Consider the following 55018-nt stretch of genomic DNA (forward strand, 5'->3'; position numbering starts at 1 on the left):
CCCGGAGGTCGATCGCGTCGGCGTCGAAGAGCGCCGCGAGCCGGCTCGCAGGCCGGAACCCGGCGGTCATGGCGTCGACCGCGGGCTCGCCTGCGAACACGTTCAGCGGCGGGAGACCGGACGGGTCGCGGTCTCCCTCCCCGCCCTCCCCGCGCGCCTCACCGGCAAGCTCCGCGACGCTCGGCTCGACGAGCGCCGGGGCGGCCTCCCGGTACGCCTCGACGACCGCGCGGAGCAGTCGCGGTCCGGGGTCGACGAGGATCGGGTCGGAGAGCGCGCCCAGCGGGAGCGGATCCGGGGTCGAGGGGAGCGCGGGTCCGGTCGCCATCGACCCGTCCTACGGGCGCGACGGATTAAGGGTGCGGGGCGCGACAAGCGCACGGGACGCGCACGGAACTGCGGGATCGTGACGTGCCGGCTCGCGCGCCTTTTTCACCCAGCGGCCGGAACGCGAACGCGTGCCAACGCTCGACCTGTCGATCGGGCTCGGAACGTCCGGGCTCGACGACCCCGAGACCTGTACCGACACCGTCGCCGCGGCGCTGGACGCCGGCTACCGTCACGTCGACACCGCGCAGATGTACGACAACGAGGCGGCGGTCGGCGAGGGGATCGCCGCGAGCGACGTCGATCGCGACGACGTGGTCGTCGCGACGAAGGTCCACCCCGAGAACCTCGCGCCCGACGACGTCCGCGAGACGGCGCGGGCGAGCCTGGATCGGCTCGGCCTCGACCGCGTCGACCTCCTGTACGTCCACTGGCCGATCCGAGCGTACGACGCGGAGACCACGCTGCCCGCGTTCGACGAACTCCGCGATGAGGGGGTGACCGACCACGTCGGCGTCTCGAACTTCACGCCCGATCTGCTGCGCGAGGCCCGCGAGATCCTCGACGCGCCGATCGCGGCCCACCAAGTCGAGTGTCACCCGCGGTTCCGGCAGCCGGAACTGCGCGCCCTCGCCGACGAGTTCGACCACCGGCTCGTGGGCTACTCCCCGCTCGGCCGCGGGGAGATCCTCGACGATCCGGCGATCCTCGAAATCGCCGAGCGAAACGACCTCTCGCCGGCGGTCGTCGCGCTCGCGTGGGCGCTCGATCGCGGTATCGTGCCGATCCCGAAGGGGCGAGGCGACCACCTGCGGGAGAACCTGCGCGCAGTCGACGTCGACCTGCCCGACGAGGACCTCGATGAGATCGATGCGCTCGATCCGGGGGAACGTCAGATCGACCCCGACGACGCGGCGTGGAACCGCTGACGGGGCGGCCGGCTGACACCGCGATCAGACCGCGTCGAGCCGCGCCCGCAGCTCGGCGTCCGCCCGATCGACCAAGGCATCGAGGGGCTCGTCGAGGTACGGTACCCACTGATCGATGAATCCCGAGCGTCCGAGCATTCTGACGACCTCGTAGACTGGGCGCCGCCGTTCGAACCCCTCGGGAAGCCCCCCGGCGCGCTCGCGGTATCCCTCGCGGAGGGCCGCGGCGAACCGTTCCGAGCCGGTCGAGTCGAACCCGTTGAGCAGCTGGTCCTCCGCGCGCACCAGGTCCCGAGCCGGGTCGCCGGCGTGGGACAGCTCCCAGTCGATCGCCGCGACGCCCGGGCCGTCGGTAGCGTCCGCCCCGTCCCCTTCGGCCGTCACGAAGAGGTTCGGCTTCGTGACGTCGCCGTGGAGCAGCGCCGCCGGCGCGCCGTCGAGCAGGTCCCGGTTCGCGCGCACGCAGTCGACGACGGCGTCGTAGTGGTCGGCGAGCCGCTCCGAGGTGCCGATCTCGCGCGTCCGCTCGACCGTCGCGAGCAGCACGTCCGTCCACGGCGCGAACTCGATCGCGAGTCCGGTCTGCGCGTCGGGTCCCGCGGTCGCCGCTCCTTCCGCCGCGCTCCCGCGCTCCGCCCCCGCGCCAACGATCTCCCCGTGGCTCGCGAACCGGTCGGCGTGGAGCGCGGCGAGCGCACGCCCGACGCGGCGGAGCAGTCGCTCGCGCTCGTCGCCGCTCGCCGCCTCGTAGACGCCCAGCAGCCCTCGGCCGGGCGCCGGCGCCGTCGCGAGGTATGCCGGGTCGCCGTCGGGGTCGGCCGCCAGCACCTCGGGGACCGCGATGGGTCCGTGCTCCCGGACGTATCCGAGTACGGCGCGCTCTCGGGCGAGCCGGTTGCTCTCGTCGGCGAGCGCGATCTTGAGGAACGCCCGTCCGCCGTCGGCGAAGGCGACGCCGACCGTCTCGTTGGCGCCGTTCCACGAGGGGCCGACGCCGGTCAGCCGGTCGACCTCGCGGTCAGGAAACGCCGCGGCGAGCGCGCGGTCGATCGGTTCCGATCCGGTGCCGTTCATGCGTTCCGTTCCGCACGGCCCCGTGTTAATATTGTTGTCAGGACAGGGATGACCGTGCCACGTAAAATCTCGGAACACGTTTCAGAATCCTGTTACCGCGTGATTATCGATGCCCTCATACGTGTTGGTGAAAGATAATAAACTCGTGGAAGACGGGTCACCGGACGGGCGTATCGCGTTCGATGTCGACGCGACGACGCTCACCGTCCGCGACGTGATCGAGGGCGAGGAGATGCGGCTCGGCGTCGACCGCGAGCCGGATCTCAGTCCGGCGCTGCCCGCGTTATTCCCGTCTCCGGTCGACGACGCGGTCAGTTTCGAGGCGCAGTCGCTGACCGTTCCGGAGTACACGTCGATCGTCGTCCGCGACGACGAGGGCAAGTTCATCGGGCGGCCCACCGAACCGGCGGAGTTCCCGCGTGGATCGTACTGTATCGACATCACTGGCGTGACGAAGTCGTCCCTCAGGTTCGAAGACGCAGAACTCTCCGTGAGCGGGGTCGAAGGCTCCGACCCGGTCGAGATCGCGCTCGGCCGTCCGGCGACCGTCAGTCTCGGCGCGCGGTCGCTCCACACTCGTCCGGAGGCGACGATCACCGTCCCCGACGATCCGGAGGCGCTCGCGGCGGCGGTGTCGGTGTTGGGGTCGTCGATCCGGGAGTTCTCCGCGGAGCGATCCTGGCCGACCCTGCGGGGGTATCCGCCCCGAATCCGGCGAGGCGAGTCGCTCGATATTCCGACCCCGTTGACCGTCCCCGACACGGGCGTCGAGGTCGTCGTCCGACCGACGTACGCCGACGTGTACCGTCTCTCGACGCTCGCCTACTACCTCGGCGCACGGATGAAGATCGGCGAGGAACCGGCCGTCCGGCTCGACACCGGGTACACGGAGCGGCTTCCCGCCGACGGTCGCGGACTCGAAGAACGAGTCGGTGAACTACTGCGGACGTGGTTCTTCCTCGACACGCTCGTGCGGACCGACGGCTACACGCTCTCCGACAGGAAGGAGTACGAGCAAGTCGGCCCGCAACTCCCCTTTTACCCGCCTAATCTGGACGAACTCTCGCTAAGGGAGCGGCTGATGGAGTACCTGGAGGTCGATCCGGCGACCGTCGAGCCGCACGCCCCCGAGTGGTCGACCGAAGCGGTACTCCGCCCCGGTCCCGCGGGCGCGGAGCTACTGCCTCACCTCGCACACGTCCTCGCACCCGTCCGTGTCCGCGGTTCGGCCGAGCGGACACGCCCGGGCGACTCGGTGGGGCTCACGACGGCGGATCGGCCGACCGACGGTCCACAGTCCCCCACACACGACGACGACCCGATATCGGACCCGGACCCGGATTCGGACCCGATACCGGCGTGGACCGCCGCGGCGATCCCGGCGGCGCACGAACACGAACTCCAGCGAACCTCTCCGGATCCCGGGGAAGCGAACGTCACGCTCCTCGTCCGGTCCGCCGAGCGGGCGCGGCGTCTCCGCGAGACGCTCACGGACCCGTCGCTGGCCGCCGGCGTCGGATCGCTTTCCGTCCTCGAAACGCCGACCGCGGACACCGTCGCGGAGGTACTCTCGGACCCGTCGATCGACCTGTTGTACTGTGACCTCCCCCTCGACGGGGGCGCCCCGGTCGTGGACTCCGGTCGGGTCGAGTTCCAGCACCGCGCGGCAGCGGACGGTCGGTCGGCACCCGCCGTTAGCGTCTTCGAGGGGAGCCGACGCGTCGCGGTCGGAGCCGACGCGGTCCGACGCGGCGGCACGGGGTCCGCGGTGATCGACGGTCGTATTCCTGACGACCGGATACGAACGCTAGTTGAGCTGCTTGCCTCCGTGGGTCTCCCGCTCGACACGTCCCTCGCTACGCTACGACTCTCCGGTCGGGCTCCCGTCCGGTTCGCGGGCGGCACTTCTACGAACGTGGTGCCACCGAACCCTCCATCGCCACGACTTCTGTCGGCCGAGTCGGTATCGGAGTCGAAGCACCGGTTCAGTTGGCGAACAGTGCTGTGCCCCAACTCGTGGGTCGGTTCGGAGTATCAGATCGTTCATGATTGCTTCGACGGAAAGGACCGTCTTGTCGGTCGCAATCCGGAGGATCGGCCACTTGTCTCCTCTCAAAGGGTGGTAGACTCTTCGGATGAGCCCGACACCACGCTGTTCCTCAATGGCCAGTTCGTGTCCCCGACTGTCGATCTCACGGTCGAAGATGTCGAGAAATCGGCTCGCAGAGCGCTCGCGGCCGACGATTCGACCGCTGACCGTCCGACCGAACGCCGGGGCGAAACCGAGTGTCACGACTGACCTTTCGCACACGGCCGAGAGCGGTCCCCGTCCACGGCGGTCTCGTCGGATGTCCTCGGGACTCCCCTCTCGCCGACATTTTTTATCTTCCGGACGACGAACCGCCGCGTATGCCCCAAGTCCACCTTGACGAGGAGACGGTCGAGCGACTCGACTCCCTCCGGGTCGACGACGAGGAGTACGACGAGATCGTGACCGAACTGATCAACATCTACGAGGCGGAGGAGCTCACGCTGTTCCGCGGTAGCGATCTCGACTGAGGCCGCGGGGCGGACGGGTCCCCCGAACCCGGCCGTCGACTACTCCTGATACGCGAGGCGGACCTGTTCCCACTTCCCGACTTCCTCGAGGTGCGCCTGTAGCTCGTCGGCGTACTCCTGAACGAGCCGCTCGGCGGCCTCCAGCTCCTCGCCCGAGGGACCGCCGGATCCGCCCCCGCCGCCGAGCCCGAGTGCGCCCTTAATCGAGTCGACCACGCCCCCGCCGGACCCGCCGGAGTCACCGCCGGGAGCGCCGCCCATCCCCGCCATCTGCGACCGGAGGTTCTCCAGTTCCGGCATGATCGCGGGGAGGTTCGACGTGTCCGCGACGACGCGGGCGGCGTCGGGGTCGTCGGCGTTCTCGATCTCCAGATCGGTGGCCGTCATGATCAGGCCCCACTCCTGGCTGGAGAAGCGCGACGCGGCGACGCGCTCGTTGAACTGGTTGTCGACGGTCATCCGCTCGCCGACGATGGCGTCGGTCCACTCGCTCATGCGACTCCGTTCGCCGGTCGCGGTGAAAAGTCCGTCCCCCTCGCATCAGGGTGCGGACGCCGACGGGGCGCGCTCACGACCGCCGGAGATCGTCGAACGCGGCGCCCGCGAGTCCGGGTCCCAACGGCACGGCGACCGCGCCCTCTGCGACCGGAGAGGGATCGGGGGCGAGGTCCTCGTCGAGCAGCGTCCCGGTCGCGAGCCCGCAGGGCGACACCTCGGGGACCGCGGCCGCCACGTGGACGGCGGCCGTCCGCGCGACGACCGCGTCGATCGTGGTGGTGACCACCGGGTCGACGCCGGCCGACCGGGCCCGTAGCGCGGCCGCCAGCGCGCGGTCGGGGCCGCCGAGCGCCATCGGCTTGAGGACGACCGCGTCGGCGGCGTCCGCTTCGAGGACGGCGTCGACCCCGTGGACCGCGACCGACTCGTCGGCGGCGATCGGGACCCGCTCGCCGCCACCGTCGCGGCGAAGTTCCGCCAGCCCGCCGAGGTCGTCCGCCGGGAGCGGCTGCTCGACGTACGCGAGGTCGAACGCCGCCAGCGCGCCGAGCGCGTGACGCGCCGTCTCCCGGTCCCACGCCTCGTTCGCGTCGGCCCGGAGCGCGACCCGGTCGCCGACCGCGTCGCGGACCGCGCGGAGGCGCTCGACGTCGGCGTCGACGTCGCGGGCGCCGACCTTCAGCTTCAGGCAGTCGAACCCCTCCTCGACCGCACGCGTCGCCTCGGCGGCGGTCTCCGCCGGCCCGCCGTCCCCGACGGTCGCGTTGACCGGGACGGCGTCAGCGGGCGTCGCGGTCACGCCGGCCTCGACGGCGAGTTGCTCCGCGAGCGGCCGTCCCGCGTCGCGAGCTGCGGCGTCGGCGAGCGCGAGCGAGACGCCGTGTCGCGCGGCTGGCGTCGATTCCGCGTCCGGAACTCCCGGGACCGGTTCGGACATGTTCCCGGCTTCGAGGTCGCCGAGCGCCGCCGCGCAGGCGTCGCGCGACTCCGTCCACCCTGGGAGCGGAGTCGCCTCGCCGAGGCCGACCGCGCCTGACTCGTCGCCGCCGCGTCTAGCCGTGATCACGAACCCTTCCCGGCGACGGATCTCGCCGCGTGCGGTTCCGAGCGGTCGGGTCAGGTCGAGCGCGAATGGGCGGTGGCGCACGACCGTGACCGAGGCCTCGCCGCGAGGGTCGTCGTCGGTCACACCGCCAACCCGACGGCGAACGCGACGGCGTACGCCGCGAGCAGTTTGCCGGTCGACTCTAACGCGGGGTTGAGCGCCTCGCCCGAGGTCTCGGTGAGCACCGTCCGCGCGACGGTCGCCGCGAGCGGGAGAGTGACGAGCGGGAGCAGCGTCGCGAGCCCGTCGCCGCGCGCGGCGAACCAGACGGGGACGAGGTACGCGACGGCGAGCAGCGCGAGGTACTCGGCGCGAGCGAACCGGTAGCCGAACCGGACGGCGAGGGTGCGCTTGCCCGTCGAGGCGTCCTCCTCGCGGTCGCGGAGGTTGTTGACGACGAGGATGTTTGTCGACAGCGCGGCGATCGGGAGGCTCGCGACCACCGCCGCGAGCGCGACGGTGCCCTCCGGGGGCCCCGCCGGGAACCACCCTGCGAGCAGCGCGGCGGCCTGAACGTAGTAGGTCCCCGTCACCGCGATCACGCCGAAGAAGACGAACACGAAGAGGTCGCCGAGCCCGTGGTAGCCGAGGGGGTACGGCCCGCCGGTGTAGGCGATCCCGGCCGCCACGGAGGCGAGCCCGATCACGAGGATGGGGACGCCGCCGACGGCGACGAGGTAGGTCCCCACGAGGATCGCGGCCGCGAAGGTGAGCCACATCGCCCGCTTCACCTCGGCCGGCTCGATGAGGCCGCTGGCGACGACGCGCGTGAACCCCTCGCGGTCGTCGGTGTCCGCCCCTTGGATCGCGTCGTAGTAGTCGTTCGCGAAGTTCGTGCCGACCTGGATCAGCGCCGCGCCGACGAGCGCCGCGAGCGCGGGCAGCGGGGCGAACACCCCGTCGGCGAGCGCGAGCCCGACGCCGACGATCACCGGTGCGGCCGCGGCAGGGAGCGTCTGCGGCCGAGCGGCGATAACCCACGCGCGCCGACGGGTCACCTCGGTACTCATTGCCGCCGATTGGCGCGTGGCGTCCCTTAAGCTTGCTATCGCGGATCCCCGCGGACCGGCCCGAACCGGTCGCAGCGAACGGTACCGAGTGGCGTACACCTATGCCTCGCGGGTGCGAGCCCTTCGCCATGGCCCGCGTTCCCTACGCAGAGGCGTCTGACGTGCCGGACGAGTACGGGGAGCTCTCGGGGTCGTCGCTTCAGGGGAACCGCTTCACGTGTGCCGGTCGCTCGGCAACAACCCCGCGGTGCTCGCCGGCCTCTGGTCGTTCCCCGAGTCGCTGTGGACCGACAGCCGGCTCACCGAACGGGAGCGTGAACTGGTCATCTTGGCGGTATCGAGCGAGATCGGCAACCGGTACGAGTAGCACCAACGCGGTACCATCGCCTGCGGGGTCGGGACCGACGACGAAGCGATCGTCGGCATCGCCGCGGTCGCCGAGGGTACGACACGCTCGGCGGCGTCATCGACGCGTTCGACCCCGAACTGGAGTCGGGGAGCGAGTTCAACGGGTGGGACCCGCGCTAGCTCCGCGGCCGCAGGCCGCCCGGCACCGGGGCCACGGCACCGGACGGCTCGCGACCGATCGCCCGGTCTCGGCGACCGACAGGTTCGACAGGGACCGGCCCGTAACGCCTGTATGACCGACACGGAGGCCGCGTCGGCGAACGGCATCGAGGCGCGGTACGAGGAGACCGACGGCGAGCGACGGCTCACCTTCTCGCGGGACGGTCGGGAGGCGACCGTCGCGCAGAACGCCGACGGATACGCGATGTTGAAGGTCCGGACCGGCCCGGACGGCGACGAACTGGAGCGCTACTACGGGTTTGACATGGCGCTCGACCACGCGGCCGAGCTGCTCGGCGCCGCCGTCCCAGACCTCCCGGTGCCGGACGCCGCCGCCGATATGGGGATGTAGCCGGAACGCCGGCTCTCTCGGCACGCTGCCGCCGTCGTTCTCTGATCTCCCCCGAGCGGACAGCGCGAGCAACCGGCAGCATGATCCGGGACCCGGAACGCGAGACGAGCGGCTCCGTTCCCGATCGCCCATCTGTCGAAAGCGCCCGTCCGCCCGTCAGCATCCGTGTCGCGACCGTCGACGCCCGTGCCACCACGACGCACGACCCGGCAATGAATAACTCCAAAACATCATAGACGCAATTGAATATTCTCCATAGCCATATTGGCTTATGAGTGGCACCGGTATGCGGAGGTACGATGGAGCGAAGACAATTCCTCCGCGGCACCGGCGCGGCGATCGGCGGTTCGCTGCTCGCCGGCTGCGCGGGCGGAGGCGGCGACTCGGGCACAGTGACGGTCGATTACGCGTACTACAATCCGGTCAGTCTCGTGTTGCGCGAGAAGGGGTGGCTCGAAGCGGCGTTCGCCGACACCGGAACCGACGTCGAGTGGGTGTTGAGCCTCGGGAGCAACCAAGCGAACGAGTACGCCCAGAGCGGCGAGGCCGACGTCTCCTCGACCGCCGGAATCGCGGCGCTGATGGCTCGCACGAACGGCGTGTCGATAACGACGCCGTACGTCTATTCGGAGCCGGAGTGGACGGCGCTCGTCACGTTCGAGGAGACCGGGATCGAATCGGTCGAAGACCTCGAAGGGAGCCGCGTCGCCGCCACCCGCGGGACGGACCCGTACTTCTTCCTGCTTCAGGCGCTCGACGACGCCGGGCTGAGCGAGGAGGACGTCGAGGTCGTCAACCTCCAGCACCCCGAGGGACAGTCCGCTCTCGTCCGGGGAGAGGTCGACGCGTGGGCCGGACTCGACCCGCACATGGCCGAGTTGGAGCTCGAACACGACGGCGCGGAGCTGTTCTTCCGCGAGCCGCGGTACAACACGTACGGGTTCCTGAACTTCCTCGACGGGTTCCTCGCCGACCGGCCCGAGGACGCGCGTCGCGTGATCGAGGCCTATGAGCGGGGCCGCGAGTGGGCGATCGGGAACCCGACGGCGACCGCCGGGATCCTCGCCGACGCCTCCGAGATGTCCGAGCCGGTCGCGGAGCGCGTGTTCACCCAGCGGAACGACCTCTCGGAGCCGATCCCGGGCGAGCCCCACCGCGAACTGCTCGCGGACCTCTCGCCGATTCTCGAACGCGAGGGGCTCGTGACCGACGACGCCGACCCCGCCGGCAACGTCGACGACCTGATCGACTCCGAGTTCGCGAGCGAGGTCGTCTGAGATGGCCGCCGACACCCGCCGGGAGTCCGGGGTGTCCCGCGACTCCGACTCCGGCCGTGGGTCGACGGCCGGCGAGTCGGCCGGCGGCGCCGAGTCTCGCAGCCTCGGCCCGGTTCCCCTCCCCGCTGCCAGCCGGTTCCGGCCCCTGCTCGGGCTGCTCGTCCCCGCCGCGCTCGTCGTCGTCTGGCACCTCGTCGTCGCGACCGGGATCATCGCGGCGTACCAGCTGCCGACCCCGCTGCGCGTGGCGGAGACGCTCTACGGGATGGCCGCCACCGGCGAGCTGTGGGGCCACGTCGCGATCACGGTCCAGCGCGTCGTTCTCGGTGCCGGCCTCGGCATCGTCGTCGGAACCGTCTTCGGGACCGCCACCGGGCTCTCGCGGACCGCGAGCGACCTCCTCGACCCGCTCCTCCAGAGCCTGAAGAACATCCCGTCGCTGGCGTGGGTGCCGCTGTTCCTCCTCTGGTTCGGCATCGGCGAAAGCGCGAAGGTGCTGCTCATCGCTGTCGGCGCGTTCTTCCCGGTGTACCTCAACCTCTCGACCGGCATCGCCGCGGTCGACGAGGAGCTGTTGGAGGTCGCCGAGGTGTACGACCTCGGGCGCGTCGAGTCGCTGCGCCGGGTCGTGTTCCCGGCCGCGCTCCCGGACCTGCTCGTTGGGATCCGCGGCGGCGTCGGACTGGCGTGGATGTTCGTCGTCGCCGCCGAGCTGATCGCGGCGAGTCAGGGCATCGGATTCCTGCTGAGCGACGGGCGGACCCTCGCGCGGCCCGACATCATCGTGGGGTCGATCCTGCTGTTCGCGTTCCTCGGCAACTGCTCGGACGTCGCGGTCAGAGAGGTGAGAGACCGTGTCGTCGGACGCTGACCCCGTCCTCGCGGTGGACGACCTCCGGAAGCGGTACGGGGACACGGTCGCGCTCGACGGCGTCGACCTCGCGGTCGCGGACGGCGAGTTCGTCGCGGTCGTCGGCCCCTCCGGGTGCGGGAAGTCGACGCTGCTCCGCGTGCTCTCCGGACTCGAAGCCGAGTTCGCCGGGCGCGTCGCCGTCGACGGCGCGGACGTCAGGGAGGGGGGCAGCGACGCCGTCGGGATGGTGTTCCAGGAACCGCGGCTGCTCGACTGGGCGGACGTCCGGGAGAACGTCGCCGTCGGACTCCCGGCCGACGTCGACCCGGACACCCCGGCGGCTCGCGAGCGCGTCGACGACCTGATCGAGACGGTCGGGCTCGACGGGTTCGCCAGGAGCCGCCCGGAAGAGCTCTCCGGCGGGATGGCTCAGCGCGTGTCGCTCGCGAGGGGGCTCGCCTACGACCCCGCCGTGCTGCTGCTCGACGAGCCGTTCTCCGCGCTCGACCGGCTGACGAAGGCGGACCAGCAGGACCACCTGCTCGACGTCTGGGACGCGCGCGGGACGACCGTCGTCCTCGTCACGCACGACGTGGAGGAGGCCGTCTACCTCGCGGACCGCGTCGTCGTGCTCGGCGGGCAGCCCGGGAGGGTGGCGTCGGTCGTCGATGTCGAAATCGACCGGCCCCGCGAGCGGGCGGACCCCGACCTCGTCGCGCTCCGGCGCGAGGTGACCGACGCGCTCGGTCGGTAGCGGCGCGTCCGCCGGTCGACCCGGATATCGGTGCGGACCGACCGCCGATCACGGTGGAGATAGCGCCGTGAGACTCGCTGACTCGTCTCGCGCGTGAACCGCCGGCCGCCCGCAGTACGAACGAAACGAACGTCGAGACCACTTATTAACTGACTTCCGAATCGGAATACGTGCCGGATCCCCGGTGTGTGTATTACCTCCTTAAGGTGTATTGACACCGCCGCAGTCATGCGATCTACTGCTCTTCGCCTCTTCGGCTCCGAACTGCCGGTCCGCACCGATTTTGCGATTGTCCAAACGGTTAAGTACTCGACTGTCTTGTCGTGAATCGATGACAGACATCACGGAGGCTTCGTCGGACACCCCGGCGGATCGAGTTCTTCCAGGGCACGATAGCTTCTAACGTCGATATCGGTCCTGTCAGGATCTTCGACACGACCCTGCGAGACGGAGAACAGTCACCACGGACATCGTTCAGCTACGACGAGAAACGCCGCATAGCGGCGACGCTAGACGACATGGACACCCACGTCATCGAGGCGGGGTTCCCGGTCAACTCGGACGCGGAGTTCGAGGCCGTCAGCGACATCGCCGCCGCGACGGACACCACCGTCTGCGGACTGGCCCGGGTCGTCGACGGCGACATCGACGCCGCCATCGACTCCGGCGTCGAGATGGTCCACGTGTTCGTCTCCACCAGTGATGTCCAGCTGGAGGACTCGATGCACGCGACCCGCGAGGAGGCGAAGGGGCGCGCGGTCGACGCGGTTGAGAAGGTGAAAGACGCCGGCGTCGAGTGTATGTTCTCGCCGATGGACGCCACTCGAACGGACCCGGACTACCTGATCGACATCGTCGAGGCCGTCTCCGACGCCGGCACCGACTGGATCAACATCCCCGACACCTGCGGCGTCGGGATGCCGACCAGCTTCGGCGAGACGGTGAACGCCGTCGTCGAGGCCACCGACGCCCGCGTCGATGTCCACACCCACGACGACTTCGGGATGGCCGCGGCCAACGCCGTCGCGGGCTTCGAGAACGGCGCGGAGCAGGCGCAGGTGTCGGTCAACGGCATCGGCGAGCGCGCCGGCAACGCCGCCTACGAGGAGGTCGTCATGGCCGTCGAGTCGGTGTACGGCGTCGACACCGGCATCGACACGACCCAGATCACCAAGCTGGCCCGGATCGTCGAGGAGGCCTCGGACATCCCGGTGCCCGCGAACAAGCCGATCACCGGCCGGAACGCGTTCGCCCACGAGTCCGGCATCCACGCCGCGGGCGTCATCGAGAACGCCGACACGTTCGAGACCGGCGTGATGACTCCGGAGATGGTGGGCGCCGAGCGCGAGTTCGTGCTGGGCAAACACACCGGCACCCACAGCGTGCGCAAGCACTTGGTGGAGGCCGGCTTCGACCCGACCGACTCCGAGGTCCGGACGATCACGAAGCGGGTCAAGGAGTACGGCGCCGGCAAGCGGCAGGTGACCGCGGGCGACGTCGAGCGGTTCGCCGAGGAGGCGAACGTCACGCGCGAGGAGGAGGTCCGGGTCTGATGACCCACTCCCCGACCGGAGCGCCCCCCGAGCGACCGCGAGGGCGGTCGCGGGAGCAGTCCCGACGGCGTTCCGCTCCGGACGCCCGACAGGAATTTATACCCCGGCCGCGTTGCTTCGGGCGAGATGCGACGGCACACCGCGCTCGCGGAACGCGCTACCGCGTCCGGAGCCGTCGCGCCGATCATTGTAGGGGTATAAGCCCCTACATTACCTCTTCCTCACCGACGCGATGCGCCGCCGAACGTCGGCGGCCGAGCCGTTCTCGACGCGCGAAGCCGCGCCCCCGAGGGACGCGGCGCGGGCCCGCCCGTCGCGCGTTCGCAGCGACCCACACGACGACCCACCAGATGCCACACCAACCACGACAATGAGCGACACAGCAGCACAGCCGCGATCCGACGCGGACGAGTCGGACGACGGCTCGACGGCGGCCGCGACCGAGGAGCCGACCGAACCGGACGAACACCAGACGGCGGGGCCCGTCTCGACGGGCGCCGAGTCGGTCGTTGCCGCCCTCGAGGCCGCGGGCGCGAAGACCGCCTTCGGCGTTCAGGGCGGCGCGATCATGCCTGTCTACGACGCCCTGTACGACTCCTCCGTCCGGCACGTGACGATGGCTCACGAGCAGGGCGCCGCGCACGCAGCCGACGCGTACGGCGTCGTCGCGGGCGAACCCGGGCTCTGTATGGCCACGTCCGGCCCCGGCGCGACGAACCTCGTCACCGGCATCGCCGACGCCGACATGGACTCCGACGCGATGTTGGCGCTGACCGGGCAGGTGCCCACGGAGTTCGTCGGCAACGACGCGTTCCAGGAGACCGACACGGTCGGCGTCACGCGCCCGATCACGAAGCACAACTACTTCGCGAGCGGGGCCGACACCGTCGGCGACACCGTTGGCGAGGCGTTCGAGCTGTCGCGCGCGGGGCGCCCCGGGCCGACGCTCGTCGACCTCCCGAAGGACGTCACGCAGGACGAGACCGACCGGACGCCCGGTCCGGCGACGCCGCCCGCGGGGACCGACCCCGACCCGAACACCGATGCGGAGTCGGTCGAGGAGGCAGCGCGCGCCATCGAGGCCGCCGAGCGCCCCGTCTGTCTGTTCGGCGGCGGCGTCATCAAGGCGGACGCGAGCGACGAGGCGCGGACGTTCGCCCGGAGCTACGGGATCCCGGTGACGACGACGATGCCGGGGATCGGCTCGTTCCCCGAGGACGACGACCTCTGCCTCTCGTGGGCGGGGATGCACGGAACCGGCTACGCGAACCTGGCGATCACCCACACCGACTGCCTGATCGCGGTCGGCACTCGGTTCGACGACCGGCTCACGGGCGGGATCGACACGTTCGCGCCCGAGGCCGAGGTGATCCACGTCGACATCGACCCCGCGGAGATCTCGAAGAACGTCCACGCCGACTACCCGCTGATCGGCGACGCCGGGCGCGTCCTCGACCAGCTGACCGCCGCGGTCCGCGACGCGCCCGACGCCGAGGCGTGGCGCGACCGGTGCGACGAGTGGCGGGAGACGTACCCGCTCACGTACGCGACGCCCGAGGACGAGCCGCTGAAGCCCCAGTTCGTCGTCGAGGCGTTCGACGAGGCGACCGACGATGACACGATCGTCACGACCGGCGTCGGCCAGCATCAGATGTGGGCCTCGCAGTTCTGGACGTACACGGAGCCGCGGACGTGGGTCTCCTCCCACGGGCTGGGGACCATGGGGTACGGCGTGCCCGCCGCGGTCGGCGCGCGGGTCGCGGCCGACACGATGGGCGAGGAGGACCGCGACGTGGTGTGTTTCGACGGCGACGGCTCCTTCCTGATGACGATGCAGGAGCTGTCGGTCGCGGTCCGCGAGGAGCTCGACATCACGATCGCCGTGCTCAACAACGAGTACATCGGGATGGTTCGCCAGTGGCAGGACGCGTTCTACGAGGGCCGACACATGGCCTCCGACTACACGTGGATGCCCGAGTTCGACAAGCTCGCGGAGGCGTTCGGCGCGCTCGGTCTCCGCGTCGACGACTACGACGAGGTCGCGCCCGCGGTCGAGGAAGCCCTCGACTATGACGGGCCGGCCGTGGTCGACTTCCACGTCGACCCCGCGGAGAACGTCCTGCCGATGGTGCCGAGCGGCGGTGCGAACGGGAAGTTCGCGGCCGCGGAGGACCAGCTATGAGCGACGACACCGCGGCGTCCGACGGGGAGCCGCACACCGGGCGCGATGAGGCGTCCGCGGCGGCCGACGGCGGGTCGCCCGTCGCGCCCGGCGCCGACTCCCGGCCGCTCCCGGGCGAACAGCCCGGTCCGAACGAGCGCGACCACCCGGAGGGGCGCCGGAACCTCGAGGGGATCCGGATCGACCCCGTCGTCGAGGCCGAACACGAGTCGCACCGCGCCGTCATCTCGGCACTCGTCGAGGACGAGCCCGGCGTGCTGGCGCGCGTCTCCGGCCTCGTCTCCCGCCGCCAGTTCAACATCGAGAGCCTCACCGTGGGGCCGACGACCGTCGACGGTCACTCGCGGATCACCATGGTCGTCGAGGAGACGGACCCCGGGATCGACCAGATCGAAAAGCAGATGTCGAAGCTGAAGCCGGTCATCTCGGTCGGCGAGGTCGCCGGCGACGCGGTCACCTCGGAGCTCGTCCTGCTGAAGATCGAGGCCGACGACCCCGCGGCGGTCCACGCGGTCGCCGAGATGTACGACGGCCGGACAGTCGACGCCGGCCCCGAGACGATCACCGTCGAACTCACCGGCGACAAGGCGAGCATCGACAACGCGATCGGCGCGTTCGACCGGTTCGGTATCGTCGAGATCGCGCGGACGGGGCCGACAGCCCTCGCTCGCGGTAACACTCCCACGGCGCCCGGCGAGAAGCCCGGCACGGCCGCCGAACCGACCACGCACGACGACTGACACGCGACCACACAGGAACTCACAACGATACACATGACCGAAGACGACACGCAGACGTTCGACTCGACAGTATACTACGACGAAGACGCCGACGAGGAGGCGATCGCGCACAAGACGGTGGCCGTCCTCGGCTACGGCTCGCAGGGCCACGCGCACGCGCAGAACCTCGCCGACAGCGGGGTCGACGTGATCGTCGGCCTCCGCGAGAGCAGCTCCTCCCGGGCCGCCGCCGAAGGCGACGGGCTCCGCGTGGAGGCCCCCGCGGACGCCGTCGCCGCGGCCGACGTGGTGAGCGTCCTCGTCCCCGACACGGTTCAGCCGGACGTGTACGAGAACGCGATCGAACCGAACCTGGACGCGGGCGACACGCTCCAGTTCGCGCACGGGTTCAACATCCACTACAACCAGATCCAACCGCCCGAGGACGTCGACGTGACGATGGTCGCGCCGAAGTCGCCGGGCCACCTCGTGCGCCGCAACTACGAGAATGACCAGGGGACGCCCGGCCTGCTGGCGGTGTACCAGGACGCCACCGGCGACGCCCACGACGAGGGGCTCGCGTACGCGGCCGCGATCGGCTGTACCCGCGCCGGCGTCGTCGAGACGTCGTTCCGCGAGGAGACGGAGACCGACCTGTTCGGCGAGCAGGCGGTGCTCTGCGGCGGCGTCACCTCGCTGGTGAAACAGGGGTACGAGACGCTCGTCGACGCAGGGTACTCCCCCGAGATGGCGTACTTCGAGTGCCTCAACGAACTCAAACTCATCGTCGACCTGATGTACGAGGACGGGCTCGGCGGGATGTGGGACTCCGTCTCCGACACCGCCGAGTACGGCGGACTCACGCAGGGCGACGTGGTCGTCGACGAGCACGCCCGCGAGAACATGGAAGAGGTCTTGGAGAAGGTCCAGAACGGCCAGTTCGCCCGCGAGTGGATCGCGGAGAACCAGGCGGGCCGCCCCTCCTACACCCAGCTCCGCGAGGCGGAGAAGACCCACGAGATCGAGGCCGTCGGCGAGGAGCTGCGCGGCCTGTTCGCGTGGGAGGAGTCGGCCGGGGGCGACGAGGAGGAGGAGAGCGCCGAGGTGACCGCCTGATGGGCGTAGCGGTGAGCGGTCGGTCCTCCGACTGCGCGGCGGTCCGGGGTGACGCCCGATGAGCGAGGGAACGCTGTACGACAAGGTGTGGGAGCGCCACAAGGTGACGGAGCTGCCGAACGGGCAGGACCAGCTGTTCGTCGGGCTCCACCTCGTCCACGAGGTGACGAGCCCGCAGGCGTTCGGGATGCTGCGCGAGCGCGACCTCGACGTGGCGTACCCAGAGCGGACGTTCGCGACCACCGACCACATCGCGCCGACGGAGGCGGACAAGCGCGAGCGCCCGCTGGCCGACGACCAGGCCGAGGAGATGCTCTCGGCGCTCGAACGCAACACGAGCGAGAGCGGGATCACCTTCTTCGGATTCGACTCCGGGAAGCAGGGGATCACGCACGTCGTCGCCCCCGAACTCGGCCTCTCGCAGCCGGGGATGACGGTCGCGTGCGGCGACAGCCACACGGCGACCCACGGCGCGTTCGGCTCCATCGGCGTCGGCATCGGGACCAGCCAGATCCGCGACGTGCTCGCGACCGGCTGTATCGCCGCGGACAAGCAGAAGGTCCGCCGGATCGAAGTCGAGGGCGAGCTCGGCGAGGGCGTCTACGCCAAGGACGTGATCATGAAAGTGATCAAGGACCTCGGCGTCGACGGCGGCGTCGGCCACGTGTACGAGTACGGCGGCCCCGCAATCGAGGCGCTCGACATGGAGGGACGGCTCGCCGTCTGTAACATGTCCATCGAGGGCGGCGCCCGCGCGGGGTACATCAACCCCGACGAGACCACCTACGAGTACCTGCGGGGCCGCGAGTACGTCCCCGAGGGCGAGGCGTTCGAGGAGCGGAAGCGGTACTGGGAATCGATCGCCTCCGACGACGACGCCGAGTTCGACGACGTGGTCACGGTCGACGCCGACGGACTCGACCCGCTGGTCACGTGGGGGATCAACCCCGGGCAGGTGGTCGGGATCGACGAGCCGGTGCCGCACCCGGACGACTTCGAGGAGCGGACCGACCGGGAGGCCGCCGAGAAGGCGATCGACCACATGGGGGTCGAGCCCGGGCAGTCGATGCTCGGGTACGACGTCGACGTGGCGTTCCTCGGCACCTGTACGAACGGCCGCCTTTCGGACTTCAAGGAAGCGGCGCGGATCCTAGAGGACCACAGCGTCGACGAGGACGTGCGCGCGCTCGCCGTACCCGGCTCGGAGACGGTCCGCGCCCAGTGCGAGGAGCGCGGCATCGACCAGACGTTCATCGAGGCCGGCTTCCAGTGGCGGCGCGCCGGCTGCTCGATGTGCCTCGCGATGAACGACGACCAGCTCGGCGCCGGCGAGGTGTGTGCGTCATCGTCGAACCGCAACTTCGTCGGCCGGCAGGGCTCGAAGGAGGGGCGGACGGTGCTGATGAGCCCCGCGATGGTCGCGGCCGCGGCCGTCGAGGGCGAGGTCGTCGACGCGCGCGACTACCTGGACGACGGGCCGACCGGCGGCGCGGGCGGCATCGAGGAGGTGGCCGACTGATGGCCCCCGACGCCAACGCGGGCGACGACCAACACATCACCGAGGTCTCGGGTACGGGCGTCCCGATCCCCGGCGACGATGTCGACACCGACCAGATCCTGCCGGCGCAGTTCATGAAGGAGGTCACGTTCGACAACATGGCGGACTACCTCTTCTACGACGCCCGGCGCGACGAGGACGGGGAGTTCAACGACCACCCGCTCAACCGCTTCGAGGGCGCGTCGATCGCGGTCGTTAACTCCAACTTCGGCTGCGGCTCCTCCCGGGAGCACGCGCCGCAGGCGATGATGCGGTGGGGCGTCGACGGCGTCGTCGGCGAGTCCTACGCCGAGATCTTCCGCGACAACTGTAAGTCGCTCGGCATCCCCGCGGTCACCGCCGACCACGAGACCGTGGTCGAGCTCCAGGAGTGGATCGAGGCGAACCCCGACGGCGACATCGAGGTCGACGTGGAAGGGGAGACTGTCACTTATGGCGACACCGTCATCGACGTCGAGGTCGACGACGCGATGCGCGAGGCCTTGGTCGAAGGGATCTGGGACACGACCGCGCTGATGTACTCGAACCGGAGCAAGGTCGACGAGACTGTCGCCGACCTGCCGTACGTCGAGGGGGACGACTGAGCCGGATGACCGACGAGATCGTCGTCATCGAGGGCGACGGCATCGGCCGCGAGGTCGTGCCGGCCGCCGTCGAGGTGTTGGACGCGCTCGACCCCGACTTCGAGTTCGTCCGCGGGGACGCGGGCGACGCGACCCGGGACGCGACCGGCAAGGCGCTTCCCGACGAGACGTACGACCTGGTGGCCGACGCGGACGCGACGCTGTTCGGCGCGGCGGGCGAGACGGCCGCCGACGTGATCCTCCCGCTGCGCGAGGCGGTGGACTCGTTCGTCAACGTCCGGCCCGCGAAGGCGCTCCCGGGCGTCGACGCGCTCCGGCCGGAGACGGACGTGGTGTTCCTCCGCGAGAACACCGAGGGCGTCTACGCGGGCCACGAGGACCGCCTCTCGGAGGACCTCTCGACGCTGACACGCGTCGTCACGTCGTCGGCCTCGCGCGAGCTGGCCGAGTACGCCTGTGACTTTGTCGAGGACGGGCGCGGCCCCGCCGGGGACCCAGAGGAGGGGTTCACCGTCGCCCACAAGGCGAACGTGATGCGCGAGACGGACGGCCGGTTCCGCGACGAGGTCGCGGCGGTCGCAGACGAGCGCGGCGTCGACGCCGACGAGGAGCTGATGGACGCGTTCGCGACGAAGCTCCCGCTCGACCCGGGCCAGTACGGCGTGATCGTCTGCCCGAACCTCGCGGGCGACGTGCTCTCCGACCTCGCGGCCGGGCTCGTTGGCGGCCTCGGTCTGCTCCCGTCGGCGAACATCGGCCACGACAACGCGCTGTTCGAGCCGGTCCACGGCACGGCCCCGGACATCGCGGGCGAGGGGGTCGCCAACCCGACCGCGGCGGTCCTCTCGGCGGCCATGCTGCTCGAGTACCTCGGCCACGTCGAGGCGGGGCAGCGGGTCCGCGACGCGGTCGAGGGCGTCCTCTCCGACGGCCCGCGCACCGGCGACCTCGGCGGCTCGGCGACGACCGACGAGGTCACCGCGGCGATCGTCGACCGCCTGTAGGGTGCGTCTCGCCGCCGGTTCCGCGCGATCGACGGCTCGTTTTCGACCGCGGCCAAACCACAAGACAAGAAACCCTGCGGCTCCTCCAACCGCGTATGAGCAACTACGAAGTCGCGATGGAAGCCGCCTGGTTGGTCCGTGACGTCGAGGAGACCGACGACGCCATCGGCGTCGCGGTCAGCGAAGCCGGCAAGCGACTCAACGAGACGGACAAGCAGTACGTCGAGGTCGAGCCCGGCGTCACCGGCTGTCCGGCCTGCGGCGAGCCGTTCGACGCCGCGTTCCTCGCGGCGAACACGGCCCTCGTAGGGCTGCTCCTAGAGATCGACGTGTTCAACGCCGACAGCGAGGAGCACGCGGAACGGATCGCGAAAAGCGAGGTCGGCGGCGCCCTCCGCGACGTTCCCCTCGAAGTCATCGACGTCTTCGAGACCGACGCGGACGAGGACGAAGAGCCGGAGCGATAGGCACGGACGCGGGGCGTCGGGCGGATCTGCCGGGAGCGATCCCGGTGCCCGGTCGGTGCCGAAAGCTTTTCTAATAACCCTAAGTAATTAGCTGGCATGGAACTGCCGACGCCACAGGACCTCCGCGAGCGCCGGACCGCGCTGGAGCTGACCCAGAGCGAACTCGCCGACGCCGCGGACGTCTCCCAGCCACTCATCGCGCGGATCGAGGGCGGCGACGTCGACCCGCGGCTCTCGACGCTGCGCCGGATCGTCAACGCCCTCCAAGAGGCGGAGGGCGAGGTCGTGCGCGCGGCCGACCTGATGAACGAGACCGTGATCAGCGTCGCGCCCGACGACGCCGTGGGCGAGGCGGTCGATCTGATGGAGGCCGAGGCGTACTCGCAGCTCCCCGTTCTCCAGAACGGCGTGCCCGTCGGGTCGATCAGCCAGGGCGACGTGGTCCACGCCGGCGAGAACGTCGGCGACCACCCGGTCAGCGAGGTGATGAGCGAGTCGTTCCCGACGGTCGCGCCGTCGGCGACCGTCGACGAGGTCCGGAACCTCCTCGACCACTACAAGGCGGTGATGGTCACCGACGGCGGGGAGACGGTCGGAATCATCACGGAGGCGGACATTGCGGCGCAGTTGTCGCAGTAGCTCACTCCTCGCGCCGCTCCGACAGTCGCTCCCAGATCTCCGTACACCCCGCGCCGTCCGGCACGTCCTCGACGTGCGCCGACTCTTCGGCCCGCCCGTCCCCGTCGTCCTCGGAGCCGTCGGCTTCGGTCCCGCTCTCTTCCTCCGATACGGCCCCGTCCGTCATTGACTCGGCCTACGCGGTGGCCGGTCATAACGGGTCAGTCGGCGGCACGCCCCGCCGCCGCTCCGCGGCGGCCGCAACGATCGCCGGTACCTCGGACGCGACCGCTCACAACTCCAGCCCGCGGATCGCGACGCTCGCCCCGTCGTCGCCTCCGGCGTCCGCCGCGCCGTCCTCGACGCGGCCGATCACGCGACCGTCGGTCGCGTCGGCCAGCGCGTCCGCGGCGTCGGCGTCGACCGCGGCGACGAACCCCGTCCCCATGTTGAACGTGCGGTACATCTCCCCGTCGGAGACGTTCCCCTCGGACCGGACGAACTCGAAGACGGGCTGCGGGTCGAACGCGTCGTCGACGACGTAGCGGTGATCGCCGAGGCGGTCGAGGTTCGTCCAGCCGCCGCCCGTCACGTGGGCGGCGCCGCGGACGCCGTGGTCGCGCATCGGGTCGAGCAGGTCGGTGTATATCGCGGTCGGTTCGAGCAGCGCGTTGCCGAGCGTCTCGTAGTCGCCGAACGGGCAGGGGTCCGCGTAGGCGTGGTCGCGCGTGACGGCCTCGCGCGCCAGCGTGAGCCCGTTCGAGTGGATTCCCGACGAGCGCCAGCCGACGAGCGCGTCGCCCGGCTCCGCGCGGCCGTCGAACACGCCGCCCTTCGCGGCGAGGCCCGCGCACGTACCGGCCAGGTCGAGCCCGCGGACGACATCCGGCATCACGGCCGTTTCGCCGCCGACGAGTTCGATGTCCGCCAGCTCGGCGCCGCGAGCGAGCCCCTCGCCGACCTGCTCGGCGAACCGCTCGTCCGGCTCGTCGACGGCGAGGTAGTCGACGAACGCGACGGGGCGGACCCCGGCCGCGACGAGGTCGTTGACGTTCATCGCGATACAGTCGATACCGACCGTGGAGTAGTCGCCGAGCGCCTCCGCGACGAGGAGCTTCGTCCCGACGCCGTCGGTCGCGAGCGCGAGGTAGCGGTCGCCGATATCGAGGAGGCCCGCGTAGTCGCTCCCCGAGCCGTCCGCGTCGGAGTCCGAGCCGACCGCGCCGATCAGCGCGGCGGTGGCGGCCTCGCTCGCGTCGATATCGACGCCCGCGTCCGCGTAGGTGAGTTCGTCGTCGCCGTCCGGTCCCCCGCCGCCGCTCCCGTCGCCCTCGGTCATGTGTGTGGAGGCACGCCGGCGGAGCAAAAACGCACCGTTCCGGGCGAAGCCGCCGGACGCGCGGCGGTCGCCCGACCGCGGCTCAGAACGGGCCGCCGAAGCCGAGCCCGACGACGAAGACGAGCCCGACGGCGAGCAGGACCGAGGGGACGAAGACGGCCGCCCAGACCGGCTTGCTCCACGATAGCACCGTCTTCCCGTCGAGCGGGCCGTACGGGACGAGGTTGAACGCCGCGAGAAACGCGTTGATCGCGATGCCGCGCGCGCCGAGGATCGTCACGAGCTCGCTGCCGAGGAGCCCGCCGAGCGCGAACAGCGGGAAGAACACGGCCATCAGCCCGAGATTCACGGCCGGGCCGGCGAGCGCGATATGCCCGTGCTCCCGCGGCGTCAGCCGCCCGCGGTGGTGGACGGCGCCGGGCGCGGCGAAGATGAACCCGAGGAGCGAGCTCATCACGGCAAGGAACAGCATGCTGTTGTCCGCGCGGAACTCCGCGACTTGGTCGTAGTGGACCGCGACGACCTTGTGCGCGACCTCGTGGAGGAGGAAGGCGACCCCAGCGGTCGCGAGCCCGACGAACAGCGGCGGGATCACGCCCGCGGCGAGGATGCGACCGATCCCGGCCGAGCCGCCGACGAAGAACAGGGTGAACGCCACGCCCAAGGCGAGCCACGCGACGAGCAGGTCGCGGAGCTCCGCGCCGCTGAAGTAGAGCCCCGCGATTCGCCGCCCCGAGAACGTCGCGCCGCCGCTCATGCGATTCCCCCCACGGCGCCGCGCACGAGGTCGGCGCCGTTGACCGCGCCCTCGACGAGCAGCCGCCCGACCTCGTCGACGCCGCCGACCTCGGCGCCGAACATCGCCGGGATGACGTACGCCGCGAAGAGGAAGCTCGCGACGATGCTACCGACGTTCGTCATCGCGACGACGACGATGAGCCGGAACAGCGGCACGTCGAGCATCGCGGAGACTAACTCGCCGACCGACCGCGTCTCGTCGCCGAGCAGGTCGTTGAGCGCGCCGATGTCCGCCACGTTCACGGTCAGGCTCCGCAGTTCGACGTAGCCGGTGAACCAGCCGGGCGCGAGCAGCGGGTTGATCGAGGTCATCCACGCGACGGCGCCGCCGACGCCCGCCGAGAGCCAGCGTGCGCCGGCGACCTTCGCGAAGGCGAAGGCGAAGACGCCGTTGATCAGGAACCACGCGCCGAACAGCCGGAGCAGGAACGCGTTGCCGGCGCCGCCGAGCGCCAGCAGGAGGAAGAAGCCGACGAAGCCGACGGTGATCGCGTAGCCGATCGCCTTCTTCCAGGGGAGCCCGCGTCCCGATTCCTCGCCGACCAAGTCGTCCATCGCCGGGAGGGTCGCGGGCTCGGCGAGGTATCGCTCGATCCCCGCCTGGTGGCCCGCGCCGACGACGGCGACCACGTCGTGCCCGGCCTCGCGGAGCGCGACGAGCCGGTGGGCGATGAACGCGTCGCGCTCGTCGATGAGCGCCTCCGCGCCGCCCGGGGAGAACTGCCGGAACTCCTCCATCATCATCGTCACCACGTCCGTGTCGGTGAGGTCCGCGGCGTCCAGCTCCTCGATACCCCCGGCCTCCGGGTCCACCTCGCCGCCGCCGAACCCGCTGACCGCGATCGCGAGGACGGCGCCGACGACGAGACCGAGGCCGATCCCGATCCCGAAGCCCCCGATCGCCGCAACGGGGAACCCGCCGAGGTACGCCGAGACGGGTCCGTTCGCGGCCCCGGTGACCCCGGCGGCGACGCCGGTCGACAGCCCGGTGCCGACCGCGGCGTAGAGCCGCTGGTCCGGAGAGAGCGCGAGCGAGCCGACCTGGTCGACGGCGATCCCGACGCCGAGCGCGACGAGGACGCCCGCGGCGACGCTCGTCAGGATCGCGTCGGTGATCCCGACGGCGCCGCCGAAGAGGCCGATGGCCGGCCCGGCGAGGATCCCGACCAGGAGCCCGCCGATCGCGCCGGCGACCCGCGGGTCGCTGACGCCGAACGCGAGCCCGCCGACGAGCCGGAGCTTCTCCGTGATCGTCATGCGGGCCCAGAAGCGTTGGATCGTGGTCTGGATGTCGCGGTCGACCAAGGCGACGTCGATGCCGAGCGACTCGGCGATGTCAACGGCGGCCTTCATATCGGCGCCCGGCTCGATATCGAACCGCTCGCCGAGCTGGGTCTGGACGTACGAGAGCATCCAGTACGCCAGGAACTGGAACACCGTGTTCCCCCTGAGCAGGTCGCCGGCGTCGAGGTCGTCGGGCGTCTCGCCGTTCATCTGGCGGTAGCGCCCCTCGTCGAGCTCGACCGCGACGACGTCGGGGCGTTCCCGCTCTATCGTCTCCTCGACCTCGTCGACGGAGCGCTCCGACACGTGCGCGGTCCCGACGACCGTCACGCTCCCCTCGCCGTCGGCGGCGGGTCCGCCGCCCGGCTCCCGGTCGAGGTCGCCGCCGTCGGTGCGCGGCGGTCTGTCGGTCGACGGGGGTGCCTCGTCGTCGGTCCCCCGTGACGTCTCTGTCATCACCCGACGTACTCGGTCACCGCGTTTAGGGTTTGTGCGTCGGTCCCGGCTCCCGCTCGGGCGGGGTCGACCCGTCCCCAACGATCCAACAAGTTTGTATCCTCACGCGCCACAGGATGTCGTATGTCCCGGCTGTTGCCCTCCCTGCCGGACGCGACGCCAGAGGAGCGCGAGCCCCGGGTCGTCGGCGTCGACGACGACGAGGCCGACGACCTCATCGCGGCCCTCGGCTCCGAGACGGCGCGCGCGATCCTCTCGACGCTCCACGACCGCCCGGCGACGAAGTCGGAGATCGCCGACGAGGTCGACACCTCGCTCCAGAACGTCCAGTACCACCTCTCCCGGCTCGACGAGGCCGACCTCGTGGAGGTGGTCGACACTGCCTACTCGGAGAAGGGCCGCGAGATGGACGTGTACGCCGCAGCGGACGAGCCGCTCGTGCTGTTCGCTGGCGGCTCCGAGGAGTCGACGGGGATCAAGACCGCGCTCATGCGTCTGCTCGGCGGGTACGGGATCATCGGACTCGCCGCGGTCGCCGCCCAGCGGCTCCTCGCAGTCGGCTCGCTCGCGGACCCGCGGACGAGCGCCTCGGGCGGTGACGACGTTGGGACGGCCAGCACCGACGGCCCCTCGATAGAGAGCGTCCCCGACCAGAACACCGCCGCCGACGGCGCCGACAGTGCGGTCGACCTCGTCGGCCGCCCGCTCGCGGAGTACGCGGTCTCGCTCGTCGAGCCGGGGGTCGTCTTCTTCGTCGCCGCCGCGCTCGTCTTCACGCTGGCGTGGGCGTACTGGTACCGAGCGTCGAGCTAGGGCGGCGGGGGTCGCGGACCGAACGGGACGCGCGTGGGACAGCTATTCAAGCGGCCGTCACCACGTTCCGATATGGAACACGAAGCCGAGGTCGTCGGGGTCGGTGCGGGGTCTGCGCCGAGCGGCGACGTCCCGGCGGTGATCCTCTCCGCGCGCGACGAGTACGTCCCGATATTCGTCAGCGGCGACCAGGCCCGATCGATCGGTATGGCGCTGGAGGGCGAACCGTTCGACCGACCGCTCACGCACGACCTGCTCGTTGACATCCTCACGGAGTTCGGCGGCGCCATCGACCGCGTCCGCGTCGACGACCTCCGCGACGGCACCTTCTACGCGAAGGTCGACGCCGAGCGCTACGAGGAGGGCGAGCCGGAGCGGTTCGTCTTCGACGCCCGTCCCTCCGACGCGCTCGCGCTCGCCGTGCGCCTCGACTGTCCGATCGTCGTCACCGACGAGGTGATAGACGAAGCGGGGCGACCGCCCGACTCGGTCCAGTTTAGCGGCGACGGCGACCCATCGGAGGAGCGCTGAGCCCGGGGCCCCGGACTCGGCGGGCGGCGGGCCCGCGCCGAAGCCCGTCGTTCAAGTTGCCGCATCTCCCACCACGGGCATGGACGAGACCGCGACGCTCGCCTCCTCGCACACGGAGATGACGGAGATGCTCCTCCCGAACGACACGAACAACCTCGGCCGGGCGCTCGGGGGCGCCGTGCTCCACTGGATGGACATCTGCGGCGCCATCGCCGGCATGCGGTTCTCGAACCGACAGGTGGTCACCGCCTCGATGGACCACGTCGACTTCATCTCCCCGATCGAGATGGGCGAGGTCGCGATCGTCGAGGGATACGTGTTCAACACCGGCCGGACGAGCGTCGACGTGAAGGTCGACGTGCGCGCGGAGAATCCCCGCACGGACGAGACGCGCCGGACCACCACCTCCTACTTCACGTTCGTCGCGCTCGACGACGACGGGCGCCCCACGCCGGTCCCCGACCTCGACTGTCCGACCGCCGACGAGGAAGCGCTCCGCGAGGACGCTATGAACGGGCGCGAGGAGCAGCTGCGACAGGTCGTGAACCGGTACGACCTCTGACCGCGCAGACCGACACGACCTCCAGCCCCGTGAACCGGCACGACCGCCGACCGCACGGCCCGTTACTCTCCCGAGCCCGCGACGACCTCGACGGTCGCGTCCGGGTCGGCGGCGGCCGCGACCGCGGCCTCGTGCGCCGCCAGCGCGCGCTCCGCGAGGCCGTCGAGCGCGTCGCGGTCGGGTCCGCTCACCTCGGCCGCCTCGGACCCGTCGCCTGCCGCGAGGTGACTCGGACAGTCGCAGTCGGAGGCGCCGAACCCGTCTACCGGGCCGGCGGGTAGGCGCTCCGCGACCGGACACTCGACGTCGACGCCGAGGCTCCGCACGACGCGGTCGATCCGCGCGGCCGGGTGACCGAGCAGGTAGTCGACGTGCCAGTGGCGGACGTCGTGGTCGCCCCGCGCCGTCCGCCGGTGCCTGTCGACCCGCGAGAACCCGCCGGCGCCGAGCGCGCTGCCCGTGTACGCGTACGCGCCGGCCGGGAGACGGTGTTCGCCGAGCGCGCCCGCCGACAGCGTGGCGTCGGCCGCGAGGGCGACGATGAGGGTGTAGCTGCCGCCGTCGGCGTCGGTCATCCGTCCCCCGCCGGCCGCGACCCGGTCCCGGTCGCGCTCACGACAGCGCGGTCGGCGCCTCGTCGGCGGCCGCCCGGAGCGACCCGACCATCTCGCCCGCGTCGTCGTCCAGTCGGTAGGTGTCGTGGACGTCCGCGGGGTCGCGGCCCCGGCCGGACAGCGTCCCGACGACGTCGGCGATGCGGTCGTAGTTGTCGCGCACGAGCCCGCCGACGATGCCCGGCGTTCCCGCGCGGTCGGCCAGCTCCTCGGCGGCCGACCGCCCCGCGTACACCCGCCGCTCGACCGGGTCGACGAGCACCATCGCGAACGGGCGCGAGCCGAACTGCGCGTCGAGGAACGGACCGACCGGGTCGGCCTCCCACGGGACCGCGACGACGCCCTCGAGCCGGCGGAGCGCGACGGCGGCGACCGAGCAGTACGGGCAGTCGCCGTCGAAGATCAGCACCGGCGCGTCCGCGCCGTCCGGGTCAGTAGACATACGAAAACGTAGGGACTCGACCGGCTTAAGCGGCCGGTCGGACGAACTCGTTCGGGTGCCGGGGCGCGTCGGACCCGCTCAGTGCGAGTGGCCGAGCGCGTCTTCGAGCGACTGCCCGAACCGCTCCTCGAACAGCTCCGCGGCCGTCTCGTTCATCTCCGCGATGTCCTCGGGCACGTCGCCCTCGCTGTGGTGGACGATGACGTGCGCCTGCTGGGCCATCGCCTGGACGACGACGTCTGAGACCACGGCGGTCGCGGCCTCGCCCTGCTCGCTGAGCACGTCGACGAGGCCGGCGGGCAGTTCGAACGACTCCTCGTCACCGTCGGGACCGGTGACCGTGTAGGTTTCTGTCTCTCCCATATCCGTCGGTCGCGGCCGCGACATAAGGGTCTGTGGAAACCGGACGCGAGCCGCGCACGACCGCCGCCTGCGGCCTCCGAGCCCGCCGGTCCGACCCGTCAACCGTGCGACGAGATCGCCTTCACCGAGGAGCCGGAGCCGACGATGCTGCCGAGGTACACCGCGATGGCCGTGACGACGATCGACCCCCCGGAGGGGAGGCCGAGTCCGATCGAGACGGCGAAGCCGCCGATCACCGACAGCTGGCCGAAGATGACGGCGAGGTACATCGTCTCGCGGAAGCTCCGGGCCACCTGCGAGGCGGCCGCGACGGGGACGACGAGCATCGCCGCGACGAGGATGACGCCGAGCACCTGCATCGCGCCGACGACGACGACCGCGGTCAGCACGACGAGCAGGGTGTTGTAGCCGGTGACGTTCAGCTGGGCGACCCGCGCGGCCTGCTCGTCGAAGGTGATGAAGAGGAGCTGCTTGTACGTCAGCGCAACGCCCGCGACGACGATCAGCGAGAGCGCCCCCATGAGGCGCGCGCCCTCCGGCGTGACGACCGCGAGGTTCCCGAACAGGTACCCCTGGATGTTCACGCCGGTGAGCCCGTCGCCGTAGCTGATGATCAGGGTCCCGACCGCGAAGCTCCCGCTGAGCATGATCGCGATGGGTACGTCGCCGTACGCGTCGGTGCGCTCGGTGAGCCACTGGACCCCGAGCGCCCCGAGGATGCCGACCGCGAGCGCGACGAGCAGCAGCGAGCCGTTCCACCCCGTCGAGGAGGTGACGAGGATCCCGACGGCGACCCCGGCGAACGCGGTGTGCGCGAGCGTCTCGCCGATCAGCGCCATCTCGCGGTGGACGAGGAAGGAGCCGACGAGCGGGGCGACCACCCCGACGAGCACGCCAACCGCCATCGACTGCCACATGATCGGGTGTCGGAAGACGTTCGTCCCGAACGCGGCGTCCATCGCGCGCCCCATCGAGCGGAACGCGGCGTACAGCTCGCTCGCCACCGGCAGGTCCTGCGTCCAGTAGAGGAGGAGGAACGAGAGCATGACCGCCGCGACGACGCCCGTGAGCCCGATCCCGGCGAGCTCCGCGGTCCGGCGGAGTCCTCGTTCGCGGCCGGTCCGGTCCGGACGCGGACGCTCCCGCTCCCGGTCAGCCGGTGTCTCCCCGGTCATCAGTGGTGGTGGTGGACGACCTGTCCGGTCGCGCCGTACGCCTCCGCGAGGGCGTCGCTATCGACGAACGACTCCGTGTCCCCGTGGTGGTACAGCTCGGTGTTGATACAGGCGATGCGGTCCGCGCGGTCGGTGACGACGCCGATGTCGTGTTCGATGAGGATGATCGTAATCCCGTCTTCGTTGAGCTCGTCGAGGAGGGCGTAGAACGCGTCGCGCGACTCGGCGTCGACGCCGACCGTCGGCTCGTCGAGCGCGAGCAGGTCCGCGTCGCTCGCGAGGGCGCGAGCGATGTACGCTCGCTGCTTCTGCCCGCCGGACAGCTCCGAGACGAGCCGGTCGGCCAGGTCCCCGACCCCGACCGTCTCGATGGCGTCCGCGACGGCGGCGCGGTCGGCCGCGGAGAGCCGCCCTCGCCCGGCGTGCGCGAACCGCCCCATCGTGACGCACTCACGGACGGTGACGGGCATCGCGCCGCCGCGGCTCGTCGCCTTCTGGGAGACGTAGCCGATCCGGCCGCCGTCGTCGAACTCGTCGACCGGCCGGCCGAACAGCTCGACGGACCCCTCGTCGGGCTCGTGGAGGCCGAGCATGAGGTGGAGCAGCGTCGTCTTCCCGGAGCCGTTCGGTCCGACGAGCCCGAGGAAGTCGCCTTCCTCGACGGTGAGAGAGACGTCTCTCACGGCGACGGTGTCGCCGTAGGAGAACGTCACGCCGTCGAGGTCGACGATCGCGGTCACTTCGTGTGCCCCATCTGGACCGGCCGCACGTTTAGCTCTTTTACTCCGTCGCCGCGCCGCCGGGTCGGGGGGTCGCTCGGCGCGCCGGCGGCCGTGCCGGTCACTGCGCCCCGAACGCCCGCTCGAAGGCCGGGACGTTGATCTCGGTCATCTGTTCGAGGTAGCCGTACCCGGCGTCGTTCCACTCCCGCGTCGTCCCCCCGGCCGGCGTGACGGGGACCGCCTCCGTCGCGCCGCTGTTCTCGACGATCGACTCGGCAAGCCGCGGCGACTGGAACCGGTCGTACAGCACCACGTCGATCCCCTCCGCGTCGACGAGGTCGATCGTGTCGGCGATCTCCGACTGCGTCGGCTCGTTCTGCGGCGAGACGCCCACCGGCGAGCGGAGCCGGAACCCGTAGCGCGCCTCCAGGTACTGGAAAGAGTTGTGGCCCGCCAACACCGCCACGTCGCGCGCGGCGTCCTCGGCGATCGACCGGAAGGCGTCGTCGATCGCGTCCAGATCCGCGGCGTACGCCTCGGCGTTGGCGGCGTACGCCTCGGCGTTGTCCGGGTCCGCCTCGCCCAGCCCGGTCGCGATCGTGTCGACCATCTCGGCCGCGAGGACCGGGTCCGTCCAGACGTGGGGGTCGTACCGGGTCCCGTTGTCGTGGTCTCCCTCATCGTGGCCCTCCCCGTCGTGGTCCCCCTCGTCGTGGCCCTCCTCGTCGTGGCCCTCCTCGTCGTGGCTCTCCCCGTGAGAGTGGTTCCACTCGAGCAGATCGCCTTCGAGCCCGTCGAGCACGTCGACCGTAGCGACCGTGTCGTAGTCGCTCTCCAGCGTCGCCGCCAGGTCCTGCGCCCACGCGAACTCCGGACTGTCGAGGTAGACGAACGCGTCCGTCGCCGCGACGTCCGCCGCGAGGGTCCCGTCGGGCGTCCACCCGTGGCCGAGCTGGCCCACGTCGACCGGGTCCTCGAAGCTCGCGTTGTCGCCCGCGACCTCGTTGGCCCAGTCGTTGAGCGTGAAGAACGCGGCGTACCCAGAGTCGAACTCCTCGGAGCTGCCGCCCCCGTTCCCGGTACACCCCGCGAGCGACGCCGCCGTTCCCGCGACCGCCAACCCGGCACCGCGCCGCAGCACCGACCGCCGTGAGTGAGTCATACCGATCTGTAACGCGGATTAATAGAAAAAAGTTATTATTTCATAACTCAGTCTTAATAATCTCGCCCCCGAAACCGACCGTCGATTAACAACGCCGGAGTCGGAGCGGCGTCGGGCCCGGCGCGACGCCGCCTCATTCGGTGAGGTCGACGACCGCGGCGTCCGCGAGGTCGGCGAGCGTCTCGGGGTCGACCGCGAACACCGCGCTCGGTGTCCCGGCGGCGCCGTACACGGTGTCGTACTCGGCGAGCGTCGGGTCGAACACCGTCGGGAGCGCGGCGTCGTGGCCGATCGGCGGCACGCCGCCGATGCTCCAGCCGACGACCTCGCGGATGCGCCCCGGGTCGCCCATCTCGGCGTCGTCGGCGTCGAAGTGGTCAGCGACGGCGTCGAGGTCAAGCCGGTTCGCGCCGCTCGTGATCGCGGCGACGAGGCTTCCGTCTCGGTCGCCGCCGGAGAGCGAGACGACGATCGTCGACGCGATCGCGCCCGTCTCGCGGTCGAGCGCGTCGGCCGCCGCGGCCGCCGTCTCCGTGCCGGCGTCGAACTCCAGCACGTCGATTTCGACGCCGTACCGCTCCCGAGCCCGCCGTTCGAACTCCGCCGCGCGTGGGTGCATGCGATACGAGACCGCGCCCCGCGGACATCAACCTCTCGGAGGCGGTGAAACTGCGGCGACGGGCAGAGTCGCGGTCCGCGTCGTGGTCGGTGTCGCGAGCGCGGTCGGCGTTGCGGTCGCTCTCCGGGCGCGGTCGCCGGGCCGTCAGGACCCGTTACCGGGTCCGGAGTTCGTCTTTGTCCTTGATCACGCGGGCGTCGCCCTCGCCCGAGGTGACCTCGTTGACGAGGTCGTAGAGGTCGTTCTGGAGCCCGGCCGGGAAGGTGAGTACCCCAACCCAGGAGCCGTCGTTCTGCCACTCCTCGCGCTCAAGATCGCCGAACTCCCGGATCTGCGCCTGTCCGGACCCGGCGTAGTCGGCCGGGAGCTGGACCGCCATCGTCACCTCCTCGAACCGGATCGGGATCACCGGTCGCAGCGCGTCGAGCGCGTCGTCGACCTGGTTCTCTACCGCTTCCATCGGGTCGATCTGGAACCCGGCCTCATCCAGCGCGCGCTCGATCCGTTCGGGCGGGTGCGGCGAGTCGTCCATCTGCGGGTTCACGGCGTTGCGCGTGATGGTGGTCACCAGCTGATTGTGCTTCCGCTCTTGCATCTCCGCGCGCTGCTCGGCGGTGATCTGTATCTCCCCGCGATCGACGACCTCCGGAATGATCGAGAGCGGATCAGTGGTGCCGAAGACGGTCTCTAAATCCTCCTCTGCCGGTCGGTCGCCCCGCGAGGCGTTCTCGAAGACGTCCTCCGCGGCGATGACCTCCTCTAAGTCACCGTCGAACTCGCCGCGCTTGATCGCGAGCGCGGCGTCGGGGTCGATCAGGACCTCGAAGCGCTCCCCGTGTGACTCCAGTCGGGCCGTCACGGCCTCGTCGAGCGATATCATACCGGACGCTACCACCCCCGCGGGCAAAAAGCCTCCCGCCGCCGTCTTCGCCGCAATGAACCGCGGCGTCCGGTCGCGGCGCCCCCGCGCCGACCCGGCTACCCTCCCGCAGACGGCCGCTCGTCGTCCCACTCCTCGCGGCACGACTCCGAGCAGAAGTGTCGGTGGACGATGTCGTCGCCGTCGACCCACGTGATCGTTCGACGACCGCTCCCCAGCGCCGGCTGGCCGCACGTGGCGCACCCGGGCGCGGACTCCTCGTCGACGTCCTCCTCGAGGTCCGAGGTCGGATCTACCATACCTCCCCGTACGTCCGGGGGCACTTGAACCCGCGAAGGGCGGCAGTTCTGGCCACGACGACGCCCGACCCTCGGCGGGACGGGTCCGGCAGCTACCGCCTCGTTTGCGCGTCGCGGTCGGTCGCCCTGCGCGACGGGTGTTCGACGGTGATCTCTTGGTCGGGGCTCGGCCCGACGACGGTCCGCTCGCGGCCGTCGGGCCACCGCACGTCCACGCGCAGCGGCTTCGCGCCGCCGAGCCCGAAGTGCGCGACCGGCTCCGTCTGACAGAGGCAGCCGCCGCCCGCGTCGATCGCCCGCCGCTGGACGCCGTCGGCGGTCTCCAGCGTGACGACCGCGCCGCGCGCCGGCGCGCCCTGCCGCGTCGTCGGGCGCACGCGGAGCCAGCCGGCGTCGGGCGCGTCCGTGGCGCCGTACACCGTCACCGGCTGCGCGGCGACCTCGCCGTGGACGACGAGGAGTTCGAGGGCCCCGTCGCCGTCGACGTCGGCCGCGACCGCGCCGGTGCCGAACCCGTCCGGCTCCGCGGCCGGCCCGAGCGGGACGGGCTCCCACCCCGGCGGCTCGCCCGGGCGGTCGACGCGCTCGAACAGCCGGTTCTCCGCGCCGCAGACGTTGAAGAAGAGCTCCTCGCGCCCGTCGTTGTCGAAGTCCGCGGCGACGACCGTCCGGACCGCGCCCACCTCGCGGAGCGGGGCGGGGGCCACGTCGTCGTAGCCGCCCGCCGGCGAACAGCGCAGGAGGCGGCTGGGCGCGGCCTCGTTGCCGACCGCGAGCGCGAACGTCCCGCCCTCGTCGACGACCGCCGCGCCGCGGGTGTCGCCGCTGGGATCGGAGAGGGCGGGACCGCCGTCCGTGCGGTCGTAGTGGCCGTCGCGGTTGCTGAACAGCCGGTTCGGTCCCCCCTCGACGCCCGCGAACAGGTCGCCCTCGCGGGAGCGGTACGGGACCGCGAGCAGCGACCGACAGCCGCCGTCGACCTCCAGCCCGACCGCCTCGGCCATGTCGGTCACCTCGCCGTCGTCGCCGAGCTCGTAGAACGCGAGCGGGGCGGCGTAGCCCGAGACCGCGACGCCGTACCGGCCGGTCCCCAGTCGGTCGAGCGCCGCGACCGACCGGCCCGCACGGACGTCGAGGCGGTCGGCGTTCACCTCCCGCGCGAACACGTCGGTCCAGCGGTACCGGTCGGCCTCCAGTCGGCTCAAGAGGAGGTCGGGGTCGCCGCCGTCGACGCCGCGCGCGCAGTTGTGGACGTACACCTCCTCGCAGCCGTCGGCGTCGAGGTCGGCCGCGCACACGCCCATCCCGTGGCGCGTCCCGTCGGCGACGATCCCGCAGGCGGTGTCGACGTAGCGGCCGTCCTTCCGGGCGTACAGCCGATTCGGCTCGCCGTAGCCGGCGACGAAGACGAGCGGTCCGTCGCGGCCGGGCGTCACCGCGACCCCGTATCCGCGCATCGGGCGTCCGTCGTCGAGGAGACCGGACCGCTCCGTGAACATGGCCGCCCGTCACCGCTCCGAGAATATGAACGCACGGGTTGGATACGAGCGGCTCCCGCGGTGAGAAATGGTAACCGAGGCTATAGGTTCCGCTCGATGTACCGGTTCACCCGCGATATCCGGTCGGCGTCGAACGTCCACAGCCCGCGCCAGACTCGCGGCTCCGTCTCGACCGCGAGGAGTCCGACGCCGCCCTCGACACCGCGCTTGAGGTCGCTACTCGGGTCGCTCGCGGCCGAGTGCGGTCCCTCCGGCGGCCGGTACACCACGAACCAGCTATCTGTGAAGTCCGGGTCGTTCCCGGCGTGGATCACGGCGTCGAGGTCCGCCGGGAGCCTGTCGGGGACCCCGTAGAGGTGCGTGTCGACGGCGGTCTCGGTGACGCGCTCGTAGACGTTCCGCGTGCCGACCTCGTCGTCGATCCGCGAGAGCCGCTGGAACGACGAGCGCAGGGTGCCGTCGCCGGCGGCCCACGCCGCGCGCTCGATGAACCGCGAGATGGTGATGAGGAGCAGCTTCTGTCGGTTCGATTCGGGATACCCGCGGAGCGTGAACGTCGCGTCGCCGAGGCCGCTTATCACCGACGGGAGATCGACGTCGCCGAGGGACCGGCTGCCGGTGACGTACAGGTCCGAGTTGACGAAGAGCACCGCGTCGCCGAGTTCGGCGAGCGTCGAGCCGGCGACCACCTCGCCGCCCTCCATGAGCAGCACGAGGTTCTCGATCTCGTCGGGGTCGCCGCCGTCGAACGGAACGTCGTCGTGGCGGCGAAGCACCTCGACGTCGAGGGAGGGGACGGTCCCGGTGTCATCGTCGAGCACGCCGGTCGTCGCCAGTTCTCGGGCGGTGAGACCGTGCGTCCGCTCGCGGCTCGCGGCTCCGGCTGGCCCCGCGCCGTCGGTGACTCGTCGATCGCCCGGGCCGGTGATCACGCGGCCGTCGACCACTCCCACCGCGTCGTCGCCGAACGTGTCCACGAGCATGTTCAGCACGGGGTCCGGGTCGGTCCGGTTGACGATGACGACGGAGCGCTCGGGGCCGTCGAAGCGATCGAGAAACTGTTCGAGTGTCACGTGTACCGGTGTGGGCGTGTCCTCCTCATAAGGATTCTCGCACAGTTATCGCGTCCGATAACCACCGGTGAGCGGGGAAACCGCGACGTGCCGAGTCGGGTCCGGCGCGGGGGCGGAGCGACGGGACCTTACGCTCCCAGCGCGTCCTCGAGCAGCTGGAGCGGGTGTTCGATCTCGTAGCCGGTCCCGTGTTCCATCTGCATCGCGCAGGTCGGGCACTCGGTCATCCCGACCTCGCCCTCGGCGTCCTCCATGTGCTCGAACATCTCCGCGCCGATCTCCATCGACTTCTCGTACTTCTCCTCCTTCCAGCCGTAGGTGCCGGAGATGCCGGAACAGGAGTCGCCGACGTCCTCCATCTTCACGCCGTCGACGTCGCGGAACGTCTCGACTGCCTGCCGGGAAAGCCCCTGATTCCGGGCGTGACACGGCGCGTGATACGCGAAGGCGCGCTCGTCGTCGAGCCCGCCGGCCTCGTCGAGCGCCTCCTCTAGGTCCTCGTGGATGCGGAGGTACTCCAGCGCCTCGAAGGTGTGCTCGGCGACGTCGTCGATCCCGTGGAGGTCGAACAGCTCGGGGTACTCTTGGCGCAGCGACAGCGAACAGGAGGTACAGGAGGCGATCACGTCTGCGCCGTCGGCGATGGCCTCGACGAGGTTCTCGACGTTCGTCTCCGCGTGGCGGCGGGCGTCCTTCAGCATCCCGTTCGCGAACATCGGCGTGCCCGAGCACTTCTGGGGCGGGACCATCACCTCGTAGCCGAAGTGCTCGTAGACTGAGACCAACGCCTTGCCGACCTCGGGCGTGTTGTAGTTGGAGTAGCAGCCGTGGAAGTACGCCACGCGCTTGTCGGGGTTCTCCACCTGTGCGCCGCCGCGCGCCTTCCACCACTCGCGGAACGTCTCCGTGGCAAACTCGGGGAAGTCGCGCTCCTTCGGGATCCCCATAACCTTCTCCATCGCCCACCGCGCGGGGCCGAAGTTCATCGCGAACGATGCGGTCCGGGGGAACATACTCGCGAGGCTCGCCGAGGTGCGGTAGTTCGCTAACACCCGATTCCGGATGTACTCGACGGAGAGCTTCTCCATCTGGCGCTCGACGAACTGCCCGCGGGCCTCGTTGTGCATCTGGGAGAGCGGCACTCCCGAGGGGCAGGCGTCGTCACAGCGCATACAGTTCGAACAGGAGGTGATCGACTCGTCGATGTCGTGGTCGTCCTTCCGTTTGAGCCGCCACTGCTCGGGGCCCTGGAACTTCGGCCCGGGGAACTCGTCGTCGACCTCAGCCACCGGGCAGGAGGTATCGCAGCTCGTACACTTGTAACAGGAGTCGGCCCCCTCGCGGAGGTCGAGGTCGCCGCCGGGGAACACGTCGACCGGGTCGTACGCGTCCGGGTCGAGCTCGGTCGAATCCGCTCCGGCCGAGGCGCTTTCGACGCCGCCGTCGGTTGCGGCGCGGTCGCCCGCGGTCGCGTCCGTCTCCGCGACTTCCCCCTCGTCGGGGACGAACACCGACGGCTGCTCGTCGCGGCCGGACTCCGGGACGCCCGGCGTCGGCCCCTCGTAGCCGCCGTCGCTCGACTCGGTCGCCTCGTTCGACTCCCCCACGTCTCCGTCGTCGTCCGTGTGTCGTGTCATTGGTTCGCCTCCGTCGCCGCCTGTCGCCCGGCCGCGAGGCCGGTCGCGAGCGACACCCCGCTCGCGGACTTCTCCCGCGCCGCGTCCGCGCCGCCGACGACGCCGCCGGCCGCGAACACGTTCTCGTACTGTACCGTTCCCTCGGCGTCCGTGGGGCGACACCGCTCGTCGGGCCGGACCCCGAACCGCGCGTACGGCTGGTCGCCGCACGCGTCGTCGACGAACCACTCGTACCGGTCGTCCGGCTGGTCGACGTGGAGGTCGAGGACGGGCTCCCGGACCCCCTCCCGGTCGGAGTCGAGCCCCTTCCCGACGAGCCCGCCGGTCGCCAGCACGAACGCGTCGGCGCCGTACGGCGCCGTGCGACCCTTCCGATCGACCGCGACCGTCTCCACGCGACCGTCGGTCGCGGACTCGACGCCGACGACGGGGTTCCCGGTCTCGAACCGGACGCCCTCGGCGTCGAGCGCGTCGAACAGGCGGTCTTCGAGCCGCAGGCCGGGGAGGCTCGGCGGGCCCATCGGGATCTCGAACACGTCGGCGCCGAGCCGGTCAGCGAGTTCTTCGCGGACCTCCTCGCCCCGGTCGTCGCCCAGGAACGCGGGGAAGCCGACCCGCTCGACGCGGTCGACGCCGCCTGCCTCGTCGACCACGTCGTGGAGGTGCGGCGCGACCGCCTTCGCGAGCGCCTCGCGGGCGGGGACGCCGTCTATCTCCTCGTCGTGGTCGAGCGCCTTCGCGAGCCGGGTGATCTTCGCGTCGGCGCGGAACGCCTCCGCGAACTCGACCTCCGCGCCCGCGGCGTCGAACGGCACGCCCGCGGCCTCGAGCCGCCCCGCGAAGGCGCGCGCGTCGTACTCCGTGAGCGACCGGAACCCGACGACCAGCATCGGGCGGTCGTCGCTCGCGAGCCCCGCCTCGGCGGCCGCGGGGTAGCGCGCCGTCGGCTTCACCGCGCCGCCGAACGTCGGGACGAGGGCGTTGCGGTCGGTGTGGCCGCCGCGGTACGCGTCGCCCGCGAGGTCGTCGAAGAGGTCGAGCCCCTCCCGGAGCGCGTCGCTCCCGACGACCCGATACGGGTGCGACTCGGGGAGCCGGTCGATCCCCTCGAACGGGTCGGCGAGCGGCCCCTCCGGGTCCGGCCACTCGTCGCGGTCGAGGTTCCGGCCCGCGGTCGGCGGCCCGTCCCGGAGCGGCTTCGCGGGCTCGGTCGCCGGGACGTAGCCGAGCGCGTCGATCAGCCCGGAGGCCTGCCGCAGCGTGCTCGACTTGTGCGAGACGAGCCGCACGTCCGCGCCCTCGCGGGCGGCCGAAACCGCGGCCGTGATCGCGGCGAGGCCGCCGCCGATCACGAGCACGTCGCTGTTTATCGCCATCAGCGCCCTCCGTCGGTGGCCGCGTCGTCACTTGCGCGGCCCCCGTCGGTCGCCGCGTCGTCGCTTGCGCGGCCCCCGTCGGTCGCCGCGTCGTCGCTTGCGCGGCCACCGTCTGCGGCCGCGGTCCCCGTGTCGCCGCCGGAGCCGTCGGCGCCCGGCGCGTCGGCGCCCGCGTCGAACGCGCCGAAGTCCACCTCGCCGTCGAGGTTCGCGGGGTCGCCGTCGCGGTTCATCGTGGTCGCGTGGAGCAGGTGGTTCAGCATCGCCTGCGAGAGCTGTTCGCCCCACAGCGCGTGGCGCTGGCCCTTCCAGCGCTCCTGGTACAGCTCGTCTTCCGCGTCGCGGACGACCGGCTCGGGGTACTCCTCGGCGAGCTCCGACGCGATGCGGTGCGTACAGAAGCCGCCCTGGCAGTTCCCCATCGAGGCGCGGGTCCGCAGCCGGACCGCGTTGAGGTCGGAGCCGGCGTCGTCGACAGCGTCCTGGACCTCCGCGCGGGTCACGCTCTCGCAGTTACAGACGATCGGGTTCGGATCGTACTCGTCGAGCACGTCGTCGGCCCGGGAGCCGAGCCGCTGGCCCGAGCGCCGCGCGACGGGCGACCGGAGCCCGAACTCGTCCATCAGCTCCTCCATGCGCGCCGGGTCTTCGGATCCCGGCAGCGGCGCCTCGGCGGTGTCGCAGGTCGCCTCGTGGCCGAGCGTCTCGCAGACGTGGTCGGAGATGGACTCGGCCATCATCCGGTAGGTGGTGAGCTTCCCGCCGACGATGGTCGTCATCCCCGGAAGGTCGTCGCGGTCGCCGTGGTCGAGGAGGAAGTAGTCGCGCGTGATGTCGGTCGGGTCCTCGGTGCCGGTCCCCGGGGGTTCGTACAGCGGGCGGACCCCCCAGAACGAGCGGAGCGTGCGGGCGTCTTCGAGCGCCGGCACGAGCTCCGAGAGCGTCTCGATCATCAGGTCGACCTCCCAGTCCTCCTCGGGGTAGTCCTCGGGGTCGTCGACCTCCTCGTCGGTCGTGCCGAGGATACAGGCGGTCTCGTGGGGGACGATGATGTCGGCGTCGCCCTTCGGCCGACAGCGGTTGATCACGGTGTCGACCTGCCGGGTGTTCATCACCGTCATCACGCCCTTCGAGGGGCGCACCTCCACGTCGACGCCAGCCATCTCGCCGACGTTCCCCGCCCACGCGCCGGTCGCGTTGACGACGTGCCGCGCGCGGATCTCCTCGGTCGTCCCCGGCTCGCGGTGGACGCGCTTCCCCGGTCCCGTCTCGTGTTCGATCTCGACGCCGACGACCTCGCCGTCCTCGACGAGCACGTCGGTCACCGGTGCGTGGGTCTCGATTCGCGCGCCATGCTCGCGGGCGTCCGCAGCGTTCGACACGCAGAGCCGGAACGGGTCGATCGCGCCGTCTGGTAAGGCGATCGCCTTCTCGACATCGCGCGCGAGGTACGGCTCGCGACGGCGCGCCTCCTCGCCGTCGATCACCTCGGCGGGAATGTTACACGCCTTACATCCCTCCAGCTTCTCCTGGAAGTACTCCTCGGAGTCCTCGGGTCGCTTGACGAACATTCCCCCCGTCTCCTCGACGCAGTGGGCCGCGATGTCGCGGAGAACTCGGTTCTCCTCGATACACTCCTCCGCGCTCTTCTGGTCCGAGACCGCGTAGCGGCCCCCGCTGTGGAGGAGCCCGTGCATCCGTCCGGTCGTGCCGTGCGTCAGGTTCCCCTTCTCGACGAGGACCGCGTCGAGCCCCCGTCGCGCCAGGTCCCTGACGACGCCGCACCCCGTCGAGCCCCCACCGACGACGACGACGTCCACTTGTCTGTCCATGCGAGCCACTTGGACCCCGACCACTTTACTTTACCTCCCGAGGTGCCCCACCCATAACTATCACGGATATTCAAGTAGTGTAATCCCTGCCAGCGCCGATTTATTTATATACTAGACTTTTTCATTCGCGCCGATGTCCGGATTTCAACAGGAAGATTATTATGGTAGTACATTATGTTCACGATCGGCGTGGTAGCTTCCGTGAAGATATGTCGCGGCGGCGGCGGTGCGTCTTCCGGCCGTTTCGGTCCGGCTCCGGACGGGTCGGCCTCGACGGTCGGACGCCGTGACGGCGAACGCGACCCCGGGCTCGCCCTCGACGACGAGGCCGAGCCGGTCGCCGACGCACGCGGACCAGCGCCACAGGAGGGATCCACAACATGACACAGTACGTCGGTGCGATAGACCAGGGGACGACCGGGACTCGATTCATGGTGTTCGACCATGAGGGCCAGGTCGTCGCGAACGCCTACGAACAGCACGAACAGATCTACCCGAACCCGGGCTGGGTCGAACACGACCCGATCGAGATCTGGGAGAACACTCAAGAAGTCGTCCTCGACGGGCTCGCCGAGGCCGGGCTCGACGCCGATCAGCTCGAGGCCATCGGCATCACCAATCAGCGCGAGACGACCATCGTCTGGGACAAAGACTCCGGACGGCCGGTCCACAACGCGCTGGTGTGGCAGGACCGTCGGACGACCGACCGCGTCGAGGAGCTACAAGAGGACGAGAAGGTCGAGGAGATCCGCGAGAAGACCGGCCTCGAGGCCGACGCGTACTTCTCGGCGACCAAGACCGAGTGGATCCTCGACAACGCGGAGCCGCTCAAGATGCAGAGCTCGCGCGGCGGCGACCTCCGCGACCGCGCTCGCGCAGGCGAACTCGTGATGGGCACCATCGACTCGTGGCTCATCTACAACCTGACGGGCAACCACATCACGGACGTCACGAACGCCTCCCGGACGATGCTGTACAACATCCGGGAACTGGAGTGGGACGACGAGCTCTTAGACGAGTTCGACGTGCCCAAGGAGATGGTGCCCGAGGTACGCCCCTCCTCCGACGAGGACTACTACGGCCACACGGACGCCGACGGCTTCCTCGGCGAGGAGGTCCCGGTTGCCGGCGCGCTCGGTGACCAGCAGGCCGCGCTGTTCGGCCAGACCTGCTTCGACGAGGGCGACGCGAAGAACACCTACGGCACCGGCTCGTTCTACCTGATGAACACCGGGACCGACGCCGTCGAGTCCGACCACGGACTGCTGACGACGATCGGGTTCCAGATGTCCGGCGAGCCCGTCCAGTACGCGCTCGAAGGGTCCATCTTCATCACCGGCGCCGCCATCGAGTGGCTCGAGGACGTCGACCTGATCAACAACGCGGCACAGACCGCGGAACTGGCGCGCTCGGTCGACTCGACCGACGGCGTCTACATGGTCCCGGCGTTCACGGGACTCGGCGCGCCGCACTGGGACGGCCGCGCACGCGGGACCATCGTCGGGATGACCCGCGGCACGAGCAAGGAGCACATCGTCCGGGCGACGCTCGAATCGATCGCCTACCAGACCCGCGACATCGCCGAGGCCATGGAGGCCGACTCCGGCGTGGAGACCACGACGCTCCGCGTCGACGGCGGCGCGGTGAAGAACAACTTCCTCTGTCAGCTCCAGTCCGACATCATCCAGACCGACATCGCGCGGCCCGAGGTCGACGAGACCACCGCGCTCGGCTCGGCGTACGCCGCCGGGCTCGCGGTCGGCTACTGGGACAACGTCGACGAGCTGCGCGACAACTGGCAGATCGACCGCGAGTTCACGCCCGAGAAGGACCAGGCCGATGTCGACAAACTCTACGGCCGCTGGGACGACGCGGTCGAGCGCTCGAAGAACTGGGCGATCGACGAGGAGGACGAATAGATGAGCGTCGAACTGCTGCCGGAACTGGCCGTCGCGGCCGACACCGTGCTACAGGTCGGCTACGACCCGGGCGCGCCGACCGACGTGATCCAGAGCCTGACCAATCCAGCGATCCTTCTCGGGGCGCTCGCGGGCGGCGCCTTCGGGGCGGCGCTCGGCGCCCTGCCGGCGTTCATCTTCACGGGCTTCCTCGTGATCGGCGGGTCGCTCGGCGGCGGTGGATTCGGCGTGGACGTCGGGTTCGGTCCCGTCTTCGGCCCGCATATCTCCTTCGCGGGAGGTGTCGCGGCCGCCGGTTACGCTGCCAACAAGGGCTATATGGAGTCCGGATTCGACTACCACAACGCGAAGGACATCGGCTTCGCGCTGGGGAGTAAACCCGACATCCTCGCCGTGGGGGCCGTCTTCGGCGTCTTCGGCGTCCTCATCGAGCAGCTCTCCCGGCAGCTGGCGATCCCGGTCGACCCGATCCCGGTGAGCATCGTCATCAGCGCCCTCGTCGTTCGGGCGGTGTTCGGATACAGCATCGTCGGCAAGGTGAGCGACAAGGCGAACGGCTACTTCGACATGGGGCCGTTCGAGCGCGAGCAGATGCGCGAGCCCGGGGAAGTGGTGGGCGACGGCGGCAAGGCCAGCGAGGACCGCCTCGCCGTCGAGCCGTGGCTGCCGAACATGTACAAGTGGTCGCACGTCGCGGCGATCGGCTTCTTCGCCGGTCTCGCCTCGGCCGTCATCACGTACAACATGATCACCGGCGGGCACGGCCTTATCGCCGTGTTCGCCGGCTTCGGGATCAGTGCCGGGTCGCTGCTGTTCCTGAACCTCGGCGTCGACCGGATCCCGGTCACCCACCACATGACGCTGGCGGGGTCGACCGCCTTCCTCTCCGTGTGGCAGGGAGGCATCACGACGCTCACGGACCTCTCGGCGGCCGACCTGACCGCGCCGCTGGCGTTCGGCGCCGCGCCCGCGCTGCTGTTCGGCGCGCTGTTCGGCGTGTTCGCCGCGGTCGTCGGTGAGGCGTCGCAGCGCGTGTTCTACGCGCACTCCGACACGCACTTCGACCCGCCGGCGGCCGCCATCGTGGTCTGGTCGCTGACGCTCGGCCTGCTCGTCATCGCCGGACTGCTCAACTGGGCCGTCTGGATCCCCGGCACGGGGATCTAACGCGTCCTCACTTTCGGCAGGGGTCTTTTATTATGGCACATCGCTCATCCGCGGTCGGTCGGAATCGCCCGGACAGCGACCGGTGTCTCGGTGACGGCGCCCCGGTGCGACCGTCAGTCCGGGAGCAACGCGGAGAAGGCGAGGAACGCGCCGGCGGCGACCGCGGACGCGGCGACGGCGACCGTCGTCACCTCGACGCCGAGGTACCGGGCGATCAGGGCGATCGCGCCCGCCAGAACGAGCGCGACTCCGACCGCGCCGTGGTGGTAGCGCCCCGCAGTCGGCTGGTCGGCGACCGCCGCCGAGTCGCGGTCGACGAAGATCCGGGCGCCCCACCACACCGAGCCGAACCGGGCGCCGATCCCGATCGCGGCGGCGGCGATCGAGACGAACTCGATGTCGCCGACGGTGAACATGCCGGCACCGAACGCGGCCACGGTCGTCAGGACGGCGACAACTTTGCTCCGGTCGTCGACCGTGTGGAGCGCCTCCACGCCCGGGTCGTTCGACATACCAGTCGTAGTTCGCCCGACGCTGGTATAGGTTTCCATCGGGCGAGTCCCGCGCTCGCTCCCGCGACCGCGGTCGGCGCCGTCGAGGGCGCGCGTCCGGTGAGCCCTCGCCACGGAGCGAACGTGGGGTATTTAATCACCGCGCCGAGGAGGTGGTGGTATGTTGGACCGGCTCGGGCTCGACCGGCGGGATCGGCGGAACCTCCTCGTCGTGATGGCAGTCGTCGCGGCCGTGACGGCGGTGGTCTCGGCGGGAACGATCTCCGTTCGGCTCGTCGTCGGGGTGATAGCCGGCCTCATCAGCGGAGTCGTCTTTGTCGTCTCCACGGCGCTCATCAACCGATACAAACCCGAACACTGGTAACGGGCCGGCCGGCGCGCCGAACCCGCCCGACCGCGCCGCCGCGCGCGCTCCGCGAGTCGCGACAGTTTTGTTCGGCGATCACGGAGGGGGGCCCGTGAACATCGACGACCGGATCGAGCGACGGCTCGGCTACGACGCGGGCATGAGCGTTCTCGCCGACTTCGAGGCTGTCTCCCCGGTCACCCACGTCGACTCGCCGGTCGGCCGCGGCCCGGCCATCGAGCGCCTGCTCGACGTGTTCGAGCCCGCGTTCTCCGGGTCGCTCCCGCCGAGCGTCTACGTGTACGGCCCGAAGGGGAGCGGGAAGTCCGCCGTCGTCTCCTCGCTGTTCGACCGGCTCGCGGCGCACAGCGGCCCCCGTCGGGCCATCCAGACGACGACGCGGGCGGTCGAACCGACGATCCCCGGGTTCGTCTACGTCGACGCCCGGCGGGCGTCGACCCGCTTCCGACTGTACCACGCGATGCTGGCCGCCATGAGCGACGACTCCGTTCCCGACCACGGGATCGGGACCGAGGAGCTGGCCGCCTCCCTGCGCGACGCGATGCGCACCGGTCCGGACCTCGTCGTCGCCGTCGACCACGCGAACGAGGCCGAGACGCCGACGGCGGCGACGCTGATCGACTGGCTGAACGACGTGGGCGAGCGGCTCGTCCCCGCGTTCCTCGGCCGCGACCCGCCGGACGCGATCGGCTGGGAGCCGGAGACGACCGTCGAGTTCGCGAAGTACCGCCGACACGTGCTCGTCGAGCTGCTGACGAGCCGGTGCTCGACGGGGCTCGGCCGAGACGCGCTCAGCCACGACCAGATCCGCGAGGTCGTCGAGTGGGCCGCGGGCGACGCCCACGACGCCCTCGCCGCCGTGATGGGCGCGGCGGTCAACGCGGAGCGGTCGGGGGCGTCGACGATCCGGTCCGGCGACGTCGACGCCGGCGTCGACGGCGTTCCCCGGCCCTGCGTGGCGCTGGGGCGTGTGCTCGCGCTCCCCGAGAGCCGCCAGCGGCTCCTCTACGAGCTCGCCGGGCTCTCCGAGGACGAGCGCTCGACCGTCGGCGTGGCGACGGAGACCATCGCGGCGCGCTCGGGCGTCGACCTCTCGGCGTCGACGGTCAGGCGCGTGCTCTACGAGCTGGCCGACGCCGGCCTGCTCGAACGAGTCACCGTCCGCGAGACCGACGGTAAGGGCCGACCGCCGAGCCGGCTCGTCCCGCTGTTCCCGACGGTCGTCTTCAGCGAGCTGTTCGACCGTCGCACCCGCTCCGGGTAGGCGCCGCGCGGGTGGCCGCCGTCCGGTCCGCCCCGCCTCCGTTCGAACGGAAGACAGTTGTCGCCGTGCCGCCGACCCGATGGTATGGTTCCGCCCCTCGCGCTCGACATCGACGGTACGCTGACGACGCCGAGCGGCCGGATCGATCCGCGAGTCTTCGAGTTGTTGCCCGGGTGGGACGCGCCGGTCGTGTTCGCCACCGGCAAGGCGTTCCCGTACCCGGTGGCGCTCGCGCACTTCCTCGGCCGCGAGGAGACCGTGATCGCGGAGAACGGCGGCGTCGCGTACGTCGGCGGCGAGACGACGCTCGTCGGCGACCCGGACGCGGCGTGGGCCGTCGTCGAGGCGTTCCGCGAGCGCGGCGGAGCGATCGGCTGGGGCGACGGCGACACGGTGAACCGCTGGCGCGAGACGGAGGTCGCGCTCGGACCCGACGTCGACGCGGGGCTGCTCCGCGAGGTCGCCGCGGCCGCGGGCGACGACGTGGAGATCGTCGACACCGGCTACGCCTACCACGTGAAGTCGGTGGGGGTCAGCAAGGGTCGCACGCTCCGCGTCGTCGCCGACGCGCTCGGCGTCGACCCCGCCGCGTTCGTCGCGATCGGCGACAGCGAGAACGACGCGTCGACGTTCGGCGTCGCCGGCGAGTCGTACGCGGTCGCCAACGCAGACGCCGCCGCCCGCGACGCCGCCGACGAGGTGGTGGACGACGGGTACATGGACGGAACGATCTCGGTGCTCGACGAACTCCGCGGGCGCGCGGAGTAGATATCGAGGGTGGTTACGCGCGACAGCGTCGCACTCGCCCGGGAAAATCGTGAGACTCGGGGCTGAATCTGTCCATACGGCCGGAACTCCGGCCTTCGCTGAGGTGGCTATATCTTCATTATTACTACCGCGCCGACGGCGAGGACAAGGATGTGCGTTGCGTTGACGACCCCGTTCGCTTCGGTTAGTCCGAGCACTACTGGGAGTATATCCAAGTACGGTGCCCACGAGGGCGCCCCCACGTACGGTGCGAAGAAGTTCCACGCCGCCAGTACCACCACCCCTACCGCCGCGTACCGGATTCCAGTACGGACGTGTCGGGTTGGTCCGACGCTGTGACTCATGTCGCGAAAGTCTATTCTATTGGATAAAAAAGTAGGCGAGGGGGGAACGACACAAACCGAGTACCAGCAGACCAGTGCCAGTCCTGTCGTTTCCATCTCGTCTCCCCTCCGATCCGGCCGTCCACTGCTCACGTCTCACTTTCTCCGTACGGATACCGCGCCGTCGACCCGCATTCCGTACACCGGACGACCACGCGCCCGGGTCGCGTCCGGACGCGGCTCGTCTTGCCGGGGCGGAGGTAGACGGCGCAGTCGTCGCAGGCGCGCCGTGAGAGCTCGGCGGGAACGCCGCAGCGGTTGCGCTCGGCGATCCGGCGGGCGCGGGCGACGTACCCGCGGGCGCGGTCGTATTCATCGTCGACGACGGCCTCGCGAGCGAGCGCGAACAGCCGCTCGATCCGCTCCGCCGGGATGCCCATGTCACCGAGGGCGGCGCGCGGCGCCAAAGAGGTTGTTATCCGGGTCGGGCGGGGCGGCCGCCCGGACCGTGCCGACGCTCCGGACGCGGGGCGCCGGCCGGGACCCGCACGCTTTTTTATCGGTCCGACCCAACCGAGCGATATGAAAGAATCCCTGATGGACGTGATCTGCTGTCCGCTCGACAAGGCGACTCTCGAACTCGACGTCGACGACGCGGACGACGAGGAGGTCCTCGCCGGGACGCTCACCTGTACGGAGTGCGGCGAGACGTACCCCATCGAAGACGGGATCCCGAACCTCCTCCCGCCGGACATGCGCGAGGAGGCGGCTGCGTAGGGGGTTCCGCTCCGGAGCGGCGGGAGCGGATCCGCCCCGAGGCGCCGACCGCGACGACGGCCTCCGGCGGTCGACGCCGCCGCCCGAACTCCTCGCTCGTGTGAATCTTTTTTTAGTGCGGGGTCGTGGTTCCACCCGTGCCGACACTCGACGTCGAACTGAACGGGGAGGCGGTCCACGACATCGACGCGCCGGACTCGTTCGTCACCGACGGGCCGTTCCCGGTCGTGCTCGAGAACAGCGGCCGCTCGACGCACGTCCACCTTCACTTCGACGACGAGCTGGACCGGGTGGCGACGCTCGACGAGGGGAACCACTTCGTCGCCGACGAGGCCACCCGTCACGTCCACGTGTCGACCGCCGACGTCGACGAGCGGGTCCGCGGCAAGCTGAAGATCGTCACCGGGTACGGGTCGAACACGCGCTACGTCGACGTGCGGGTCGATCCGTCGCCCGACTCCCCGAGCGAGCCCGTCGCCGTCGACGAGACGCTCTCCGCCCCCCCGGAGCAGACCCCGGAGGTGCCGCCCGGGCAGCGCGCGGTGAACGCGCTCGACCGACTCGTTCGGCGCGGCGGGGTCGCGGGCGCGGCGTTCGGGCTGATCGCGGTCGTCGCCGCAGTGGGGGTCGCGCTCGCCGCCGACAGCGCCGTCGTCTGGCTCGCGGTGGGGGTCGCGCTGATGACCGCGTTCGGCGCGGTGCTGCTCGCGGTGACGTGAGGCGACGCGGGTCGCCGTCCCGCCCGTTCCCCCGCGCGCGGTCCGCGTCCTCTCAGTCGGGATCCGCGCGCTTTTAACCGTCCCGGCGGAACGAAACGCCATGAGCTTCGAGAAGGAAGACGAAGTCGTGCTCCACGACAAACACAGCGAGTACGACGGCGAGTCGGGCACGATCACGCAGGTGATGGAGACCATGTTCGGCGACGCGACGTACACGGTCAGCTTCGAGGACGGCCAAGAGACGGGCGTCCCCGAGGACGCGCTCGACGCCGTCGAGAGCGAGGAGTAACGCCGCCCCCACCCGTCCCGCATGCCGAAAGTCCCCTTCCACTACGTCGACCTCCGCGCGTTCTCGTACGCCACCGAAGACGTCAAACGAGTCGAGCAGGCGCTGTACTCCCTCCTCCCCGACGAGGTCGAACTCGACCGCGTCGAGAACGTGGGGCACCACGGGGACCGCATCGTCGTGCTCTCGGCGCGGGTCGAGCGGGCCGACGAGATGCGACACGTGTTAGACCGGCTCGCAGAGCTGGAGGACCTCGACCGCGTCCTCGACGAGCTCGACGAGCGGGTCGACGACAACTGCGCGCTGTTCCTCCGCCTCGACAAACAGGCGGCGTTCCGCGACGAGGTCCGCCTCGGCCCGGGTCTCACCGTCCGCACGAAGGTCGAGGCGTACCCGGCGAAGAAGGAGAAGGCGGTCGCGAACGCCCGCGAGACGCTCTCGCGGCTGGCCGACGACGACTGACAGACTACTGCTCGGCGACAACTGATCGACGACGGCCGCGCGATCGAGCCGCGCTCTCCCGGTCGCGTGCCCCGGCCGCACCCGCGGCGTGACTTTTTCACCCGTCCCGTCGATGTCACGTCATGACCGATCCGTTCGTGGTCGTCGGCGCCGACGCGGCTGGATTGAGCGCGGCCAGCAAGTTCCGTCGCGAGGCGCCCGACCGAGAGGTCGTCGTCTTCGAGAAGGGTCGCTGGATCTCGTACGCCTACTGCGGGATGCCGTACTTCATCGCCCGCTACGTCGACCGCATGTCGGACCTCCTGTCGCTGTCGCCGAGCGAGGTCGACGAGCGGGGGATCGACCTCCGACGCGGCCGCGAGGTGGTCGCCGTCGACCCCGACGCGAAGCGCGTCACGGTCGAGACGGCCGACGGTGATCGAGTCGAGCAGGCGTACGGCGACCTCCTCGTCGCCACCGGCGCGCGCGCCGACTCCGGCCCCTTCGACGTGCGCGGCCTCGACGGCGCGTTCACGCTTCACGACATGGACGCGGCGGCCGCCATCGACGCGTACGTCGCGGACCCCGACGACTACGACTCGGACCGCGTCGACGTGAGCGCGGTCGACCGCGACCGCGTCGAGCGCAACGCGGCGATGCCGGCCCCCGAGACCGCCGCGGTCGTCGGCGGCGGGTACGTCGGCGTCGAGGTCGCCGAGGCGCTCTCGGAGCGCGGGGTCGACGTCCGCGTCTTCCACCGGTCCGGGCACCTCCTCTCGCCGTTCGGCGAGGCGGTCGGGAACCGCGTCGAAACCGCGCTCGAGGCCGAGGGCGTCAGCGTTCGCACCGACGCCCCGGTCGAGGCGCTCGTCGGCGACGAGCGGATCGAGGCGATCGACGTCGGCGGCGACCGCGTTCCGGTCGACATGGCCGTCGTCGGGGTCGGGATCCGACCGAACACCGAACTGCTCGACGGCACCGGGGTCGACCTCGGACCGGGCGGCGCGGTCCGGGTGGACGACCACGGCCGGACTAGCCTCCCGGACGTGTACGCGGCGGGCGACTGCGCGACCGCGCGCCACGCGGTGACGGGCGAGCCCGACTGGATGCCCCTCGGACTCACCGCGAACCGCGCCGGTCGCGCGATCGGTGCGACGGTCGCGGGGGATCCCGCGCCGGTCGGGGACATCGCGGGCACGGCGGCGGTGAAGGCGTTCGACACCGAGGGGGCCCGGGTCGGGATCCTCGACCCCGAGGCGGCCGAGGCGGCCGGGTTCGACCCGGTCAGCGAGACGGTGACCGCGGGGTCGCGCTCCGGCTACTACCCCGGTGCGGCCGAGACCGACGTGACGCTCGTCGCCGACCGCGACACGAGGCGACTCCTCGGCGGGAGCGTCGTCGGCACCGACCGCGCGGCGATCCGGATCGACACGCTCGCGACCGCGATCGAGGCGGACATGACCGTTCCCGAGGTAGAGCGCCTCGACCTCGCGTACGCGCCGCCGTTCAGTCCGGTGTGGGACCCGATACTGGTCGCCGCGAAGGTGTTGAACGGAAAAATCGAGGACTGAACGGCGGCGACAGCGGTGCGGCCCGGACGAAGTCGCTCACTCCCGTATCCGACCGACGAGGAACCCGACCACCGCCGCCGCGAAGCCGACCGCGACCGCAGCGGCGGCGGCGAGCGCGAGCGGCGCGGTGACCGCCGAGAGGGGCGGGCCGCCGAGGCCGCCCGGGACCGCGTACGGCGTCGGTCCGAGCCCCCGCAGCAGGGTCCCTGCGAAGGGCCCGTACGCGAGGAGGGCCGTCGGGAGGGCGCCGCCTCCGGTCGCGGCGAACGCGACCGCGCCGACCGCCGCTACCGCGGCGAGGACGCCGGTGGTCGCCGGGGCGCCGACGCCGACCGCCGCCGTCGCGTCGAAGGCGACGTACGACAGCGCGAGCCCGACCGCGCTCCACACCGTCGCTCGCTCGAAGCCCGTCTCGCCGAGCGCGATCCGCCGGAGCGCCGCGCGACCGGAAGCGGCACCATCGGCCCCGCCCGCGTCGCCCTCGGTCGCGTTCGCGTCGGTCATTCCGGTCGCGTCGCCCCCCGCCCCTCGCGGTCCGGGGTGAGGTTGCCGTGTTCGTCTATCTCGCCCGCGACGATCCGCGTCGAGGAGATGCGCTCGCCGTCCTCGGCCGCGACGTGGTCGACGACGACCAAGTCGAGGGGATCGCGCCCGCGCTCGCGACGGATCTCGTTGATCCGCTCGCCGCCCGCCTTCGTCTCCGGGGAGACGATCAGCGCGTCGAACTCCGGCTCGACCGCGATGCCGGTCGGCTCCGTCAGCTCGCGGACCTCGTAGTCGCGCCCGTGCGACTCGGCCAGCGGCGCCAACTCCGCTTCGAGGTCGCGCTCGCGCCGGTCGAACGGGCGGACGTACCGGTCGACGTGGCGGGTCTCCGGCGCCAGCTCGTCGGAGGTGAGACCGACGGTGACGTCACCCAGCTCGAACGCCCGCTCGAACAGCTTGCGGTGGCCGTCGTGAACGGGGTCGAACGTACCTCCCAGCGCGACGTTCATGCCTCTCCGTTGCGCGGGTCAAACTTAAAACGTCCCGAACCGCGTCCCGGCCCGGTGAAGTCGGGCGGCGGGGCCGAGTCGTCGACCGGCTCAGTTCTCCGTCTCGTCGTCCGCTCCGTCGCCCTCCGCGCCGTCGTCGTCTTCGCCCACGCTGGCGTCGCCGCCCTCGTCCCCGCCGTCGCTCTCGGCGTCGACGGATATCTGGACGGGTTCGGTGTCGCCGTCGGGCGACTCGCCGCCGAGCCGCCGGTCGAGATTGAAGACGGCGTTCAGCTCCGCCTGAACGTCGCCGACGACGCCGCGGACCAGCTCGCTCGGCGCGATGGCCTCGTACTCGTAGGGGTTGTTGCCCGCCCCCTCCGCCTTCCGCTTGCCGCGCTCGACGGTCCCCTCGTCGTGGAGTTCGGCGAGCGCCTCGCGGACGGTGCTGGGGTAGAGGCCGGTCCCGTCCGCGACCTCGTCGCTCGTGCTGTGGGGGTTATCGCGCAGGTAGACGTAGATGCGCGCCCGAGTCTCGGTGTCGAGCAGCCACGCGAGCAGGTCGACGACGTTGTCGTCGAACCCCTTCACCGCCTGGTCGGCGCCCTCGCTGAGCCGCTCTTTCGTCTTCCGAAGCTCCTCCCGCGTCCGGTCCGTCGGCGACTCCTCCGGGTCGTCGACCGGCTCGGCGGCTGTGTCGTCCGTGGTCATATCCGAAACAGGGGGCCACGCGGGCAAAAGGGTTTCTCGTCGCTTTCGTTCCGACGAAACGCTTCGACGCCGATCGTCCTGAGCGTCGTCAGGGTCTCACGAGGAGGTCCGAACACAGCGCGTCCACGCCCGACTCCTCGCGGATCCGGCGCTGGCGCGCGGCGCCGCTCTCCGCCTCGTACACCTCGCGGATCCCCGAAATCCCGAGCCGGTCGCACTCGGCGTCGACGACCTCGCCGAGCGCGGTCGTTTCCTCGCCGTCACGGTCGACGAACGCGGCGTCGTGGCCGTGACGGATCGCGCGCCACTTGTTCTCGTCGAGGAGTTCGCGGCGCAGGGAGCGGGGCGACTCACCGCCCTCGTACCGCTCGGCGTAGTCGACGACCAGCGCACGGACGTACTCCGCGAGCGCGAGGGTGATCGCCGGGTCGCGTTGTACATCGGGCGCGCGGACCTCCACGGTCCCGTGCCCGGTGTGGGGGCGCACGTCGAACCACAGCTCGCCGCGGTCCGCGATGGACTCCGTCTCGACCATCCGGCGCTCGTACCGCTGGAAGGCGTCGAAGTCCTCGAAGGCGGAGGGGATCCCGGTGTTCGGGAGGTTCTCGAACACCTTGGCGCGGGCCGAGGCGAGCCCGGTGTCGGACCCGTTCCAGAACGGGGAGTTGGCCGACAGCGCGAGCAGCACCGGGCAGTGCCACCGTAGCCGGTTCGCGACCCAGACCGCCTTGTCCGCGTCGTCGACGCCGACGTGGACGTGGAGCCCCGCGGTCACGTTGCGGTGCTGGGGGTACTGGATGCGGTCCAGCTGCGCCTGATACCGCGGCTTCTGGACGTGGTCGAGCTCGCGCCACTTCGCCGTCGGGTGGAGCCCCGCGGCCGCGATCTGGTAGCCGTCGGCGGCGGCGTGGTCGACGAGCGCCTCGCGGACCGTCGCGAGCGCCTCGGCGGGGTCGTCACCCTCCTCGATCGTTTCGGTCTGGGCCTCTATCGTACACTCGAACAGCTCGTGGTCGAACCCCTCCGGCACCGCCGCGGGCGGGTCGCGACCGTACACGAGGTCGTCGGTCCCGGACGTCGGGCGGCCCTCGGCATCGACGATGTAGAACTCCTCCTCGATGCCGAGCGTCCCCATCCGGGAGAACGCGTCCCGCGAACCGAGTTCCATTACCCCTCCGTACCGGTCGCTCGCTCTTATAAGGATTGGAAGGCGGAAGGCGCGGCGCCGTCGCTCTCCGACGAGCGCTCGGGCAGGTGAATCGAGTGGGAAGATCGAATCGGCCGAACCGCACTCCGCGCATCGAAAACGAGTCGGCGGCGCGCGTTCGCGCGCCGGGGGCTGCGACGCTCGGTCCCGCGTCCCGTTCAGCCGAGGACGTACCGGAGCGCCGGGACCTTCTCGACGAGCGCCTGCCCGCCGACCTGAATCTGCTCGATGTAGGCGTCGAGGCCGAGGACGCGGCCCGCGCCGAACGCGGCCACGGTGAGGAACACCATCGCGTACACTAGCGTCGAGTCGAACAGGGCGAGGAAGTCGCCGCTCCACCCGCCGAGGTAGAACAGCGTCATCTGTATTGCCCCGCCCAGCGCGGCCAGGCGGACGAACGCGCCGAGGATCAGCGCCGTGCCGATCAGCAGCTGCGTCGCGGGCACGAACACGTTCGCGAACTCGACGAACCACGGCGTCGACCCCATCGCGGCGTACAGGCCGCTGACCGGGCTCGCCGCGTCGGGCGCGTGGATGAGGTAGCCGCTGGCGTCGAACGGCCACTCCGAGACCTTTCCGAGGCCCGCGAACAGGATCATCCCGCCGATGGTCGCCCGCAGCAGGACGATGAACAGCGCCGACAGCGAGTGCGCCTTCCCCAATAACGTGATTCCGCCGAACTCGCCGCCGAACTCGTTTGTGGTCTTCGTGGACATTGTGTCTCTCCTCACTTGCGAATACGCCGGACGAGTATATAAACCGGAAAGCGGGTTCCCCTTCGCCGAGACGAATTCGACCTGGCCCCCTATCTGTCGGGTCTTTAAATACAATCCCCGAACGTCATCGGATCGGACCGCTTCTCCGGGCTCACCACGCCTCGCCGCTGGCGAGGTCGACCTCGGCGTCCCCCTTCTCTGAGGGACAGATGTCGGCGAGCACGCAGTCGGCGCAGTCGGGGTTGATCGCGGTACAGGTCGCGCGCCCGTGGTCGATCATGAGGTGAGTGAACTGCTGCCAGTCGCTCTCGGGGACGACGTCCAGCAGGTCCTGTTCGATCGCCTCTGGCCGTTCCTCCTCGGTGACCCCCAGCCGCCGCGTGAGCCGCTGGACGTGGGTGTCGACGACGATCCCCTCGACCACGTCGTGGCCGTGCTGGAGGACGACGTTCGCGGTCTTGCGACCCACGCCCGCGAGGTCCGTCAGCTCGGACATCGTGTCCGGCACTTCGCCGTCGTGCTCCTCCGCGATGTCCGCGCACGCGGAGCGGATGTACTTCGCCTTGTTGTTGTAGTAGGTGATCGAGTTGATCGCCTCGGCCATCTCCTCTTGGGGCGCGTTCGCGTACTCCTCGGGCGTCTCGTACGTCTCGAACAGGTCTGCGCACACCTTGTTCACGCGCTCGTCCGTACACTGCGCGGAGAGGATCACCG

Annotated in this window: 61 protein-coding genes and 1 pseudogene (1 of these 62 cut by a window edge); 30 read left to right on the top strand and 32 right to left on the bottom strand. The window is 70.7% G+C overall.

What is annotated here, in order from left to right:
- Positions 1 to 328 (bottom strand): annotated as a pseudogene (locus EXE41_RS03480) (hypothetical protein); the annotation flags it as partial.
- Between the two features lie 130 nt (positions 329 to 458).
- On the opposite strand from EXE41_RS03480, the gene EXE41_RS03485 reads away from it, so the two are divergent.
- Positions 459 to 1256 (top strand): aldo/keto reductase, encoded by a 798-nt coding sequence (locus EXE41_RS03485; protein ID WP_086216971.1) that lies wholly within the window; start codon positions 459 to 461, stop codon positions 1254 to 1256.
- 24 nt (positions 1257 to 1280) lie between these two features.
- On the opposite strand, the gene EXE41_RS03490 is transcribed toward EXE41_RS03485, so the two are convergent.
- On the bottom strand, positions 1281 to 2330 hold the full coding sequence (locus EXE41_RS03490; protein ID WP_086216970.1) for a phosphotransferase family protein: 1050 nt from the start codon (positions 2328 to 2330) through the stop codon (positions 1281 to 1283).
- 145 nt (positions 2331 to 2475) lie between these two features.
- Here EXE41_RS03490 and EXE41_RS03495 point away from each other — a divergent pair, with 145 nt between their 5' ends.
- Together EXE41_RS03495 and EXE41_RS19200 are read left to right on the top strand one after the other, a co-directional pair.
- Positions 2476 to 4629 carry a hypothetical protein gene (locus EXE41_RS03495; RefSeq protein WP_137690303.1) on the top strand — a complete coding sequence of 718 codons (2154 nt, stop codon included), beginning with the start codon at positions 2476 to 2478 and terminating at the stop codon, positions 4627 to 4629.
- Between the two features lie 110 nt (positions 4630 to 4739).
- The gene (locus EXE41_RS19200) at positions 4740 to 4889 is read left to right on the top strand and encodes a hypothetical protein (RefSeq protein ID WP_169514827.1); all 150 of its coding nucleotides are present in this window, start codon (positions 4740 to 4742) and stop codon (positions 4887 to 4889) included.
- A 39-nt stretch (positions 4890 to 4928) separates the two neighbouring features.
- Here EXE41_RS19200 and EXE41_RS03500 read toward each other — a convergent pair whose 3' ends face one another.
- The 3 genes from EXE41_RS03500 to EXE41_RS03510 form a co-directional block, all read right to left on the bottom strand.
- On the bottom strand, positions 4929 to 5384 hold the full coding sequence (locus EXE41_RS03500) for a DUF5799 family protein (protein ID WP_137690304.1): 456 nt from the start codon (positions 5382 to 5384) through the stop codon (positions 4929 to 4931).
- 73 nt (positions 5385 to 5457) lie between these two features.
- Positions 5458 to 6576: a mandelate racemase/muconate lactonizing enzyme family protein gene (locus EXE41_RS03505; RefSeq protein ID WP_137690305.1), complete on the bottom strand. Its 1119-nt coding sequence runs from the start codon at positions 6574 to 6576 to the stop codon at positions 5458 to 5460.
- The gene (locus EXE41_RS03510) at positions 6573 to 7502 is read right to left on the bottom strand and encodes a 1,4-dihydroxy-2-naphthoate polyprenyltransferase (RefSeq protein ID WP_086215680.1); all 930 of its coding nucleotides are present in this window, start codon (positions 7500 to 7502) and stop codon (positions 6573 to 6575) included. The genes EXE41_RS03505 and EXE41_RS03510 overlap by 4 nt, the downstream gene beginning before the upstream one ends.
- A gap of 217 nt (positions 7503 to 7719) precedes the next feature.
- Here EXE41_RS03510 and EXE41_RS19575 point away from each other — a divergent pair, with 217 nt between their 5' ends.
- From EXE41_RS19575 to EXE41_RS03580, 14 genes are all read left to right on the top strand, one after another.
- Positions 7720 to 7869, top strand: a complete 150-nt coding sequence (locus EXE41_RS19575) for a carboxymuconolactone decarboxylase family protein (RefSeq protein ID WP_233125168.1) — start codon at positions 7720 to 7722, stop codon at positions 7867 to 7869.
- A gap of 273 nt (positions 7870 to 8142) precedes the next feature.
- Positions 8143 to 8421, top strand: coding sequence for a hypothetical protein (locus tag EXE41_RS03520; protein WP_086215681.1), 279 nt, complete (start codon positions 8143 to 8145; stop codon positions 8419 to 8421).
- A gap of 299 nt (positions 8422 to 8720) precedes the next feature.
- Positions 8721 to 9698 carry an aliphatic sulfonate ABC transporter substrate-binding protein gene (locus tag EXE41_RS03525; protein ID WP_137690306.1) on the top strand — a complete coding sequence of 326 codons (978 nt, stop codon included), beginning with the start codon at positions 8721 to 8723 and terminating at the stop codon, positions 9696 to 9698.
- A 1-nt stretch (position 9699) separates the two neighbouring features.
- A complete protein-coding gene (locus tag EXE41_RS03530) occupies positions 9700 to 10569 on the top strand; it encodes an ABC transporter permease (RefSeq protein WP_086215682.1) in 870 nt (289 codons plus the stop codon).
- On the top strand, positions 10553 to 11305 hold the full coding sequence (locus EXE41_RS03535) for an ABC transporter ATP-binding protein (protein WP_086215683.1): 753 nt from the start codon (positions 10553 to 10555) through the stop codon (positions 11303 to 11305). The genes EXE41_RS03530 and EXE41_RS03535 overlap by 17 nt, the downstream gene beginning before the upstream one ends.
- Before the next feature lie 392 nt (positions 11306 to 11697).
- The gene (locus tag EXE41_RS03540) at positions 11698 to 12858 is read left to right on the top strand and encodes a LeuA family protein (protein ID WP_179235213.1); all 1161 of its coding nucleotides are present in this window, start codon (positions 11698 to 11700) and stop codon (positions 12856 to 12858) included.
- Positions 12859 to 13228: 370 nt separating this feature from the next.
- Positions 13229 to 15040, top strand: coding sequence for a biosynthetic-type acetolactate synthase large subunit (gene ilvB, locus EXE41_RS03545; RefSeq protein WP_137690307.1), 1812 nt, complete (start codon positions 13229 to 13231; stop codon positions 15038 to 15040).
- Complete coding sequence (gene ilvN / locus EXE41_RS03550; protein WP_137690308.1) at positions 15037 to 15780, top strand: acetolactate synthase small subunit; 744 nt, start codon at positions 15037 to 15039, stop codon at positions 15778 to 15780. The genes ilvB and ilvN overlap by 4 nt, the downstream gene beginning before the upstream one ends.
- Positions 15781 to 15813: 33 nt before the next feature.
- Positions 15814 to 16875, top strand: coding sequence for a ketol-acid reductoisomerase (gene ilvC, locus EXE41_RS03555; protein ID WP_137690309.1), 1062 nt, complete (start codon positions 15814 to 15816; stop codon positions 16873 to 16875).
- 58 nt (positions 16876 to 16933) lie between these two features.
- Positions 16934 to 18394: a 3-isopropylmalate dehydratase large subunit gene (leuC, locus tag EXE41_RS03560; protein WP_137690310.1), complete on the top strand. Its 1461-nt coding sequence runs from the start codon at positions 16934 to 16936 to the stop codon at positions 18392 to 18394.
- Positions 18394 to 19017, top strand: a complete 624-nt coding sequence (gene leuD, locus EXE41_RS03565) for a 3-isopropylmalate dehydratase small subunit (protein WP_049929874.1) — start codon at positions 18394 to 18396, stop codon at positions 19015 to 19017. Before leuC ends, leuD begins: the two co-directional genes overlap by 1 nt.
- 5 nt (positions 19018 to 19022) lie before the next feature.
- Positions 19023 to 20021, top strand: a complete 999-nt coding sequence (locus EXE41_RS03570; protein WP_137690311.1) for an isocitrate/isopropylmalate family dehydrogenase — start codon at positions 19023 to 19025, stop codon at positions 20019 to 20021.
- Between the two features lie 95 nt (positions 20022 to 20116).
- Positions 20117 to 20488, top strand: a complete 372-nt coding sequence (locus tag EXE41_RS03575; RefSeq protein WP_006113355.1) for a DUF555 domain-containing protein — start codon at positions 20117 to 20119, stop codon at positions 20486 to 20488.
- 96 nt (positions 20489 to 20584) lie between these two features.
- A complete protein-coding gene (locus tag EXE41_RS03580) occupies positions 20585 to 21127 on the top strand; it encodes a CBS domain-containing protein (protein ID WP_049929872.1) in 543 nt (180 codons plus the stop codon).
- 1 nt (position 21128) lies between these two features.
- Here the strand turns inward: EXE41_RS03580 and EXE41_RS19205 are convergent, their stop codons facing one another.
- The 4 genes from EXE41_RS19205 to EXE41_RS03595 all read right to left on the bottom strand — a co-directional run bounded on the left by EXE41_RS19205 (position 21129) and on the right by EXE41_RS03595 (position 24983).
- Positions 21129 to 21293, bottom strand: coding sequence for a hypothetical protein (locus tag EXE41_RS19205; RefSeq protein WP_169514826.1), 165 nt, complete (start codon positions 21291 to 21293; stop codon positions 21129 to 21131).
- Between the two features lie 105 nt (positions 21294 to 21398).
- A complete protein-coding gene (gene purM, locus EXE41_RS03585; RefSeq protein ID WP_137690312.1) occupies positions 21399 to 22445 on the bottom strand; it encodes a phosphoribosylformylglycinamidine cyclo-ligase in 1047 nt (348 codons plus the stop codon).
- 82 nt (positions 22446 to 22527) lie between these two features.
- Positions 22528 to 23202 carry a metalloprotease gene (locus tag EXE41_RS03590; RefSeq protein WP_086215691.1) on the bottom strand — a complete coding sequence of 225 codons (675 nt, stop codon included), beginning with the start codon at positions 23200 to 23202 and terminating at the stop codon, positions 22528 to 22530.
- Entirely contained in the window at positions 23199 to 24983 is a 1785-nt protein-coding gene (locus EXE41_RS03595) for a TraB/GumN family protein (protein WP_086215692.1), read from the bottom strand. The genes EXE41_RS03590 and EXE41_RS03595 overlap by 4 nt, the downstream gene beginning before the upstream one ends.
- 123 nt (positions 24984 to 25106) lie before the next feature.
- On the opposite strand from EXE41_RS03595, the gene EXE41_RS03600 reads away from it, so the two are divergent.
- The 3 genes from EXE41_RS03600 to EXE41_RS03610 all read left to right on the top strand — a co-directional run bounded on the left by EXE41_RS03600 (position 25107) and on the right by EXE41_RS03610 (position 26889).
- Positions 25107 to 25796: a winged helix-turn-helix domain-containing protein gene (locus tag EXE41_RS03600; RefSeq protein WP_049929867.1), complete on the top strand. Its 690-nt coding sequence runs from the start codon at positions 25107 to 25109 to the stop codon at positions 25794 to 25796.
- 72 nt (positions 25797 to 25868) lie between these two features.
- Positions 25869 to 26327 carry a bifunctional nuclease family protein gene (locus EXE41_RS03605; RefSeq protein ID WP_049929866.1) on the top strand — a complete coding sequence of 153 codons (459 nt, stop codon included), beginning with the start codon at positions 25869 to 25871 and terminating at the stop codon, positions 26325 to 26327.
- A 79-nt stretch (positions 26328 to 26406) separates the two neighbouring features.
- A complete protein-coding gene (locus tag EXE41_RS03610; protein ID WP_049929865.1) occupies positions 26407 to 26889 on the top strand; it encodes an acyl-CoA thioesterase in 483 nt (160 codons plus the stop codon).
- Between the two features lie 62 nt (positions 26890 to 26951).
- Here the strand turns inward: EXE41_RS03610 and EXE41_RS03615 are convergent, their stop codons facing one another.
- From EXE41_RS03615 to glpA, 14 genes are all read right to left on the bottom strand, one after another.
- A complete protein-coding gene (locus tag EXE41_RS03615) occupies positions 26952 to 27464 on the bottom strand; it encodes a DUF123 domain-containing protein (protein ID WP_086215694.1) in 513 nt (170 codons plus the stop codon).
- A 37-nt stretch (positions 27465 to 27501) separates the two neighbouring features.
- Positions 27502 to 27945, bottom strand: coding sequence for a hypothetical protein (locus tag EXE41_RS03620; protein WP_049929861.1), 444 nt, complete (start codon positions 27943 to 27945; stop codon positions 27502 to 27504).
- Positions 27946 to 28023: 78 nt separating this feature from the next.
- Complete coding sequence (locus tag EXE41_RS03625) at positions 28024 to 28308, bottom strand: hypothetical protein (protein ID WP_049929859.1); 285 nt, start codon at positions 28306 to 28308, stop codon at positions 28024 to 28026.
- Positions 28309 to 28406: 98 nt separating this feature from the next.
- Positions 28407 to 29483, bottom strand: a complete 1077-nt coding sequence (locus EXE41_RS03630) for a metal ABC transporter permease (RefSeq protein ID WP_049929856.1) — start codon at positions 29481 to 29483, stop codon at positions 28407 to 28409.
- The gene (locus EXE41_RS03635) at positions 29483 to 30223 is read right to left on the bottom strand and encodes a metal ABC transporter ATP-binding protein (RefSeq protein ID WP_049929854.1); all 741 of its coding nucleotides are present in this window, start codon (positions 30221 to 30223) and stop codon (positions 29483 to 29485) included. The genes EXE41_RS03630 and EXE41_RS03635 overlap by 1 nt, the downstream gene beginning before the upstream one ends.
- Before the next feature lie 100 nt (positions 30224 to 30323).
- Entirely contained in the window at positions 30324 to 31367 is a 1044-nt protein-coding gene (locus EXE41_RS03640) for a metal ABC transporter solute-binding protein, Zn/Mn family (RefSeq protein WP_089307764.1), read from the bottom strand.
- Between the two features lie 133 nt (positions 31368 to 31500).
- Entirely contained in the window at positions 31501 to 31986 is a 486-nt protein-coding gene (locus EXE41_RS03645) for an aminoacyl-tRNA deacylase (protein WP_094494938.1), read from the bottom strand.
- Positions 31987 to 32140: 154 nt separating this feature from the next.
- On the bottom strand, positions 32141 to 32866 hold the full coding sequence (locus EXE41_RS03650) for a ribosome assembly factor SBDS (protein ID WP_089307763.1): 726 nt from the start codon (positions 32864 to 32866) through the stop codon (positions 32141 to 32143).
- Between the two features lie 98 nt (positions 32867 to 32964).
- Positions 32965 to 33165: a hypothetical protein gene (locus EXE41_RS03655; RefSeq protein WP_049929846.1), complete on the bottom strand. Its 201-nt coding sequence runs from the start codon at positions 33163 to 33165 to the stop codon at positions 32965 to 32967.
- Between the two features lie 92 nt (positions 33166 to 33257).
- The gene (locus EXE41_RS03660) at positions 33258 to 34664 is read right to left on the bottom strand and encodes a CRTAC1 family protein (RefSeq protein ID WP_137690313.1); all 1407 of its coding nucleotides are present in this window, start codon (positions 34662 to 34664) and stop codon (positions 33258 to 33260) included.
- 80 nt (positions 34665 to 34744) lie between these two features.
- Complete coding sequence (locus EXE41_RS03665; protein WP_137690314.1) at positions 34745 to 35737, bottom strand: hypothetical protein; 993 nt, start codon at positions 35735 to 35737, stop codon at positions 34745 to 34747.
- A 128-nt stretch (positions 35738 to 35865) separates the two neighbouring features.
- Positions 35866 to 37374, bottom strand: a complete 1509-nt coding sequence (locus EXE41_RS03670; RefSeq protein WP_137690315.1) for an anaerobic glycerol-3-phosphate dehydrogenase subunit C — start codon at positions 37372 to 37374, stop codon at positions 35866 to 35868.
- Entirely contained in the window at positions 37371 to 38750 is a 1380-nt protein-coding gene (gene glpB / locus EXE41_RS03675) for a glycerol-3-phosphate dehydrogenase subunit GlpB (RefSeq protein WP_137690316.1), read from the bottom strand. The genes EXE41_RS03670 and glpB overlap by 4 nt, the downstream gene beginning before the upstream one ends.
- On the bottom strand, positions 38750 to 40582 hold the full coding sequence (glpA, locus tag EXE41_RS03680) for an anaerobic glycerol-3-phosphate dehydrogenase subunit GlpA (RefSeq protein ID WP_086215703.1): 1833 nt from the start codon (positions 40580 to 40582) through the stop codon (positions 38750 to 38752). Before glpA ends, glpB begins: the two co-directional genes overlap by 1 nt.
- Positions 40583 to 40962: 380 nt before the next feature.
- Here glpA and glpK point away from each other — a divergent pair, with 380 nt between their 5' ends.
- Both glpK and EXE41_RS03690 read left to right on the top strand, forming a co-directional pair.
- A complete protein-coding gene (glpK, locus tag EXE41_RS03685) occupies positions 40963 to 42501 on the top strand; it encodes a glycerol kinase GlpK (protein ID WP_049929837.1) in 1539 nt (512 codons plus the stop codon).
- Positions 42502 to 43668 carry a hypothetical protein gene (locus EXE41_RS03690; RefSeq protein WP_080508546.1) on the top strand — a complete coding sequence of 389 codons (1167 nt, stop codon included), beginning with the start codon at positions 42502 to 42504 and terminating at the stop codon, positions 43666 to 43668.
- Positions 43669 to 43781: 113 nt separating this feature from the next.
- Here EXE41_RS03690 and EXE41_RS03695 read toward each other — a convergent pair whose 3' ends face one another.
- Positions 43782 to 44180, bottom strand: a complete 399-nt coding sequence (locus tag EXE41_RS03695) for a hypothetical protein (protein WP_137690317.1) — start codon at positions 44178 to 44180, stop codon at positions 43782 to 43784.
- A gap of 160 nt (positions 44181 to 44340) precedes the next feature.
- Between EXE41_RS03695 and EXE41_RS03700 the strand changes: the two genes are divergently transcribed.
- The 3 genes from EXE41_RS03700 (at position 44341) to EXE41_RS03710 (ending at position 46579) form a co-directional block, all read left to right on the top strand.
- Positions 44341 to 44544 (top strand): hypothetical protein, encoded by a 204-nt coding sequence (locus tag EXE41_RS03700; protein ID WP_049929833.1) that lies wholly within the window; start codon positions 44341 to 44343, stop codon positions 44542 to 44544.
- 94 nt (positions 44545 to 44638) lie between these two features.
- Entirely contained in the window at positions 44639 to 45811 is a 1173-nt protein-coding gene (locus EXE41_RS03705; protein ID WP_049929831.1) for a Cdc6/Cdc18 family protein, read from the top strand.
- An 84-nt stretch (positions 45812 to 45895) separates the two neighbouring features.
- Positions 45896 to 46579, top strand: coding sequence for an HAD-IIB family hydrolase (locus tag EXE41_RS03710; protein ID WP_137690318.1), 684 nt, complete (start codon positions 45896 to 45898; stop codon positions 46577 to 46579).
- Between the two features lie 107 nt (positions 46580 to 46686).
- Here EXE41_RS03710 and EXE41_RS03715 read toward each other — a convergent pair whose 3' ends face one another.
- Positions 46687 to 46923 carry a hypothetical protein gene (locus EXE41_RS03715; RefSeq protein ID WP_137690319.1) on the bottom strand — a complete coding sequence of 79 codons (237 nt, stop codon included), beginning with the start codon at positions 46921 to 46923 and terminating at the stop codon, positions 46687 to 46689.
- 128 nt (positions 46924 to 47051) lie between these two features.
- Positions 47052 to 47342 (bottom strand): ribonuclease P protein component 4, encoded by a 291-nt coding sequence (locus tag EXE41_RS03720; RefSeq protein ID WP_086215706.1) that lies wholly within the window; start codon positions 47340 to 47342, stop codon positions 47052 to 47054.
- 142 nt (positions 47343 to 47484) lie between these two features.
- On the opposite strand from EXE41_RS03720, the gene EXE41_RS03725 reads away from it, so the two are divergent.
- The 5 genes from EXE41_RS03725 to EXE41_RS03745 all read left to right on the top strand — a co-directional run bounded on the left by EXE41_RS03725 (position 47485) and on the right by EXE41_RS03745 (position 50696).
- Complete coding sequence (locus tag EXE41_RS03725; RefSeq protein ID WP_004596226.1) at positions 47485 to 47679, top strand: methytransferase partner Trm112; 195 nt, start codon at positions 47485 to 47487, stop codon at positions 47677 to 47679.
- Between the two features lie 137 nt (positions 47680 to 47816).
- Entirely contained in the window at positions 47817 to 48398 is a 582-nt protein-coding gene (locus tag EXE41_RS03730; RefSeq protein ID WP_176454919.1) for a hypothetical protein, read from the top strand.
- Positions 48399 to 48498: 100 nt separating this feature from the next.
- Positions 48499 to 48687 (top strand): hypothetical protein, encoded by a 189-nt coding sequence (locus EXE41_RS03735; protein ID WP_006113388.1) that lies wholly within the window; start codon positions 48499 to 48501, stop codon positions 48685 to 48687.
- A gap of 21 nt (positions 48688 to 48708) precedes the next feature.
- Positions 48709 to 49146 carry an RNA-binding protein gene (locus tag EXE41_RS03740; protein WP_086219220.1) on the top strand — a complete coding sequence of 146 codons (438 nt, stop codon included), beginning with the start codon at positions 48709 to 48711 and terminating at the stop codon, positions 49144 to 49146.
- A 122-nt stretch (positions 49147 to 49268) separates the two neighbouring features.
- Positions 49269 to 50696, top strand: coding sequence for an FAD-dependent oxidoreductase (locus EXE41_RS03745; protein ID WP_089307760.1), 1428 nt, complete (start codon positions 49269 to 49271; stop codon positions 50694 to 50696).
- Positions 50697 to 50732: 36 nt separating this feature from the next.
- Here EXE41_RS03745 and EXE41_RS03750 read toward each other — a convergent pair whose 3' ends face one another.
- The 6 genes from EXE41_RS03750 to nth all read right to left on the bottom strand — a co-directional run.
- On the bottom strand, positions 50733 to 51200 hold the full coding sequence (locus EXE41_RS03750) for a hypothetical protein (RefSeq protein ID WP_137690320.1): 468 nt from the start codon (positions 51198 to 51200) through the stop codon (positions 50733 to 50735).
- Complete coding sequence (locus EXE41_RS03755) at positions 51197 to 51691, bottom strand: phosphopantetheine adenylyltransferase (protein WP_049929820.1); 495 nt, start codon at positions 51689 to 51691, stop codon at positions 51197 to 51199. Before EXE41_RS03755 ends, EXE41_RS03750 begins: the two co-directional genes overlap by 4 nt.
- A 90-nt stretch (positions 51692 to 51781) precedes the next feature.
- Positions 51782 to 52381, bottom strand: coding sequence for a winged helix-turn-helix domain-containing protein (locus EXE41_RS03760; protein WP_137690321.1), 600 nt, complete (start codon positions 52379 to 52381; stop codon positions 51782 to 51784).
- Between the two features lie 88 nt (positions 52382 to 52469).
- Positions 52470 to 53549 (bottom strand): glutamate--cysteine ligase, encoded by a 1080-nt coding sequence (locus EXE41_RS03765; RefSeq protein WP_137690322.1) that lies wholly within the window; start codon positions 53547 to 53549, stop codon positions 52470 to 52472.
- A gap of 197 nt (positions 53550 to 53746) precedes the next feature.
- The gene (locus EXE41_RS03770; protein WP_086215712.1) at positions 53747 to 54304 is read right to left on the bottom strand and encodes a DoxX family protein; all 558 of its coding nucleotides are present in this window, start codon (positions 54302 to 54304) and stop codon (positions 53747 to 53749) included.
- A 151-nt stretch (positions 54305 to 54455) separates the two neighbouring features.
- A protein-coding gene (gene nth / locus EXE41_RS03775; RefSeq protein ID WP_049929815.1) for an endonuclease III crosses the window boundary here: on the bottom strand, positions 54456 to 55018 show its 3' portion. The gene runs 121 nt beyond the window's last position; only the last 563 of its 684 coding nucleotides appear in the window; its start codon lies beyond the right edge, outside the window; its stop codon occupies positions 54456 to 54458.

Source organism: Halorubrum sp. SD690R, assembly GCF_005435035.1.
GTDB classification, from domain to species: Archaea; Halobacteriota; Halobacteria; order Halobacteriales; family Haloferacaceae; genus Halorubrum; species Halorubrum ezzemoulense.

Coding starts and splice junctions, on each gene's coding strand:
- EXE41_RS03490 (WP_086216970.1), bottom strand. CDS start 2,330: ATGAACGGCACCGGATCGGAACCGATCGACCGCGCGCTCGCCGCGGCG.
- EXE41_RS19200 (WP_169514827.1), top strand. CDS start 4,740: ATGCCCCAAGTCCACCTTGACGAGGAGACGGTCGAGCGACTCGACTCC.
- EXE41_RS03500 (WP_137690304.1), bottom strand. CDS start 5,384: ATGAGCGAGTGGACCGACGCCATCGTCGGCGAGCGGATGACCGTCGAC.
- EXE41_RS03510 (WP_086215680.1), bottom strand. CDS start 7,502: ATGAGTACCGAGGTGACCCGTCGGCGCGCGTGGGTTATCGCCGCTCGG.
- EXE41_RS03520 (WP_086215681.1), top strand. CDS start 8,143: ATGACCGACACGGAGGCCGCGTCGGCGAACGGCATCGAGGCGCGGTAC.
- EXE41_RS03525 (WP_137690306.1), top strand. CDS start 8,721: ATGGAGCGAAGACAATTCCTCCGCGGCACCGGCGCGGCGATCGGCGGT.
- EXE41_RS03530 (WP_086215682.1), top strand. CDS start 9,700: ATGGCCGCCGACACCCGCCGGGAGTCCGGGGTGTCCCGCGACTCCGAC.
- ilvB (WP_137690307.1), top strand. CDS start 13,229: ATGAGCGACACAGCAGCACAGCCGCGATCCGACGCGGACGAGTCGGAC.
- ilvN (WP_137690308.1), top strand. CDS start 15,037: ATGAGCGACGACACCGCGGCGTCCGACGGGGAGCCGCACACCGGGCGC.
- ilvC (WP_137690309.1), top strand. CDS start 15,814: ATGACCGAAGACGACACGCAGACGTTCGACTCGACAGTATACTACGAC.
- leuC (WP_137690310.1), top strand. CDS start 16,934: ATGAGCGAGGGAACGCTGTACGACAAGGTGTGGGAGCGCCACAAGGTG.
- leuD (WP_049929874.1), top strand. CDS start 18,394: ATGGCCCCCGACGCCAACGCGGGCGACGACCAACACATCACCGAGGTC.
- EXE41_RS03570 (WP_137690311.1), top strand. CDS start 19,023: ATGACCGACGAGATCGTCGTCATCGAGGGCGACGGCATCGGCCGCGAG.
- EXE41_RS03575 (WP_006113355.1), top strand. CDS start 20,117: ATGAGCAACTACGAAGTCGCGATGGAAGCCGCCTGGTTGGTCCGTGAC.
- EXE41_RS03580 (WP_049929872.1), top strand. CDS start 20,585: ATGGAACTGCCGACGCCACAGGACCTCCGCGAGCGCCGGACCGCGCTG.
- EXE41_RS19205 (WP_169514826.1), bottom strand. CDS start 21,293: ATGACGGACGGGGCCGTATCGGAGGAAGAGAGCGGGACCGAAGCCGAC.
- purM (WP_137690312.1), bottom strand. CDS start 22,445: ATGACCGAGGGCGACGGGAGCGGCGGCGGGGGACCGGACGGCGACGAC.
- EXE41_RS03590 (WP_086215691.1), bottom strand. CDS start 23,202: ATGAGCGGCGGCGCGACGTTCTCGGGGCGGCGAATCGCGGGGCTCTAC.
- EXE41_RS03595 (WP_086215692.1), bottom strand. CDS start 24,983: ATGACAGAGACGTCACGGGGGACCGACGACGAGGCACCCCCGTCGACC.
- EXE41_RS03600 (WP_049929867.1), top strand. CDS start 25,107: ATGTCCCGGCTGTTGCCCTCCCTGCCGGACGCGACGCCAGAGGAGCGC.
- EXE41_RS03605 (WP_049929866.1), top strand. CDS start 25,869: ATGGAACACGAAGCCGAGGTCGTCGGGGTCGGTGCGGGGTCTGCGCCG.
- EXE41_RS03610 (WP_049929865.1), top strand. CDS start 26,407: ATGGACGAGACCGCGACGCTCGCCTCCTCGCACACGGAGATGACGGAG.
- EXE41_RS03615 (WP_086215694.1), bottom strand. CDS start 27,464: ATGACCGACGCCGACGGCGGCAGCTACACCCTCATCGTCGCCCTCGCG.
- EXE41_RS03620 (WP_049929861.1), bottom strand. CDS start 27,945: ATGTCTACTGACCCGGACGGCGCGGACGCGCCGGTGCTGATCTTCGAC.
- EXE41_RS03625 (WP_049929859.1), bottom strand. CDS start 28,308: ATGGGAGAGACAGAAACCTACACGGTCACCGGTCCCGACGGTGACGAG.
- EXE41_RS03630 (WP_049929856.1), bottom strand. CDS start 29,483: ATGACCGGGGAGACACCGGCTGACCGGGAGCGGGAGCGTCCGCGTCCG.
- EXE41_RS03640 (WP_089307764.1), bottom strand. CDS start 31,367: ATGACTCACTCACGGCGGTCGGTGCTGCGGCGCGGTGCCGGGTTGGCG.
- EXE41_RS03645 (WP_094494938.1), bottom strand. CDS start 31,986: ATGCACCCACGCGCGGCGGAGTTCGAACGGCGGGCTCGGGAGCGGTAC.
- EXE41_RS03650 (WP_089307763.1), bottom strand. CDS start 32,866: ATGATATCGCTCGACGAGGCCGTGACGGCCCGACTGGAGTCACACGGG.
- EXE41_RS03655 (WP_049929846.1), bottom strand. CDS start 33,165: ATGGTAGATCCGACCTCGGACCTCGAGGAGGACGTCGACGAGGAGTCC.
- EXE41_RS03660 (WP_137690313.1), bottom strand. CDS start 34,664: ATGTTCACGGAGCGGTCCGGTCTCCTCGACGACGGACGCCCGATGCGC.
- EXE41_RS03670 (WP_137690315.1), bottom strand. CDS start 37,374: ATGACACGACACACGGACGACGACGGAGACGTGGGGGAGTCGAACGAG.
- glpB (WP_137690316.1), bottom strand. CDS start 38,750: ATGGCGATAAACAGCGACGTGCTCGTGATCGGCGGCGGCCTCGCCGCG.
- glpA (WP_086215703.1), bottom strand. CDS start 40,582: ATGGACAGACAAGTGGACGTCGTCGTCGTCGGTGGGGGCTCGACGGGG.
- glpK (WP_049929837.1), top strand. CDS start 40,963: ATGACACAGTACGTCGGTGCGATAGACCAGGGGACGACCGGGACTCGA.
- EXE41_RS03690 (WP_080508546.1), top strand. CDS start 42,502: ATGAGCGTCGAACTGCTGCCGGAACTGGCCGTCGCGGCCGACACCGTG.
- EXE41_RS03695 (WP_137690317.1), bottom strand. CDS start 44,180: ATGTCGAACGACCCGGGCGTGGAGGCGCTCCACACGGTCGACGACCGG.
- EXE41_RS03700 (WP_049929833.1), top strand. CDS start 44,341: ATGTTGGACCGGCTCGGGCTCGACCGGCGGGATCGGCGGAACCTCCTC.
- EXE41_RS03710 (WP_137690318.1), top strand. CDS start 45,896: ATGGTTCCGCCCCTCGCGCTCGACATCGACGGTACGCTGACGACGCCG.
- EXE41_RS03715 (WP_137690319.1), bottom strand. CDS start 46,923: ATGAGTCACAGCGTCGGACCAACCCGACACGTCCGTACTGGAATCCGG.
- EXE41_RS03720 (WP_086215706.1), bottom strand. CDS start 47,342: ATGGGCATCCCGGCGGAGCGGATCGAGCGGCTGTTCGCGCTCGCTCGC.
- EXE41_RS03725 (WP_004596226.1), top strand. CDS start 47,485: ATGAAAGAATCCCTGATGGACGTGATCTGCTGTCCGCTCGACAAGGCG.
- EXE41_RS03735 (WP_006113388.1), top strand. CDS start 48,499: ATGAGCTTCGAGAAGGAAGACGAAGTCGTGCTCCACGACAAACACAGC.
- EXE41_RS03740 (WP_086219220.1), top strand. CDS start 48,709: ATGCCGAAAGTCCCCTTCCACTACGTCGACCTCCGCGCGTTCTCGTAC.
- EXE41_RS03745 (WP_089307760.1), top strand. CDS start 49,269: ATGACCGATCCGTTCGTGGTCGTCGGCGCCGACGCGGCTGGATTGAGC.
- EXE41_RS03750 (WP_137690320.1), bottom strand. CDS start 51,200: ATGACCGACGCGAACGCGACCGAGGGCGACGCGGGCGGGGCCGATGGT.
- EXE41_RS03755 (WP_049929820.1), bottom strand. CDS start 51,691: ATGAACGTCGCGCTGGGAGGTACGTTCGACCCCGTTCACGACGGCCAC.
- EXE41_RS03760 (WP_137690321.1), bottom strand. CDS start 52,381: ATGACCACGGACGACACAGCCGCCGAGCCGGTCGACGACCCGGAGGAG.
- EXE41_RS03765 (WP_137690322.1), bottom strand. CDS start 53,549: ATGGAACTCGGTTCGCGGGACGCGTTCTCCCGGATGGGGACGCTCGGC.
- EXE41_RS03770 (WP_086215712.1), bottom strand. CDS start 54,304: ATGTCCACGAAGACCACAAACGAGTTCGGCGGCGAGTTCGGCGGAATC.